Source organism: Streptomyces sp. NPDC004435, assembly GCF_042873895.1.
Lineage (GTDB): Bacteria > Actinomycetota > Actinomycetes > Streptomycetales > Streptomycetaceae > Streptomyces.
In genome coordinates this window covers 223,265-280,935 of sequence record NZ_JBIAMB010000009.1, presented here as the reverse complement: position 1 = coordinate 280,935, position 57,671 = coordinate 223,265, and the positions used below count along the sequence as shown (strand labels likewise).

General features: G+C 73.9%; 43 protein-coding genes and 5 riboswitches (1 of these 48 cut by a window edge). Of the genes, 29 read left to right on the top strand and 14 right to left on the bottom strand.

What is annotated here, in order from left to right; translation table 11 throughout:
• The 3 genes in view from ACFYT9_RS18945 to ACFYT9_RS18935 are tightly spaced (at most 19 nt apart) and all read right to left on the bottom strand, a layout consistent with a single transcriptional unit that may run on beyond the window.
• Window positions 1-1,110, bottom strand: the 5' portion of a protein-coding gene (locus ACFYT9_RS18945) for a bifunctional 2-methylcitrate synthase/citrate synthase (protein ID WP_389165186.1). Its footprint begins 60 nt before the window's first position; 1,110 of the gene's 1,170 nt are visible here — the first part of the coding sequence; its start codon is at window positions 1,108-1,110; its stop codon lies off the left edge, out of view.
• Between the two features lie 19 nt (window positions 1,111-1,129).
• A complete protein-coding gene (prpB, locus tag ACFYT9_RS18940) occupies window positions 1,130-2,035 on the bottom strand; it encodes a methylisocitrate lyase (protein WP_389165184.1) in 906 nt (301 codons plus the stop codon).
• The gene (locus tag ACFYT9_RS18935; RefSeq protein WP_389165181.1) at window positions 2,035-3,555 is read right to left on the bottom strand and encodes an MmgE/PrpD family protein; all 1,521 of its coding nucleotides are present in this window, start codon (window positions 3,553-3,555) and stop codon (window positions 2,035-2,037) included. Before ACFYT9_RS18935 ends, prpB begins: the two co-directional genes overlap by 1 nt.
• 182 nt (window positions 3,556-3,737) lie before the next feature.
• On the opposite strand from ACFYT9_RS18935, the gene ACFYT9_RS18930 reads away from it, so the two are divergent.
• From ACFYT9_RS18930 to ACFYT9_RS18905, 6 genes are all read left to right on the top strand, one after another.
• A complete protein-coding gene (locus ACFYT9_RS18930; protein ID WP_389165179.1) occupies window positions 3,738-5,171 on the top strand; it encodes a short-chain fatty acyl-CoA regulator family protein in 1,434 nt (477 codons plus the stop codon).
• Between the two features lie 82 nt (window positions 5,172-5,253).
• A riboswitch (cobalamin riboswitch) is annotated at window positions 5,254-5,477 on the top strand.
• 170 nt (window positions 5,478-5,647) lie between these two features.
• Window positions 5,648-7,972 (top strand): 5-methyltetrahydropteroyltriglutamate--homocysteine S-methyltransferase, encoded by a 2,325-nt coding sequence (gene metE, locus ACFYT9_RS18925; protein WP_389165177.1) that lies wholly within the window; start codon window positions 5,648-5,650, stop codon window positions 7,970-7,972.
• Window positions 7,973-8,071: 99 nt separating this feature from the next.
• A complete protein-coding gene (locus tag ACFYT9_RS18920; protein ID WP_389165175.1) occupies window positions 8,072-8,398 on the top strand; it encodes a hypothetical protein in 327 nt (108 codons plus the stop codon).
• A gap of 115 nt (window positions 8,399-8,513) precedes the next feature.
• On the top strand, window positions 8,514-10,091 hold the full coding sequence (locus ACFYT9_RS18915) for a malate synthase A (protein ID WP_389165172.1): 1,578 nt from the start codon (window positions 8,514-8,516) through the stop codon (window positions 10,089-10,091).
• A 65-nt stretch (window positions 10,092-10,156) separates the two neighbouring features.
• On the top strand, window positions 10,157-10,954 hold the full coding sequence (folP, locus tag ACFYT9_RS18910; protein ID WP_389165331.1) for a dihydropteroate synthase: 798 nt from the start codon (window positions 10,157-10,159) through the stop codon (window positions 10,952-10,954).
• 620 nt (window positions 10,955-11,574) lie between these two features.
• Entirely contained in the window at window positions 11,575-12,981 is a 1,407-nt protein-coding gene (locus ACFYT9_RS18905) for a short-chain fatty acyl-CoA regulator family protein (RefSeq protein ID WP_387270386.1), read from the top strand.
• Between the two features lie 3 nt (window positions 12,982-12,984).
• Here the strand turns inward: ACFYT9_RS18905 and ACFYT9_RS18900 are convergent, their stop codons facing one another.
• Window positions 12,985-13,905, bottom strand: coding sequence for a cobalamin-binding protein (locus tag ACFYT9_RS18900; RefSeq protein ID WP_389165169.1), 921 nt, complete (start codon window positions 13,903-13,905; stop codon window positions 12,985-12,987).
• 46 nt (window positions 13,906-13,951) lie between these two features.
• A riboswitch (cobalamin riboswitch) is annotated at window positions 13,952-14,136 on the top strand.
• Window positions 14,137-14,348: 212 nt separating this feature from the next.
• On the opposite strand from ACFYT9_RS18900, the gene ACFYT9_RS18895 reads away from it, so the two are divergent.
• From ACFYT9_RS18895 to cobF, 13 genes are all read left to right on the top strand, one after another.
• Window positions 14,349-15,848, top strand: a complete 1,500-nt coding sequence (locus ACFYT9_RS18895; RefSeq protein WP_387270384.1) for a CoA-acylating methylmalonate-semialdehyde dehydrogenase — start codon at window positions 14,349-14,351, stop codon at window positions 15,846-15,848.
• 5 nt (window positions 15,849-15,853) lie between these two features.
• Window positions 15,854-16,996 (top strand): acyl-CoA dehydrogenase family protein, encoded by a 1,143-nt coding sequence (locus ACFYT9_RS18890; protein ID WP_389165166.1) that lies wholly within the window; start codon window positions 15,854-15,856, stop codon window positions 16,994-16,996.
• Window positions 16,993-18,078, top strand: a complete 1,086-nt coding sequence (locus tag ACFYT9_RS18885; RefSeq protein ID WP_389165164.1) for an enoyl-CoA hydratase/isomerase family protein — start codon at window positions 16,993-16,995, stop codon at window positions 18,076-18,078. The genes ACFYT9_RS18890 and ACFYT9_RS18885 overlap by 4 nt, the downstream gene beginning before the upstream one ends.
• The gene (gene mmsB / locus ACFYT9_RS18880) at window positions 18,075-18,989 is read left to right on the top strand and encodes a 3-hydroxyisobutyrate dehydrogenase (RefSeq protein ID WP_389165161.1); all 915 of its coding nucleotides are present in this window, start codon (window positions 18,075-18,077) and stop codon (window positions 18,987-18,989) included. Before ACFYT9_RS18885 ends, mmsB begins: the two co-directional genes overlap by 4 nt.
• Entirely contained in the window at window positions 18,986-19,759 is a 774-nt protein-coding gene (locus tag ACFYT9_RS18875; protein ID WP_389165159.1) for an enoyl-CoA hydratase, read from the top strand. The genes mmsB and ACFYT9_RS18875 overlap by 4 nt, the downstream gene beginning before the upstream one ends.
• A 99-nt stretch (window positions 19,760-19,858) precedes the next feature.
• Window positions 19,859-20,008: riboswitch (cobalamin riboswitch) on the top strand.
• A 138-nt stretch (window positions 20,009-20,146) separates the two neighbouring features.
• Window positions 20,147-21,739 carry a hypothetical protein gene (locus ACFYT9_RS18870; RefSeq protein WP_389165157.1) on the top strand — a complete coding sequence of 531 codons (1,593 nt, stop codon included), beginning with the start codon at window positions 20,147-20,149 and terminating at the stop codon, window positions 21,737-21,739.
• Entirely contained in the window at window positions 21,736-23,043 is a 1,308-nt protein-coding gene (locus ACFYT9_RS18865) for a hypothetical protein (protein ID WP_389165155.1), read from the top strand. Before ACFYT9_RS18870 ends, ACFYT9_RS18865 begins: the two co-directional genes overlap by 4 nt.
• Window positions 23,040-24,218: a CbiQ family ECF transporter T component gene (locus tag ACFYT9_RS18860; RefSeq protein ID WP_389165153.1), complete on the top strand. Its 1,179-nt coding sequence runs from the start codon at window positions 23,040-23,042 to the stop codon at window positions 24,216-24,218. Before ACFYT9_RS18865 ends, ACFYT9_RS18860 begins: the two co-directional genes overlap by 4 nt.
• A complete protein-coding gene (locus tag ACFYT9_RS18855; protein WP_389165152.1) occupies window positions 24,215-25,834 on the top strand; it encodes an ABC transporter ATP-binding protein in 1,620 nt (539 codons plus the stop codon). Before ACFYT9_RS18860 ends, ACFYT9_RS18855 begins: the two co-directional genes overlap by 4 nt.
• The gene (locus tag ACFYT9_RS18850; protein ID WP_389165149.1) at window positions 25,831-26,712 is read left to right on the top strand and encodes an ECF transporter S component; all 882 of its coding nucleotides are present in this window, start codon (window positions 25,831-25,833) and stop codon (window positions 26,710-26,712) included. The genes ACFYT9_RS18855 and ACFYT9_RS18850 overlap by 4 nt, the downstream gene beginning before the upstream one ends.
• Window positions 26,713-26,776: 64 nt before the next feature.
• A complete protein-coding gene (locus ACFYT9_RS18845; RefSeq protein WP_389165147.1) occupies window positions 26,777-27,304 on the top strand; it encodes a flagellar hook-length control protein FliK in 528 nt (175 codons plus the stop codon).
• 143 nt (window positions 27,305-27,447) lie between these two features.
• Complete coding sequence (locus ACFYT9_RS18840) at window positions 27,448-27,723, top strand: hypothetical protein (RefSeq protein ID WP_389165145.1); 276 nt, start codon at window positions 27,448-27,450, stop codon at window positions 27,721-27,723.
• Between the two features lie 55 nt (window positions 27,724-27,778).
• Window positions 27,779-28,579 (top strand): precorrin-6A synthase (deacetylating), encoded by an 801-nt coding sequence (cobF, locus tag ACFYT9_RS18835; RefSeq protein WP_389165143.1) that lies wholly within the window; start codon window positions 27,779-27,781, stop codon window positions 28,577-28,579.
• Window positions 28,580-28,654: 75 nt separating this feature from the next.
• Here cobF and ACFYT9_RS18830 read toward each other — a convergent pair whose 3' ends face one another.
• From ACFYT9_RS18830 to ACFYT9_RS18810, 5 genes are all read right to left on the bottom strand, one after another.
• Window positions 28,655-29,890 carry a mannosyltransferase family protein gene (locus ACFYT9_RS18830; protein WP_389165142.1) on the bottom strand — a complete coding sequence of 412 codons (1,236 nt, stop codon included), beginning with the start codon at window positions 29,888-29,890 and terminating at the stop codon, window positions 28,655-28,657.
• Between the two features lie 243 nt (window positions 29,891-30,133).
• Complete coding sequence (locus ACFYT9_RS18825) at window positions 30,134-30,622, bottom strand: hypothetical protein (RefSeq protein WP_389165140.1); 489 nt, start codon at window positions 30,620-30,622, stop codon at window positions 30,134-30,136.
• On the bottom strand, window positions 30,615-31,139 hold the full coding sequence (locus ACFYT9_RS18820; RefSeq protein ID WP_389165139.1) for a SigE family RNA polymerase sigma factor: 525 nt from the start codon (window positions 31,137-31,139) through the stop codon (window positions 30,615-30,617). Before ACFYT9_RS18820 ends, ACFYT9_RS18825 begins: the two co-directional genes overlap by 8 nt.
• Window positions 31,140-31,291: 152 nt before the next feature.
• The gene (locus ACFYT9_RS18815) at window positions 31,292-32,395 is read right to left on the bottom strand and encodes a PP2C family protein-serine/threonine phosphatase (protein WP_387270368.1); all 1,104 of its coding nucleotides are present in this window, start codon (window positions 32,393-32,395) and stop codon (window positions 31,292-31,294) included.
• A 239-nt stretch (window positions 32,396-32,634) separates the two neighbouring features.
• The gene (locus tag ACFYT9_RS18810) at window positions 32,635-33,999 is read right to left on the bottom strand and encodes a hypothetical protein (protein WP_389165328.1); all 1,365 of its coding nucleotides are present in this window, start codon (window positions 33,997-33,999) and stop codon (window positions 32,635-32,637) included.
• A 183-nt stretch (window positions 34,000-34,182) separates the two neighbouring features.
• A riboswitch (cobalamin riboswitch) is annotated at window positions 34,183-34,259 on the bottom strand.
• A gap of 122 nt (window positions 34,260-34,381) precedes the next feature.
• Window positions 34,382-34,514, top strand: a riboswitch (cobalamin riboswitch).
• A 105-nt stretch (window positions 34,515-34,619) separates the two neighbouring features.
• Here ACFYT9_RS18810 and ACFYT9_RS18805 point away from each other — a divergent pair.
• The 9 genes from ACFYT9_RS18805 (at window position 34,620) to meaB (ending at window position 47,909) form a co-directional block, all read left to right on the top strand.
• The gene (locus ACFYT9_RS18805; protein WP_389165325.1) at window positions 34,620-37,475 is read left to right on the top strand and encodes a prenyltransferase/squalene oxidase repeat-containing protein; all 2,856 of its coding nucleotides are present in this window, start codon (window positions 34,620-34,622) and stop codon (window positions 37,473-37,475) included.
• Entirely contained in the window at window positions 37,472-38,458 is a 987-nt protein-coding gene (locus ACFYT9_RS18800; RefSeq protein ID WP_389165137.1) for a hypothetical protein, read from the top strand. Before ACFYT9_RS18805 ends, ACFYT9_RS18800 begins: the two co-directional genes overlap by 4 nt.
• A 4-nt stretch (window positions 38,459-38,462) precedes the next feature.
• Window positions 38,463-39,647 (top strand): energy-coupling factor transporter transmembrane component T, encoded by a 1,185-nt coding sequence (locus ACFYT9_RS18795; RefSeq protein WP_387270365.1) that lies wholly within the window; start codon window positions 38,463-38,465, stop codon window positions 39,645-39,647.
• Window positions 39,644-41,299 (top strand): ABC transporter ATP-binding protein, encoded by a 1,656-nt coding sequence (locus ACFYT9_RS18790; protein ID WP_389165136.1) that lies wholly within the window; start codon window positions 39,644-39,646, stop codon window positions 41,297-41,299. The genes ACFYT9_RS18795 and ACFYT9_RS18790 overlap by 4 nt, the downstream gene beginning before the upstream one ends.
• Window positions 41,296-42,120: an ECF transporter S component gene (locus ACFYT9_RS18785; RefSeq protein ID WP_389165134.1), complete on the top strand. Its 825-nt coding sequence runs from the start codon at window positions 41,296-41,298 to the stop codon at window positions 42,118-42,120. The genes ACFYT9_RS18790 and ACFYT9_RS18785 overlap by 4 nt, the downstream gene beginning before the upstream one ends.
• A 41-nt stretch (window positions 42,121-42,161) precedes the next feature.
• On the top strand, window positions 42,162-42,653 hold the full coding sequence (locus tag ACFYT9_RS18780; RefSeq protein ID WP_376599782.1) for a DUF4430 domain-containing protein: 492 nt from the start codon (window positions 42,162-42,164) through the stop codon (window positions 42,651-42,653).
• A 274-nt stretch (window positions 42,654-42,927) separates the two neighbouring features.
• Window positions 42,928-44,745: a methylmalonyl-CoA mutase family protein gene (locus ACFYT9_RS18775; RefSeq protein ID WP_389165132.1), complete on the top strand. Its 1,818-nt coding sequence runs from the start codon at window positions 42,928-42,930 to the stop codon at window positions 44,743-44,745.
• The gene (gene scpA / locus ACFYT9_RS18770) at window positions 44,745-46,919 is read left to right on the top strand and encodes a methylmalonyl-CoA mutase (protein ID WP_376599786.1); all 2,175 of its coding nucleotides are present in this window, start codon (window positions 44,745-44,747) and stop codon (window positions 46,917-46,919) included. Before ACFYT9_RS18775 ends, scpA begins: the two co-directional genes overlap by 1 nt.
• 3 nt (window positions 46,920-46,922) lie before the next feature.
• The gene (meaB, locus tag ACFYT9_RS18765) at window positions 46,923-47,909 is read left to right on the top strand and encodes a methylmalonyl Co-A mutase-associated GTPase MeaB (RefSeq protein ID WP_389165131.1); all 987 of its coding nucleotides are present in this window, start codon (window positions 46,923-46,925) and stop codon (window positions 47,907-47,909) included.
• Between the two features lie 63 nt (window positions 47,910-47,972).
• On the opposite strand, the gene ACFYT9_RS18760 is transcribed toward meaB, so the two are convergent.
• Window positions 47,973-48,644 carry a TetR/AcrR family transcriptional regulator gene (locus ACFYT9_RS18760; protein WP_389165129.1) on the bottom strand — a complete coding sequence of 224 codons (672 nt, stop codon included), beginning with the start codon at window positions 48,642-48,644 and terminating at the stop codon, window positions 47,973-47,975.
• A 175-nt stretch (window positions 48,645-48,819) separates the two neighbouring features.
• On the opposite strand from ACFYT9_RS18760, the gene ACFYT9_RS18755 reads away from it, so the two are divergent.
• Window positions 48,820-50,556 carry an amidase gene (locus ACFYT9_RS18755; RefSeq protein WP_389165128.1) on the top strand — a complete coding sequence of 579 codons (1,737 nt, stop codon included), beginning with the start codon at window positions 48,820-48,822 and terminating at the stop codon, window positions 50,554-50,556.
• 55 nt (window positions 50,557-50,611) lie between these two features.
• Here the strand turns inward: ACFYT9_RS18755 and alaS are convergent, their stop codons facing one another.
• From alaS to ACFYT9_RS18735, 4 genes are all read right to left on the bottom strand, one after another.
• Window positions 50,612-53,257: an alanine--tRNA ligase gene (alaS, locus tag ACFYT9_RS18750; protein ID WP_389165127.1), complete on the bottom strand. Its 2,646-nt coding sequence runs from the start codon at window positions 53,255-53,257 to the stop codon at window positions 50,612-50,614.
• A gap of 25 nt (window positions 53,258-53,282) precedes the next feature.
• Entirely contained in the window at window positions 53,283-53,852 is a 570-nt protein-coding gene (locus ACFYT9_RS18745) for a GNAT family N-acetyltransferase (RefSeq protein ID WP_389165125.1), read from the bottom strand.
• A complete protein-coding gene (tsaD, locus tag ACFYT9_RS18740) occupies window positions 53,852-54,940 on the bottom strand; it encodes a tRNA (adenosine(37)-N6)-threonylcarbamoyltransferase complex transferase subunit TsaD (protein ID WP_389165323.1) in 1,089 nt (362 codons plus the stop codon). The genes ACFYT9_RS18745 and tsaD overlap by 1 nt, the downstream gene beginning before the upstream one ends.
• A gap of 128 nt (window positions 54,941-55,068) precedes the next feature.
• The gene (locus tag ACFYT9_RS18735) at window positions 55,069-57,474 is read right to left on the bottom strand and encodes a SpoIIE family protein phosphatase (protein WP_389165124.1); all 2,406 of its coding nucleotides are present in this window, start codon (window positions 57,472-57,474) and stop codon (window positions 55,069-55,071) included.
• Window positions 57,475-57,671: the final 197 nt, after the last annotated feature.

Below are 57,671 nucleotides of genomic sequence, written 5' to 3'. Positions count from 1 at the left end.
GGCGGGGCCGTTGTAGGCGCCGAGCGGACGGATCAGGGCGTTGTGTTCGAGCTGTTCGGTGATGTGGGCCGTCCAGCCGGTGATGCGGCTCATCACGAAGATCGGCGTGAACGTCGGGATGTCGAAGCCCATGAGGTGGTAGGCGAGTCCGGCGGGGTAGTCCAGGTTCGGGTGGATGCCCTTGCGGCTGATCATGGCGTGGCGGAGGGCCGCGTGCAGGGTGGCCAGGCGGGTGACGTCCGGTCCCGCCGTGTGGGCGACGAGGCGGTCGGTGGCTTCCTGCATGATCGGGACGCGGGAGTCGCCGTGCTTGTAGACGCGGTGGCCGAAGCCCATGATCTTGCGCTTGGAGGCCAGGGCCTCGTCCAGCCACTCCGCTGCCCGGTCCGGGTCGCCGATCTCGTTCAGCATGTGCATCACGGCCTCGTTGGCGCCCCCGTGGAGGGGGCCCTTGAGGGCGCCGATGGCCGCGGTGACGGCGCTGTAGAGGTCGGAGAGCGTGGAGGTGACGACGCGGGCGGTGAAGGTGGAGGCGTTGAAGCTGTGCTCGGCGTAGAGGATCAGGGAGATCTCGAAGCAGCGAACCACCGCCGGTGCGGGGATCTCGCCGAAGCACATGTGGAAGAAGTTCTCGGCGTAGCCGAGGGACGGGTCGGGCCGGACGGGGGCGAGCCCGCGCCGGCGGCGGTGGTCGGCCGCCACGACGACGGGGAGCTTCGCGAGCAGGGAGAGGGACTTGGCGCGGTTGGCCGCGGTGCTGCCGTCGTCCTCGGTGGGGTCCTCGGAGCCGAAGAAACTGACGGCGGTGCGCAGCACGTCCATCGGGTGGCAGGTGTCCGGGAGGCGGGAGAGCACCTCGGAGGTGGTGCGGTCCAGGGGGCGCAGGGCGCGTTCCTTTGCCTGGAACTCGCGGAGCTGGTCGGCGTCGGGGAGTTCGCCGTTCCACAGGAGGTAGGCGACCTCCTCGAAGGAGCAGCGGGCGGCGAGGTCCTGGACGGGATAGCCGCGGTAGGTGAGGGAGTTGGTCGCCTCGATGACGGTGGAGATGGCGGTGGTGTCGACGACGACACCGGAGAGACCCCGGTGGATCTCGGGAGCGGTGGCGGTCATGGCGGGCCTCCGGTGAGGGTCAGTTGCCGGGGGGAAGGGTGAAGTCGAAGACGGCCGAGTCGAAGGTGCTGTACTCCTCGTAGCCGAGGACCTCGTAGAGCCGGGAGCGGGTCTGCATGCGGGGGAGCAGGGACTCCTGGGTGCCCTCGGCAGCCAGGGTGCGCAGGCCGTCCTCGATCGCGCCCATGGCGAGGCGGAAGAAGGTGACGGGGTAGAGCGCGATGTTGTAGCCGAGGTTCTCCAGGGTGGCCGTGTCCAGGAGGGGGGTCTTGCCGAACTCGGTGAGGTTCGCGAGCAGGGGTACGTCGACGGCCTTGCGGAACGCCTCGTACTCGGAGAGGTCGGCGAGGGCCTCGGGGAAGATCGCGTCCGCGCCGGCGTCGACATAGGCCTTGGCCCGGTCGATCGCCGCGTCGAGTCCTTCGACCGAGCGGGCGTCGGTGCGCGCCATGACGAGGAAGTCGGGGTCGCGGCGGGCGTCGACGACGGAGCGGAGGCGGCGGGTCATCTCGTCGCGCGGGACGACGGTCTTGCCGTCGAGGTGGCCGCAGCGCTTGGGGTTGACCTGGTCCTCCAGGTGGAGTCCGGCGAGTCCCGCGTCCTCCAGGAGCTGGAGGGTGCGGGCGGCGTTCATCGGCTCGCCGAATCCGGTGTCGGCGTCGATGAGGACCGGGAGGTCGGTGACGCGGGTGACCTGCTGGGCGCGGGCGGCGATCTCGGTGGAGGTGGTCAGGCCGATGTCGGGCAGGCCGAGGTCGGCGGCGAGGACGGCGCCGGAGAGGTAGGCGGCCTCGAATCCGTTCTCCTGGATGAGCCGGGCCGAGTACGGGTTGATCGCACCGGGGATCCTCAGCAGCCTTCCGGTGGCGAGCTGTTCGCGCAGACGGCGTCGCCGGGCCGCGGGGGTGGTGTGGGTGTGCAGCATCAGAACAGGCCCTTCGGGAGGGTGGCGTCGTGGGCGGCGACGGCCCCGGTGTCGACGGCCGGGAAGAGGTCCGCCAGTTCGTCCGCGCCGAGCTCCGCGAGGCGGTCGGCGGCCCGCAGGAAGGCGTCCTGGGCCTCGGGGGTCACGATGCCCTCGGTCAGGGTGCGGAACTTGCCCTCGTAGCCGGCCCGGGCGAAGGGGCGCGCTCCGGCGGGGTGGGCGTCGGCGACGGCGAGTTCGTCCTCGACGACGGTGCCGTCGTCGAGGGTGACGACGGCCCGGCCGCCGAAGGCCCGGCGCTGCGGGTCGGGGTCGTGGTAGCGGGCGGTCCACGCGGGGTCCTCGACGGTGCTGATCTTCTGCCACAGCTCGACGGTGGCGGGCCGCTGGGCGCGCTCGGGGGCGTAGGAGCGCTCGTGGTGCCAGCCGCCGTCCTCCAGGGCGACGGCGAGGATGTACGGGATGGAGTGGTCGAGGGTCTCGCGGCTGGCGGTCGGGTCGTACTTCTGCGGGTCGCCGGAGCCGGAGCCGATCACGTGGTGGGTGTGGTGGCTGGTGTGCAGGACGACGGAGCGGACCTTCTCCAGCGGGCCCGTCTTCTCGCGGAGTCCGCGGGCGAGGTCGATGATCGCCTGGGCCTGGTACTCGGCGGAGTGCTCCTTGGTGTACGTGTCCAGGATCGCGCGGCGGGCCTCGCCGGGCTCGGGCAGCGACACCGTGTAGGAGGCGCCGGGGCCGTCCAGCATCCAGGCGAGGAAGCCGTCCTCGCCCTCGTAGATCGGGGAAGGGGAGCCCTCTCCGCGCATCGCCCGGTCGACGGCCTCGATCGCGACCTTGCCCGCGAAGGCGGGTGCGAACGCCTTCCAGCTGGAGATCTCGCCCTTGCGGGACTGCCGGGTCGCGGTGGTGGTGTGCACGGCCTGCTGGATCGCCTGGTAGACCGTCTCGGTTTCGAGGCGGAGCATCGCGCCGAGGCCGCCCGCGGTCGCGGCGCTGAGGTGGGCGACGTGGTCGATGCGGTGGGCGTGCAGGCAGATGCCCTTGACGAGGGCGACGTGGATCTCGTAGGCGGCGGTGATGCCGCGCAGGAGGTCGGCGCCGGTGCGGCCGGTCCGCTGGGCCACGGCGAGCAGGGGCGGGATGTTGTCGCCCGGGTGGGAGTAGTCGGCGGCCAGGTACGTGTCGTGGAAGTCCAGCTCGCGCACCGCGGTGCCGTTCGCCCAGGCCGCCCACTCGGGCGACACCCGGGTGCCGGGCTCGGCCCCGAAGACGGACGCGCCGCCGGCGCTCGGGTGGCCCAGGGCCTGGGCGCGGGCGACGGCCACCGGACGGCGGCGCAGGGAGGCGACGGCGACCGAGGCGTTGTCGATGATCCGGTTGATCACCATCTCCGATGCCTCGGGGTCGAGGTCGGGTGCCTCCTGGGTGCCGGTGGCGACGACGGCCAGCTTCCAGGCGAGCTGCTCCTCTCGGGACAGTCGGTCGGCGCTGGGGTGGACGCGTACCTGGTGGTCGATCACGGGACTCCTCGCGGCGTGCGGCGGATGCGTCGTACGCCGCCGAGTCTTCCCCCGGGGCGGGCCGGAGGCGACGGTGCCACCTTGCGTAATCCGTCCCTGCGCGAGGTGCGAAACTGCGAATTTTGCGAAATCTGCGGATGGTAAATTCGCACCCAAGGGTGAGCAGAGGAGTCGTGATCGACATGGGACGGTCGCCCGGGCGGAAGATCTACGCCCACGCGAAACTGCGCAGGCTGCGCCGTGAGCGGGGGATGAACCAGGTCGAACTGGCCCGCGCCCTGGGCCTGTCCACCAGTTACCTCAACCAGATCGAGCACAACCAGCGCCCGCTCACCGCCCCGGTGCTCCTGCGCATCGCGGAGGTGTTTGGCGTCGATGCGGAATTCTTCTCCGAGGCGGGCGAGGAGCGGCTCGCGACCGACCTGCGGGCGGCCCTCGGGGACGAGGCATGCGGTCCCGTCCCCGTCCCGTCGGCGGAGATCGCGGACGTGGCCCGCGATCACCCGGAGGTCGCCAGGGCCCTCGTCGCGCTGCACCAGCGGTACCGGGGCGCCTCGGAGCGCGTCGCCGCCCTGGCCTCCCCCGGCGAGACCGCCGGCCTGCTGCCCGCCGAACCCCACGACGAGGTGCGCGACTTCTTCTACGCCCACCACAACCATGTCGCGGCCCTGGAGACGGAGGCCGAACGCACCGCGGAGGCGCTGGATCTGGGCCGGGTCGGGCGCGCCGCGGACACGCTCGCCGCCCACCTGACCGCACGGCACGGGGTCAAGGTGCTCCCGGCCGGGGCGGAACGCTCGGCCGACGTCCGCCGCTTCGACCCCGACAACGGGCTGCTCCTGCTGTCCCCGTGGCTCAGCGAGGGGCAACGGGCCTTCCAACTGGCCACGCAGCTGGCGTTCCTGGAGCACGGGCCGCTGCTCGACGCCCTGGTGGCGACGGCGGAGCCGGCCACCCCGCAGGCCGAGAGTCTGGCCCGGATCGGCCTCGCCAACTACTTCGCCGGCGCGGTCCTCATGCCCTACACCGCCTTCCACGCGGCGGCCGAGAAGGTCCGCTACGACATCGAACTCCTCCAGGCGCTCTTCGGCGTGAGCTTCGAGACCGTGTGCCACCGCCTGAGCACCCTGCAGCGCACCGGCCGCCGAGGCGTCCCGTTCTCCTTCCTCCGCGCCGACCGCGCGGGGAACATCTCGAAACGGCAGTCCGCCACCGACTTCCACTTCTCCCGCCTCGGCGGCACCTGCCCCCTGTGGACCGTCTACGAGGCCTTCTCCGCCCCCGGCCGGATCCTCACCCAGGTCGCCGAGATGCCGGACGGCAAGCGGTACTTCTGGATCGCCCGCACCGTGACCCGGGGCGGCTTCGGCCACCACGCGCCGCGTGCCGAGTTCGCCGTCGCCCTCGGCTGCGAACTCCGCCACGCGAGCCGTCTCGTGTACGCCGAGGGCATCGCCCTGGACGACCCCCGCGCGGCCACCCCGATCGGCCTCGGCTGCCGGATCTGCGAACGGCAGGACTGCGCCCAGCGGGCCAGACCCCCGGCCGGCGGCAGCCTCTCCGTCGACCCCGACCGGCGCACCCATGTGCCGTATCCGGTGGTCGTCGAGGAGTGAGACGGACCCTCCACGACAGAGGAATGTCTCATTCCACCGTCCAAATGGCGGATAACCCTCGCCGCTCGGCGATTGCGCCCTCTACTCTGGCCGAGCAGCTGGTTCGCCCCGTCCGCCAGACGGGATGCGTCGTAAGAGGGAACCCGGTGGAAATCCGGGACTGCCCCGCAGCGGTGAGCGGGAACGACCGCCGTCATACGCACTGGGATTGTGAGGTCCTGGGAAGCGACGGCCACTAGGTGCCTGCCTCGGAAGAGGCCGGCGTGCCCGCGAGTCCGAAGACCTGCCCGCTGTCCGTGCACGGACGTATTCCGCGCACGCATCCACCGGTGACCTCGTGGGCGGGTCGGCGTAGACAGCGAACGGCCGTCGTGATGTTTTTTCACGGCGAGGTCCGTGCGCTCCCTCGTCACCTTCGCGTCCGCGTCCCGTCACCGGGACGTCGATCTGGGCACAACTCGCGAAGGAGAGTCTCCGTGACCACGAAGTCCGCAGCCGCGGCAGCACAGGCCACCGTCTACGGCTACCCCCGCCAGGGTCAGAACCGTGAACTGAAGAAGGCGATCGAGGGCTACTGGAAGGGCCGCGTCTCCGCCGACGCCCTCCGCGCCACCGCCGCCGACCTGCGCCGTTCGAACCGGCAGCAGCTGGCCGACGCCGGCATCACCGAAGTGCCCACCGGCGACTTCTCCTACTACGACCACGTCCTCGACACCTCCGTGATGGTCGGCGCCATCCCCGAGCGCCACCGCGAGGCGGTCGCCGCCGACGCCCTGGACGGCTACTTCGCCATGGCGCGCGGCACCCAGGACGTGGCGCCGCTGGAGATGACCAAGTGGTTCGACACCAACTACCACTACCTCGTCCCCGAGCTGGGCCCTGACACGGTCTTCACCGCCGACTCCGCCAAGCAGGTCGCCGAGCTGAAGGAGGCCCTCGCCGAGGGCCGCACCGCCCGCCCGGTCCTCGTCGGCCCGGTCACCTACCTGCTGCTCGCCAAGCCCGCCCCCGGTGTCGACGCCGACTTCGAGCCGATCACCCTGCTCGACCGGCTGCTCCCCGTCTACGCCGAGGTCCTCGCCGACCTGCGCGCCGCCGGCGCCGAGTGGGTCCAGATCGACGAGCCCGCGCTCGTCCAGGACCGCACCCCGGCCGAGCTCGACGCCGCCGCCCGCGCCTACCGCGAGCTCGGCGGCGCCGCCGACCGGCCCAAGCTCCTGGTCGCCTCCTACTTCGACCGCCTCGGCGACGCCCTCCAGGTCCTCGCCGCCGCCCCGGTCGACGGCCTCGCGCTCGACTTCACCGACTCCGCCGCCGCCAACCTCGACGCCCTCGCCGCCGTCGGCGGCCTGCCCGGCAAGCGGCTCGTCGCCGGTGTCGTCAACGGCCGCAACATCTGGATCAACGACTACCAGAAGTCGCTGGCCACCCTCGGCACCCTGCTCGGCCTGGCCGACCGGGTCGACGTGGCGGCGTCCTCCTCGCTGCTCCACGTCCCCCTCGACGCCTCCGCCGAGACCGACATCGATCCCGAGGTCCGGCGCTGGCTCGCCTTCGCCCGCCAGAAGGCCGCCGAGATCGCCACCCTCGCCCGCGGCCTCTCCGAGGGCACCGAGGCCATCGCCGACGCACTGGCCGCCAACCGCGCCGACCTCGCCTCCCGCGCCGGCTCCGCCCTCACCCACGACCCGGCCGTCCGTGCCCGCACCGCGGCCATCACCGAGGCCGACGGCCGCCGCTCGCAGCCGTACGCCCGGCGCACGGTGGCCCAGCGCGCCCACCTGGGCCTGCCGGTGCTCCCGACCACCACGATCGGTTCCTTCCCGCAGACCGACGAGCTGCGCGTCGCCCGCGCCGACCTGCGCGCCGGCCGGATCGACACGGCCGGTTACGACGAGCGGATCGAGAACGAGATCCGCGAGGTCATCGCCTTCCAGGAGAAGACCGGCATCGACGTCCTCGTGCACGGCGAGCCCGAGCGCAACGACATGGTGCAGTACTTCGCCGAGCAGCTGGACGGCTACCTCGCCACCCAGCACGGCTGGGTCCAGTCGTACGGCACCCGCTACGTCCGCCCGCCGGTCCTCGCCGGCGACATCTCCCGCCCCACCCCGATGACCGTGCGCTGGACGACCTACGCCCAGGCGCAGACGGCCAAGCCGGTCAAGGGCATGCTGACCGGTCCGGTCACCATGCTCGCCTGGTCCTTCGTCCGTGACGACCAGCCGCTCGGCGAGACCGCCCGCCAGGTCGCCCTCGCCCTGCGCGACGAGGTGAACGACCTGGAGGCCGCGGGCACTTCGGTCATCCAGGTCGACGAGCCCGCGCTGCGCGAGACCCTGCCCCTGCGGGCCGAGGACCACGCCGCGTACCTCGACTGGGCCACCGAGTCGTTCCGCCTCTCCACCAGCGGGGTCCGGCCGGACACCCAGATCCACACCCACATGTGCTACGCCGAGTTCGGTGACATCGTCCAGGCCATCGACGACCTCGACGCCGACGTCATCAGCCTGGAGGCCACCCGCTCGCACATGCAGGTCGCCGGAGAGCTGGCGGAGCACGGCTACCCTCGCGAGGCCGGCCCGGGCGTCTGGGACATCCACTCCCCGCGCGTCCCCAGCGCGGAGGAGGCCGCCAAGCTGCTCCGTACCGGCCTGGAGGCCATCCCCGCCGAGCGGCTGTGGGTCAACCCCGACTGCGGTCTGAAGACCCGCGGCTGGACCGAGACCCGGGCCTCTCTGGAGAACCTGGTCGCCGCGGCCCGCACGGTCCGCTCGGAGCTGACGGCCGACAACGGCTGACGCCCCTGGCCCGGGCCGGACAGCACGCTGTCCGGCCCGGGCCGAGGAGACGACAGCCCCTGAGCGGCGTGCGGACGACCCGGTGACGGAAGGTCGCGGATGGCGAAGAGCAATCCCCGTCAGATCATGCTCGACGGGCGGCCCATGGTGGTTCTGACCACGAAGGAGTACGCCGCCCTCGTCGCCGCACGCCGCCAGGCGGGCGGCCTCGCCGCCCGGCTGCGCGTGGTCGGCGACACCCTCAGGGACACGATCGACTTCCTCTCCGCCCTGATCGCCGCGCTCGAGTCCGAGGCCGCCGGCGGATCCGGCGGCCGGTCCGGCGCCACCGGACAGCCCCTGCCCGCCCTCCTCGCCTCGGCGCCGGCCTTCCTCCGCCACGCCTCGGGGATCGTCGGCGGGCCCCGTACGCCCCCGTCCCGCTAGGGCCGGACCCGACGGGAATGGTCAGACAGGCCCTGGAGCGGCAAGCACCTCCGGTACGGCGACGGGGCCGACGGCCCGAGGTCCGTGCACGCAGCCCCCTTCGGAGACACACAGCATGCCCACCCACACACCGACGCCCCGCGTCACGGTCACCGGCCCTCCGGGCGACCGCCACGACGAGATCCTCACGCCCGAGGCTCTGGAGTTCCTCGCCCGGCTCGACCATGCGTTCGCCCGCCGCCGCCGGGAGCTGCTGACGGCGCGCCGCGATCGCGCGGACCGCCTGGCCTCGGGATCGCCGCTGGACTTCCCCCGCGCCACCTCCGCGGTCCGGGACGACCCCCACTGGCGCGTCACCCCGCCCGCGCCGGGGCTGGCCGACCGGCGCGTCGAGATCGTCTCGGCGCCGACGCCTCACGCGGCGGCCGAAGCCCTCGCGTCCGGCGCCCGGGTCTGGACGGCGGACTTCGAGGACACCGCCGGCGCTCCCTGGGCGAACGTCGTGGGCGGCCAGCTGGTCCTGCTCGACACCGGCGCCCGGCCGGGTGACGGGCACGGCGCCGGCGGCGGCCTCCCGTCCGTCGTGGTCCGTCCCCGCGGCTGGCACCTCGAAGAGGAACACCTCACGGTCGACGGCCGCCCCCTGTCGGCCTCCCTGGTCGACTTCGGCCTGTACTTCTTCCACCACTCCCGCCGGCGGACCCCCGCCGGAGCCGGGCACCACGTCCACCTCTCGCTGCCCAAGCTGGAGAACCGGTACGAGGCCCGGCTGTGGAACGACGTGTTCCTCCTCGCCCAGGACCTCCTGGGCGTCCCGCTCGGCACCGTGAGGGCCGCCGCCGTCATCGGGACGGTCACCGCCGCGTTCGAGATGGAGGAGATCCTCTACGAACTCCGCGAGCACAGCGCGGGGCTCGGCGCCGACCGCTCGGGCTATCTGTTCAGTCTGATCAGGACCTTCGGCCACCGGGCCAGGTTCCTGCTGCCCGATCGCGCGGACCTCGCCCTGACCGCGCCCTTCCTGCGGGCCTACGACGAGCTCCTCGTCCGTACCTGTCACCGCCGCGGGGCACACGCGATCGGCGGGCCCACCACGCGTCCCCCGGTCCCGGGGAGCTCCCCCGGCACCGCCGACCGGACCCGCGTGCGGGCCGAGAAGGAGCACGAGGCACGGATCGGCTTCGACGGGTCCTCGGTGGCGGATCCCGGCCTGGTGCCGCTCTGCGCGGAGGTGTTCGACCGCCACCTCACCGGCCGTCCCCACCAGATCCACCGCACCCTCGACTCCGTCCGGGTGCGCGCCGACGACCTGCTCACCCTGCACCGCACCGCGCCTGTGCCGGAGACCGCGCGGATGAGCGCGGACGTGGCCGTCGCGCTGAGGTACTTCGACGCCTGGCTGAGGGGGACCGGTACGGTCGCGCCCGACGCGGTCCTGGCCGACGCCGCCGGTGCGGAGCTCGCGCGTGCCCGGCTCTGGCAGTGGCTCCGGCAACGGCTCGTGCCCCAGGAGCGGTTGTTCGGCCTGATCGCCGCCGAGGCCGCCGCTCTCACCGCGGAGCGGCCGGACGCCCTCGCCGCGGAGGCCCGCGAACTCCTCGAACGGTCCCTGGTCTCCCGCGAGCTGCCGGCCTTCTTCGCGGGCGAGGCCCTCCGGCCCCGGGTCGCCCGGCGGACCGGGGTTCCGTCGTGACCGTCCAGGGCCGTCCCGGGCGCGGCTCGGTGGCCGGTCTGCCCGGATGGGACCGGTGCGCGGTCATGGGCGTGGTGAACGTGACGCCCGACTCCTTCTCCGACGGCGGCCGGTGGTTCGATCCGGCCACGGCGGTCAAGCACGGTCTGGATCTCGTGGCCGAGGGCGCCGACCTCGTCGACGTGGGCGGCGAGTCCACCCGTCCCGGCGCCACGCGCGTCGACGAGGAGGAGGAACTGCGCCGCGTCGTCCCCGTCGTACGGGAACTGGCCGCCGAGGGCGTCCTGGTCTCGGTCGACACGATGCGCGCCTCCGTCGCGGCGCGCGCGGTCGAGGCGGGTGCCGCCCTCGTCAACGACGTCAGCGGAGGTCTCGCCGATCCGGCCATGCTCCCCGCCGTGGCGGCCTGCGGTGTCCCGTTCGTCGTGATGCACTGGCGCGGCTTCAGCCACGACATGGCGAGCAGGGCCGTGTACGGGAACGTGGTGCGGGAGGTCGTCGACGAGCTCGCGGCGCGCGTCGAGGCGGTCGTCGCCGCGGGGATCGGTCCGGAGCGGCTCGTCCTCGATCCGGGGCTCGGCTTCGCGAAGCGGCCGGAGCACGATCTCGCTCTGCTCGGCGGCTTCGCCGAGCTGCGCGCGCTGGGCCTCCCCGTCCTGGTGGCCGGCTCACGGAAGAGGTTCCTGGGGCACGTCCTCGCGGACGCGGACGGCACACCGCCTCCCGCCCACGCGAGGGACGCCGCGACCGCCGCCGTGTCCGCGATCGCGGCCTACGAGGGGGCGTGGGCCGTGCGGGTCCACGACGTCGGCGCGACGGCGGACGCCGTCCGGGTCGCCGGGGCGGTCTCGTCGGCCGGCTGACGAGACACGGGGCCGGTTCCGCCCTCCCCGCGAGGGGCGTGGCGTCGCGACGGGAACGCGGAGAGGGGTGCGGTGGCACCACTCCACCGCACCCCTTCCTCCACATGCCGCCGGGCCCCTCAGCCCGACGGCGGAACCGGGCCCTCAGCCCCGGTCGTCGATGGGGAGCCGCTCTCCGCGCGCGTCCGTCGCCCGACGCCGCTCCGGCTCCCGCGCCGCCCGGCCGTTCTCTCCGCGGCCGTGGCGGTCCCGCCACCTGAATCGTGTGAGATGCCAACGCTCCCGCCGGACAACAGGAGCCGATGGCACCATGTGCCTCGACAGAGGGATCGCAGCCGCCGGACCCACGGAAGGGGATCGGAGCAATCGCGCGGTCGACCGACTGGAACTGCCGGGATCTCCGACGTCAGGGCACTCGTCGTGCCCTGATCGTTCTCCTCGGTCGCCGGGGTCCGGCGGCCACAGCTCCACTCTGGCACTGGCACCCAGTGCCAGCAAGGAGCGAGGACCGCCAAGTTCTGCGAATCTTCCGATCTCGATCTGCGAAGGTTGCGAAGCTTGGCAACGGCGGATTCGCGCGTACGCTGAGGGCCGGTCGAGCGAACGGCGGAGGAGTACGGGTGGCCAAGACGTACGCGGGGGCGCGCCTGCGCCGGCTGCGCGAGGAACGGCGGATGAGCCAGGCCGAGCTGGCCCGGGTCCTCGGGATCTCGCCGAGCTACCTGAACCAGATGGAACACGACTCACGCCCTCTGACCGTGCCGGTGCTGCTGCGCCTGACCGAGGCGTTCGGCGTCGATCCCGGGTTCTTCTCCGAGCGCGACACCAGCCGGCTCGTGGCCGACCTGCGCGAGGCCCTGGCCGGTGAGGTCGCCTCCGCCCGGGTCTCGGCCTCGGACCTGGCCGAGCTGGCGCAGCGGATGCCGGCCGTCGCCTCCGTCCTCGTCGACCTCGGCCGCCGGAGCCAGCAGCTCGCCGAGCGGCTCGCCGACGCGGCCGACGGCCGGGACGACTCGGGTGCCGCCGCGCCGCGCTCCCCGCACGAGGAGATCCGGGAGTTCTTCTACCGGCGGCAGAACTACCTCCACGACAGCGACCTCGCCGCCGAGAAGCTGGCCCGCGAGATCGGCATCCGCCCCGGGGACGTGCTCCAGAACCTCGCCCGGCGGCTCGACGAGCGGCACCGGATCCGGCTCGCCGCCGACTCCGACCGGCTGCATCACTACGACGCGGCGAGCCGGGTGCTGCACCTCTCCGGGCGGCTGCGGCCGGGCCAGCAGGCCTTCCGGATGGCCACCCAGCTCGCCCTGCTGGAGTACGACGACGAGCTGGACCGGCTCGCCACCGAGGACTTCGAGCCCGGCTCCCCCGCCCATCGCCTCGCCCGCATCGGCATCGCCAACTACTTCGCCGCCGCCCTGATCCTCCCCTACGGCGCCTTCCACACGGCCGCCGAGGAGGTCCGCTACGACATCGAGCGGCTCACCGACCGTTTCGGGCTCGGCTACGAGACGGTCTGCCACCGTCTGAGCACCCTGCAGCGCCCCCGGCTGCGCGGGGTGCCCTTCTCCTTCGTCCGCGTCGACCGGGCCGGCAACATGTCGAAGCGCCAGTCCGCCACCGGTTTCCACTTCTCCCGCGCCGGCGGCACCTGCCCCCTGTGGAACGTGTACGAGGCATTCGCCGCGCCCGGCCGCATCCACGTCCAGATCGCGGCGATGCCCGACGGGCAGCGGTACCTGTGGACCGCCCGGGCCGTCACCCGGCACCGCGGCGGCTGGGGCGAACCGGGCAAGACCTTCGCGATCGGCCTGGGCTGCGAACTCCGCCACGCCCACCGGCTCGTGTACTCCGACGGCCTCGACCTCGACAACACCTCGGCCGCCACCCCGATCGGCATGGGCTGCCGGCTCTGCGAACGCCTCGACTGTCCCCAGCGCGCCGTCCCGCCCCTCGGCCGGACGCTGGCCGTCGACGAGAGCAGCAGCACCTTCGTCCCGTACCCGGTGGCCCGCGACCAGAGGTAGGCGTCAGGTCCGGGGCAGCCGCCGCGCCTCCGCCTCGGTGACGGGCTCCCCCACCCGTACGCCGTGCAGCACGTGGGCGAGGACCTCCGCGCCCCGGACGACGCGAGGTCCCGGCCGGTTGAAGTAGGCGGGCCCGTCCAGGACCCACACCTCGCCCGAGCGGACGGCGGGAAGGTCCGCCCAGCCGGGCAGCGCCGTGAGCAGGTCGAGCTCGGTCAGGGTCCGTTCGGGAGGGAACCCGCACGGCAGCAGCAGAAGGACGTCCGGGCGGGCCGCCCGGACCGCTTCCCACGTCATCGGCGCGGTGTGCTCCCCGGGGGCGGCGAGCAGCGCCTCGCCGCCCGCGCGGGCGATCTGCTCCGGCACCCAGTGCCCGGCGGGCCAGAGCGGGTCGAGCCACTCGACGGCCACGACCCGCGGGCGCGGCCGGGCCGCCGTGGCCGACCGGACCTCGTCGAGCCGGCCGCGCCACTCCGCCCGCCGGCGCTCGGCCGCCTCGCGGACGCCCAGGAGCTCGCCCACCGTGACGAGACAGTCGAGGACGTCGTCCAGGGTGCGGGGCTCCAGGCTCAGGACGCGGGGGCCGGCGTCCAGGAGTCGCGCCGCGCGGGAGACCGGCTCGTAGGACACGGCGCAGACCCGGCAGAGGTCCTGGGTGAGCAGGACGTCCGGAGCGAGCGCGGCGAGGGCTTCCGTGTCCAGGGTGTAGAGCGAGGACCCGCGGTGCTCCGCGCCGCCCACCGCGGCCGAGATCTCCCGGCTGCTGAGCGAGTTCGCGTCGAATTCGGCCCGCGTGACGACGGGTACGGAGGCGACCTCGGCGGGCGGCCAGTCGCATTCGTGGGTGCGTCCGACCAGGTGGGAGGCGAGTCCGAGGTCGGCCACGATGTCCGTGGCCGCCGGCAGCAGGGAGACGATGCGCATGCGCCGACTGTAGGCGCGCGGGTGACGGCCCTGGACTTACTAGGACGTCCAACTATATCTTCGGGGCACAAGGTCCGCGGTGCAGGGAAGCCGGTGTGAGTCCGGCACGGTCCCGCCACTGTGACCGGGGAGTGTGCTGCCATCCACACGCCACTGACCGATCGGTCGGGAAGGCGGGCGGCACGCGGAGATCCGGGAGTCAGGATACCGGCCGCGGACGTTCCGTGTTGTCCACGAGGATGGAGCAGACACGCATGGCACCGGTTGGTACCCACGACCCTGGTGATCCGGCGGAGCGGACGGCGTCTCCCGCGTCCACCTAGCTCTGCGACGGTCCCGCGCCGTCGCTGTCCCGAGGCATGCCCTTCGCTCCGCGCCCCACCCGGCGCGTGCGGCGGTGTGCCGCGCCATCCCCGGATCCCACCTGACGAGAGCAGGCATCCATGGTCCGTGAACTCACCCATTTCATCGGCGGAAAGCACGTCACCGGCACGTCGGGCCTGTACGCCGACGTGTACGACCCGAACACCGGCGCCGTCCAGGCCCGCGTCCCGCTGGCCGGGCGCGCCGACACCGAGCACGCCCTCTCCGACGCCGTCGAGGCCCAGCGCGAGTGGGGCGAGTGGAACCCCCAGAAGCGCGCCCGGGTTCTCCTGCGCTTCCTCCAGCTCGTCGAGGGCGAGCGGGAGAACCTCGCCCGGCTGCTCTCCGCCGAGCACGGCAAGACCGTGGCGGACGCCCATGGCGACCTCCAACGCGGCCTGGAGGTGGTGGAGTTCGCGGCCGGCATCCCCCACCTGCTCAAGGGGGAGTTCACCGACAACGCGGGCACCGGGATCGACGTGCACTCGCTGCGCGTCCCGCTGGGCGTCGTCGCGGGCATCACGCCCTTCAACTTCCCGGCCATGATTCCGCTGTGGCAGGCGGCCCCCGCACTGGCCTGCGGGAACGCCTTCATCCTCAAGCCGTCCGAGCGCGACCCCTCCGTACCGCTCCGCCTCGCCGAACTCTTCCTGGAGGCAGGGCTTCCGGCGGGCGTGCTGAACGTGGTGAACGGCGGCAAGGAGGCCGTCGACACCCTCCTCGAGGACCCGCGCGTGCAGGCCCTCGGCTTCGTCGGCTCCACTCCCATCGCGGCGCACATCTACGCCACCGCGGCCGCCCACGGCAAGCGCGCCCAGTGCTTCGGCGGCGCCAAGAACCACATGATCGTCATGCCCGACGCCGACCTCGACCAGGCCGTCGACGCCCTCGTCGGGGCCGGCTACGGCTCGGCCGGCGAGCGCTGCATGGCCATCTCCGTGGCCGTGCCTGTCGGCGAGGAGACCGCGGACCGCCTCGTCGCCGCGCTGAAGGAGCGCATCGCCGGCCTCAGGATCGGCAGGTCGGACGACCCCGAGGCCGACTTCGGTCCCCTGGTCAGCCGGGACGCGCTCGACCGGGTGCGCCGGTACGTCGACATCGGCGTCGGCGAGGGAGCCGAACTGGTCGTCGACGGACGCGGGTTCGCCCTCGCCGGGCACGAGGACGGCTTCTTCGCCGGCGCCTCCCTCTTCGACCGCGTCACCCCGCGGATGCGGGTCTACCAGGAGGAGATCTTCGGCCCGGTCCTCTCCGTCGTCCGGGCCGCCGACTTCGACGAGGCGCTGCGGCTGCCCAGCGAGCACCCGTACGGCAACGGCGTGGCGATCTTCACCCGGGACGGGGACACCGCCCGCGAGTTCACCCGCCGGGTCAACACCGGCATGGTCGGCGTGAACGTGCCGATCCCCGTGCCGGTGGCCTACCACACGTTCGGTGGCTGGAAGCGTTCCGGCTTCGGCGACCTGAACCAGCACGGACCGGACTCGATCCGCTTCTACACCCGCACCAAGACCGTCACCTCGCGCTGGCCCTCGGGGGTCAAGGAGGGTGCGAGCTTCACGATCCCGACGATGGGGTGAGCGCGATGAGCACCATGACCGAGGACCAGCTGGCGCTGGCCGAGGTGACCCTCGACTTCGCGCAGGAGCAGCTGGCCCCCCACGCGGTCTCCTGGGACCAGGACAAGCACTTCCCCGTCGACGTGATCCGCCGGGCCGCGGAGCTCGGACTCGGCGGGGTGTACGTCGGTGAGGAGCACGGCGGTTCGGCCCTGAGCCGCAGTGACGGCGTCGTCGTCTTCGAGACGCTGGCCACCGGCTGCCCGTCCATCGCCGCGTACCTCTCCATCCACAACATGGTCGGCTGGATGATCGACCGGTACGGCGACGCCGCCCAGCGCGCGCGCTGGCTGCCGGACCTGTGTTCCGCGGCCGTCCTGGGCAGTTACTGCCTGACCGAGCCGGGCGCCGGCTCCGACGCCGCCGCCCTGAGCACCCGCGCCGAGCGGCAGGGCGACCACTACGTCCTGTCCGGGGTGAAGCAGTTCATCTCCGGGGCGGGCGCCGCCGGGGTGTACGTCGTGATGGCCAGGACGGGCGCACCCGGCCCGGGCGGGATCTCCGCCTTCGTCGTCGAGCGTGACGATCCCGGGGTGTCCTTCGGGCCCAACGAGCGGAAGATGGGCTGGAACGCCCAGCCCACCCGCCAGGTCGTCCTCGACGGCGTACGGATCCCCCGCGACCGGCGGCTCGGCGCGGAGGGCGACGGATTCCGCATCGCGATGAGCGGCCTGAACGGCGGCCGCCTGGGCATCGCCGCCTGCTCGCTGGGCGGTGCGCAGAGCGCGCTGGACCGGAGCCTGGTCCATCTCGCCGGCCGCGAGGCCTTCGGGGCGCGGCTCCTGGACGCCCAGGCGCTCCAGTTCCGGCTGGCCGACATGGCCACCGAACTCGCCGCGGCCCGCGCGCTGGTGCGGGAGGCCGCACGGGCGCTGGACGCCGGTGACCCGCCGGCCCCCCGCCTGTGCGCGATGGCCAAGCGTTTCGCGACCGACACCGGCTACACGGTGGCCGACGCGGCCCTCCAGCTCCACGGCGGCTACGGCTACCTGAGCGAGTACGGCATCGAGAAGATCGTCCGCGACCTGCGGGTCCATCAGATCCTGGAAGGCACCAACGAGGTCATGCGCGTGATCGTCGCGCGCGGACTCACGGAGAACCTGCGATGACCCACGAGACCCCGCCCGTACACGACCACGTCCTTCTCCGCACCGAGGGCCGTGCCGGGTACGTCACCCTCAACCGTCCCAAGGCGCTCAACGCCCTCACCCACCCCATGGTGCTCCGGATCGAGGAGGCCCTGACCGCGTGGGCCGACGACCCCCGCGTCGAGGTCGTCGTCATCGACGGCGCCGGCGACCGCGGCCTGTGCGCCGGGGGCGACATCCGCGCCATCCACGAGGACGCCAGGACCGGCGGCACCGCCTCGGCGGACTTCTGGCGCGACGAGTACCGGCTCAACGCGCTCATCGCCCGCTACCCCAAGCCCTACGTCGCCCTCATGGACGGCATCGTGATGGGCGGGGGCGTCGGAGTCTCCGCCCACGGCAGCGTACGGATCGTCACCGAGCGGTCCCGGGTCGCCATGCCCGAGACGGGCATCGGTTTCGTCCCCGATGTCGGCGGCACCTATCTGCTGGCCCTGGCCCCCGGCGAGCTGGGCACCCATCTCGCCCTCACCGGGGCGCCCGTCGGAGCCGCCGACGCGCTGCTGTGCGGCCTCGCCGACCACTTCGTCCCGGCCGCGGCCCTGCCGGACCTGGCCGGCGAACTGGCGACCGATCCGGTCCGCGCCGTACTGGAGCGCCATGTGACCCAGCCGCCGCCCGGCGAGCTGGACGCGGCGCGCGACTGGATCGACCGCTGCTACGCCGCCGGCACGGCCGAGGAGATCGTGTCGCGGCTCCGGAAGGCGGGCCGGCCGGAGGCGACGCGGGCGGCCGACACCCTCCTCACCAAGTCGCCCACGGCGGTGAAGGTCACGCTGTCCGCGCTGCGCCGGGCGCGGCGGCTCGGTCCGCTGGAGCGGGTGCTGGCGCAGGAGTACCGCGTCTCGTGCGCGGCCCTGTCCTCGGCCGATCTGGTGGAGGGCATCCGCGCCCAGGTCGTCGACAAGGACAGGAACCCGCGCTGGAGCCCCGCCACTCTGGAGGAGGTCGAACCAGCCGTGGTGGACGGTTACTTCGCGCCGCTCGACGCGGACGAGCCGATGCTCGCCGCGAACCCTTCGGACCAGGAGGTCGTCTGGTGAGCACCACCCTCGCGTTCATCGGTCTCGGACACATGGGCGGCCCGATGGCCGCCAACCTGGCCAAGGCGGGGCATCGTGTCCTCGGTTTCGACCTGGTGCCCGAGCTGGTCGCCGCCGCGGCCGCCGCCGGCGTCGAGCCCGCGGCATCGGCGGTCTCGGCCGCGGCGGAGGCCGACGTGGTCGTCACCATGCTGCCGGCGGGCCGTCACGTCCTGTCCCTCTACGGGGAGCAGGGGCTGCTGGCCGCGGCCCGCCCCGGGACGCTGTTCGTCGACTGCTCCACCATCGACGTGGCGGACGCCCGTGCCGCGCACGAGGCGGTGGTGGCGGCCGGTCACCGGGGGCTCGACGCCCCCGTGTCGGGCGGTGTCGTGGGGGCGGAGGCGGCGACGCTCACCTTCATGGCCGGCGGTGGCGCGGAGGAGTTCGCCGCCGCCGAGCCGCTGCTCGGCGCCATGGGCAGGAAGGTCGTGCACTGCGGCGGGCCGGGGGCCGGACAGGCAGCGAAGATCTGCAACAACCTCATCCTCGCGGTGTCGATGATCGGTGTCAGCGAGGCGTTCGTCCTCGCCGAGAGCCTCGGCCTCGACCACCAGGCCCTCTACGACGTCGCCTCCACGGCCTCGGGCCAGTGCTGGGCGCTGACCGTCAACTGCCCTGTCCCCGGGCCGGTCCCCACCAGCCCCGCCAACCGCGCGTACCGGCCCGGGTTCGCCGCCCCGCTGATGGCGAAGGACCTCGGCCTCGCCGCCAACGCCCTGCGCGCGGGAGGCGTGGACGCGCCGCTCGCGCTCAAGGCGGCGGCCATGTACACCGCGTTCGCCGAGGGCGCGGGCGCGGAACTGGACTTCTCGGCCATCGTCCGCACCCTGCGGCCGGTGGAAGCCGACCCGAACGGAGCCTCCGCGTGACCTACGAGACGATCCTGCTGGAACGGAAGGGCCGCGTCGCCCTCCTCACCCTCAACCGGCCCGAGGCCCTGAACGCGCTGAACCTCCGGCTCATGACCGAGGTCGTGGCCGCCACGGAGGAGCTGGACCGGGACCCCGAGGTCGGCTGCATCGTGATCACGGGCTCGGCCAGGGCCTTCGCCGCGGGCGCGGACATCAAGGAGATGCGGCCGCGGAGCTACATGGACATGTACCTCTCGGACTGGTTCACCGCGTGGGACCGCGTCGGGCAGCTCCGCACCCCCACCGTCGCGGCGGTGGCCGGCTACGCCCTGGGCGGAGGCTGCGAGCTGGCCATGCTGTGCGACGTCCTCCTCGCCGCCGACACGGCGAAGTTCGGCCAGCCCGAGATCAAGCTCGGCGTGATCCCCGGGATCGGCGGCTCCCAGCGCCTCACCCGGGCGGTCGGCAAGGCGAAGGCCATGGAGCTGTGTCTGACCGGCCGCACCATGGACGCGGAGGAGGCCGAGCGGGCCGGTCTCGTCTCCCGGATCGTCCCCGCCGCCGATCTGCTCGCCGAGGCCCTCACCGTGGCCACCGCCATCGCGGACATGTCCAAGCCCGTCGCCATGATGGCCAAGGAGGCCGTCAACCGCTCCTTCGAGACCACGCTCACCGAAGGCGTGCGGTTCGAACGGCGCCTCTTCCACGCCGTGTTCGCCACCGCCGACCAGAAGGAGGGCATGTCGGCCTTCGTGGACAAACGCGCACCCCGCTTCGACCACACCTGAGCACTCCCCTCGCCTCGGGTCGTGGTGGCAGGCGTCCCGAGGCGCCGGATGTGGCGTGCACCGCATCTGACCAGGCTGGAAACCCTCGTACGAAGATGCATAGGATGCGCCCGTTCCGCCTGTGGCGGAGGACAACTGAATGCCCGCCAATCAGGGGAAAGCCGGTGCAAATCCGGCACTGACCTGCAACCGTGAGCGTCGCGTCCCGCGCCGCGAGTCGGATCACCCGTTGGAGGGCCTCCTGCTTCTCACTGCCATGGTCTGCGGTGACGGAGCCCGGGCGACGACTGTCCGGAACCGGCCGCACGCGAGAGCGAGCGCGCGGGTTCCCGCCGTCGCGGCCTTCCGGGGCCCGTCACCGCGGGCCCCGTCGAAGGGATCTGTGCCATGCCCGGCGCCAGACCACCGGTCAAGCTCGCCGCCTCTCTCGGAGCCGGGGGCACGTTCCTCGCCGCCGTCCTGATCTCCTCCGGGGGCGGCGCGGTCGCCGCGCCTCAGCCCACGGCCGCCGCCGACGCCGCCCGCTGGCAGGCGGGCGAGCTCGTCGACGGCGGCATCCCGTTCTTCTCCGGGTCCGACTGGGGTCTGACCATCGACACCCTCGTCGCGCTCAAGGCGACGGGGGCGGACGACAAGGCGGCCGACGGGATCGTGGCGGCCCTCAAGGCGCACGTGCGCGACTACAACAGCAACGACGCCTGGGGAAAGCCCGGCCACCGCATATCGGGTGCCACGGCCAAGCTCCTCTACGCCGCCGTGGCCGCGGGGGAGGACCCCGCGAAGTTCGGGGCGTACGACCTCCGTCAGGAGACGGTCGACCTCATAGCCGGTCCTTCGGCCGGGCTGGAGAACGGCCGGCTGAAGGACAAGATCGTCGAGGGCAGCGAGACCGCGAACACCTTCGGCCAGTCCCTGGCCGTGCTGGGCCTGGCCCGCAGCGGCGACGTCCCGCAGAACGCCGTCGACTTCCTGATCGACCAGCAGTGCGCGGCCGGTGGCTTCCGGCTCTACCCGTACGCCTTCGGCGGCGACACCGTCACCGGGGACTGCGACGCCCAGGGGGCGGACGCGGTGCTCGACCCGGACTCCACGGCCATGGCGGTCCAGGCGCTGCTGGCCGCGGCCGAGGACGGCGCGGAGGGTGCCGCCGCGGCCGCGGCGAAGGGCGGTGACTGGCTGGCCGGGATCCAGAACGCCGACGGCTCGCTGAACGGCTCCGGCCCCACGGACTTCCCCAACGCGAACAGCACCGGTCTCGGCGGTCAGGCCCTCGCGGCCACGGGGCACCAGGCCGAGGCCGACGAGGCGGCCTCCTGGATCAAGGCGCACCAGCTCACGGCGTCGACCGCGGGCGCCGCGTCCGCAGAGGCCGGCGCCATCGCCTACAACGACGAGGCGCTCGCGGGCGCCAAGACGGACGGCATCCCGGAGTTCCAGCGCGACCAGTGGCGCCGCTCCACGCCGCAGGCCCTGCTCGCCCTCGCGCAGATCCCGCTGGGGAAGGTCGGCGTCACGACGCCCGACCCGGGTCCCGACCCGAGTGACACGCCGACGAAGGACCCCTCGAAGACCCCGAGCGGCACGCCCTCCCGGACCACCTCGGGCGAGCCGTCCCGCACGCCGAGCCACACCGCCGGCACCCCGAGCGGCACCGCCGGTACGCCCTCCGGCACGCCGACCGCTACGCCGTCGCGCACCGCGAGCGGTACCGCCGGCACGCCGACCGGCAGCCCGTCCCACTCCGCCGGCGGCACGCCGTCGCGCACCGCGTCCGGAGCGACCACGTCGCCGACGGACACCACCGCGCCCTACCAGGGCTCCGGTTCGGGTTCCGGTTCGGGATCCACCGGTGGCGGCGGCGCGCTGGCCAGCACGGGCAGCGGCGGCGTCCTGCTGCTCGGCGGCGGCGCCGCGGCGCTGACCGCGGCCGGCTACGCCGCGCTCCGCGCAGGCAGGCGCAGGCAGGGGTCCCACACGTGACGTCCACGACGCCACGGGGGCAGCGGCTCCGCTCGGGGCTGCTCGCCCTCGCCCTTCTCCTCGGCACGGCCGGGTTCGGCCTGGCCTCGGCGCCGGCCGCGTACTCCGTCGACCAGAGCCGCGGCACCCCGGGGTTCTGCCCGGACGACGACGGCGTCACCGTCGTCATCGACTTCCAGGAGCTCGGCGGACCGCTCATCATCCGCTGTGCCCGGGGCAGTCAGTCGACCGGGCATGCCGCGCTGAAGAACGCCGGCATCCAGATCGCCGGCACCAACCGCTGGGGCGAGGCGTTCATCTGCCGCATCGAGGGCAAGCCGGGACCGGGCAGCGAGCCGTGCATCGACACCCCGCCGGCGTCCGCCTACTGGTCCTACTGGCATGCCCCGAACGGCGGGAACTGGACGTACAGCCAGTGGGGCGTGACGAACCGCAAGCCGCCGACGGGCAGCTTCGAGGGCTGGTCGTTCTCGAAGAACAAGTCGTCCACCACCAATCCGCCGCCACGGATCGCACCGCAGCGCCCGGTCACGGCACCTCCCCCGCCCACCACGGAACCGGGCACCTCGGGCGGTTCCTCGTCCGGTGGGTCCTCGTCGGGAGGGTCCAGCTCCGGCGGATCGAACTCGGGCGGGTCGAACTCCGGTGGTTCCTCGTCCGGCGGGTCGTCCTCCGGCGGGGGCGGCACGTCGGGCGGCGGATCCTCCACCGGAGGCGGCTCCACCGGAGGCGGCTCCACCGGCGGTGGATCGTCCACGTCCGGAGGGTCGTCCTCCGGCGGAGGCGGCACGCCCGGCGGCGGATCCTCCGGCGGCGGAGCATCGTCCTCCGGCGGAGGCGGCACGCCGGGCGGCGGGTCCTCCGGCGGCGGTGCCTCCACCGGGGGCGGCGCACCGGCCGACGGTGGCGCGGGCCGGGGCGACTCGGTCGCGCCGGGCCAGGACCGGGAGCCCGGTACGTCGGCTCCCGGCCCGACGACCGGCGCCCCCGCGGCCGACCGGACCGCGGGGCCGAACAGCACCTCCCCCACCCCCTCCACGTCGCGCTCCGCCTCCGCGTCCCCCTCGACGTCCGCCCCGACGTCGGCCCAGCCGCTGCCCGGCACCCCGGGCCCGCCCAGCGAGGCGCCGGCGTGGACCGGGGTGGGGGCCGACGGCCTCCAGCAGGCGGACGCGACCGCCGAGCAGGGCATCCCGACCAGCACCCTGGTGGGGATCGCCGGAGCGACGGCCCTCGCGGCCGCGGCTTGCGTCACCGCCTGGCGACGCCGTCGCGCCGCCGGAGAGCCGGGCGAGACTCCGTGAGCCCTCGTCTCCTCCCGTTCCACCCGCCGCTGCCACGCGCCGTCCATCCCGGCGCGTGGTGGCTGTGGGCCCTGTGCATGGCCACCGCCGCCAGCCGTACGACCAACCCGCTGCTGCTCGTCCTGATCCTCTCCGTCTGCGGATACGTGGTGGTCAGGCGACGCGGCGACGCGCCCTGGGCGCTCGCCTTCCGGATGTACCTGATGCTCGGCGCCTTCATCGTGACGATGCGGGTGGTCTTCCGGATCGTCTTCGGCGGCGGGCAGGGCGACACCGTCCTGTTCGTCCTCCCCGAGATCCCCCTGCCCGCGTGGGCCGCGGGCATCAGGCTGTTCGGCGCGGTCGCCGCCGAACAGCTTCTGGGCGGGTTCTACGACGGGCTGCGGCTCGCCACCATGCTGGTGTGCGTGGGCGCGGCCAACGCCCTGGCCAACCCCAAGCGCATGCTCAAAGCCCTGCCCGGGGCGCTCTACGAGATCGGCACGTCGGTCGTCGTCGCCCTGACGTTCGCGCCGCAGCTGGTCGAGAGCGTCCAGCGGGTCCGCCGCGCCCGGCGTCTGCGGGCAGGCGGCCAGAAGGGTGCGCGTGCGCTGCGCGGCATCGTCATCCCGGTGCTGGAGGACGCGCTGACGCGTTCTCTGGCCCTGGCCGCCGCGATGGCCTCGCACGGCTACGGACGCACCGGGCGCATCTCACCCGGGGCCCGGTTCCTCACCGGCACTCTGGTGATCTCCGGTCTCCTCGGTGTCTGCGCCGGGCTGTACGGGGTGATGGACGCCTCGACGCCCCGCTATCTCGGCACCCCGATGCTGGCCGCCGGTCTGGCCGTCGCGACCACGGGGTTCCTGATCGGCGGCCGGAGGCTGCGGCGCACCCGCTACCGGCCCGACTCCTGGCGCGCGGGCGAGGTGGCCGTCGTCGTCTCGGGGCTGGCCGCGGCCGGCCTGATGTACGCCACCACCAAGGTCGATCCCGCGAACCTCTACCCCACCCTCAGCCCGCTCACCTGGCCCGAACTCTCCCTGCTGCCCGCGGCCGCGATCCTCACCGGCGTGCTGCCGGCCTGGCTCGCGCCGCCGCCCGAGCTCCTGTCGGACCCGCCGGAGGACGCCCCCTCCGAGCCGGTCCACAGCGAGACCGCACCGCCCGTACCGTCCAAGGAGCCCGTCGCATGATCGAGTTCAACGAGGTGACGTTCTCCTACGCGGGGGCCGACCGGCCTTCCCTGCTCGATGTCGACCTGTCCATCGGCGAGGGCGAGCTGTGCCTGGTGACCGGTCGCACCGGCGTCGGGAAGTCGACGCTGCTCGGCGCCGTCAACGGACTGGTGCCGCGCTTCACCGGCGGGCATCTCCGGGGCCGCGTCGCCGTCGACGGGCAGGACACGGCGCACCACCCGCCGCAGGAGTTCGCGCATCTCGTCGGCGTGGTCGGCCAGGATCCGCTCGCCGGGTTCGTGACCGACACCGTCGAGGAGGAACTGGCGTACGGGATGGAGCAGCTGCGGCTGCGGCCCGAGGTCATGCGCAAGCGCGTCGAGGAGACGCTCGACCTGCTCGGCATCGCCGACCTGCGCCGCCGCGCGCTGCGCACCCTGTCCGGCGGTCAGCAGCAGCGTGTGGCGATCGGTTCGGTGCTCACCACGCATCCGAGGGTGCTCGTGCTGGACGAGCCGACCTCAGCCCTGGACCCGACGGCGGCCGAGGAGGTGCTCGCGGCGATCATGCGCCTGGTGCACGACCTGGGCACCACGGTCCTGGTCGCCGAGCACCGCGTGGAACGGGTCCTCCAGTACGCCGACCGGCTGCTGCACCTGACGGGTGACGGGCGGGTCCGCGAGGGCGCGCCGGCCGAGCTGATGACGGGCAGCGACGTGGCCCCGCCCGTCGTCCGGCTCGGCCGTCTGGCGGGCTGGCGGCCGTTGCCGCTCTCGGTACGCGACGCGCGCCGTTCCTCGGCCGCGCTGCGGGACCGGCTGGCCGCTCTGGAACCCACTCCGGCGGCACGTCCGGAAGCCGGGGAGACGGCGCTGTCCGCCGACAAGGTGACGGTCGCCTACGGCCGGCACCTGGCCGTGAAGGCGGTCTCCGTCGAGCTCCGCGAGGGCGAGGTCACCGCGCTCATGGGCCGCAACGGCTCCGGCAAGTCCTCCCTGCTGTGGGCCCTGCAGGGCTCCGGCCCACGCCGCTCCGGCCGCGTGGACGTCTCCGGCACGGACCCCGGCAAGGCGTCCGCCCGCGAGGCGAGGGCGCTGGTGGGCCTGGTCCCGCAGACGGCCAGTGACCTGCTCTATCTGGAGACCGTCGAGGCGGAGTGTGCCCAGAGCGACACCGAGTCGGCGGTCGCGGCCGGCACCTGCCGGGCCCTCCTCGACTCGCTGGCCCCCGGCATCCCCGGCGGACGTCATCCCAGGGATCTGTCCGAGGGCCAGAAGCTGGCCCTGGTGCTGGCGGTTCAGCTGACGGCGGCCCCCGGTGTGGTGCTGCTCGACGAGCCGACCCGCGGCCTGGACTACCACGCGAAGGAACGATTCACCGAGGTCGTACGCGAACTCGCCGCGCACGGCCGGGCCGTGGTCGTCGCCACCCATGACGTGGAGTTCGTGGCGGGCGCCGCCGACCGGGTCGTGGTCATGGCGGAGGGCGAGATCGTCGCCGACGGGCCGACGGCGGACGTCGTCGTCTCCTCGCCCGCGTTCGCGCCTCAGGTGGCCAAGGTCCTGGCGCCGCAGCCCTGGCTGACCGTCGAACAGGTCGCCCGGGCGCTCGACGCGCGGGAGGTTCCCGCGTGACCACCACGACGACGAGTCCCCTCGGTACCGCTCCGCCCGCGCGGCCGGGCCACCGGGTGTCCGTCCTCCGTATCCGCCTGCGCACCTCGGTGGTGCTGACGCTGGCCAGCATCGCCGGTCTCGCGATGTTCTTCTGGCCGCTGTTCGCGCCGCCGCAGCCGGCGGCGATGGCCCACTCCGCCGACGCGCCGCTGCTGTTCATCATCGCGATGCCCGTGCTCCTGGCCGTGGTGCTCGCCGAGATGAGCTCGGGCGGCATCGACCCCAAGGTGCTGGCCCTGCTGGGCGTGCTGTCCGCCGTCAACGCCGGGCTGCGCCCGCTGGGCGCGGGCACGGCCGGCATCGAGACGGTGTTCTTCCTGCTCGTCCTCGCGGGCCGGGTCTTCGGCCCCGGCTTCGGCTTCGTGCTGGGTGCCGTCTCGCTGTTCGCCTCGGCGCTGCTGACGGCCGGGGTCGGTCCCTGGCTGCCCTTCCAGATGGTGTCCTCGGCCTGGATCGGGCTGGGCGCGGGACTGCTGCCGAAGCGGGTCACGGGTCGTGCGGAGATCGCGATGCTCGCCGGTTACGGGGTGTTCTCCGCCTATTTCTTCGGCTTCATCATGAACATGTGGTTCTGGCCGTTCACGGCGGGTATCGGCACCCAGCTCTCCTTCGATCCCGGCGCGTCCGTCGCGGAGAACCTGCACACCTTCGTGCTGTTCACCCTCACCACCTCCACCTTCGGCTGGGACACGGGCCGCGCGATCACCAACCTCGTCGCCATCCTCGTCACCGGCCCCGCCGTGCTGGCCGTCCTGCGACGCGCCTCCCGCCGGGCCGCCTTCGAGACGCCCGTCTCCTTCACCCCCCGACTGCCCGGCCCTCGCGCCGGAGCGTGAGCGTCCCCGGCCGCTCCACCCACGGGGCGGCCCCGAACGAGAAAGAAGCGAACCACCTATGAGAATGACGCACCGCCCTGTGCTGCGGGGCCTGCGCGCAGCCGTCCTCTCCGTCGCCCTGGTCCTGGGCCTGGGCGCGGTCGACTTCGCGACGGCTCCCGACGCCGTCGCCCTCAACGGCAAGGGCACCGCCGGCACCTGCCCCACCAGCACCGGCGTCACCGTCGTCGTCGACTTCCAGGAGCTCGGCGGCGGCACCGTCGTCCGCTGCGCGCCCGGCGACCAGGCCACCGGCCTCGCCGCGCTGGAGAACGCGGGCTTCGACGTCACCGGGACCCAGCGCTGGGGCAAGGCCTTCATCTGCCGTATCGAGGGCAAGCCCACCGCCGCCACCGAGTCCTGCGTGAACACGCCGCCCGCGTCCGCCTACTGGTCGTACTGGCACGCCCCGAACGGCGGCAGCTGGACCTACAGCCAGTCGGGCGCCTCGTCCCGCAAGCCGGCGCAGGGCAGCTTCGAGGGCTGGTCGTTCTCCCTGAACAAGACGGCGAGCACCAACCCGCCGCCGCGGGTCGCCCCGGTCCGCCCGTGACCGACGGGTGCGGCGGCTCTCCCCCGGGGCGAGCCGCCGCGCCCGCTCCCTCTCCCGCTCCCTCGCCCGGGAACTCTCGCCTTCACTCGTCCGTATCCTGATATGCCGCCGATCCGACCGACAGGCGGCCCCAGGGGGATGAGATGAAGCCGCACGCCCGACACATCGTCGTCGACGGGGAGGAGCTCGTCGTCCTGCCCGTACACGACTTCGACAACCTGCTGGCGAGCCGCCGGCAGCTGGGCGGCCAGGCGGCGCGGGTACGGTCTCTGCGCGAGGGACTGAACGAGCTCATCGAGTGCTTGCAGACCGTGGAGGAGCGGCTGGGATCGGCCGCCCCCGTCCCGGACCACGATGATCTGGCCGCCGAGCTCCGCCGGCGCCTTCACCGCGCACGGAAGCTCACGGGCATGAGCTGAGCAGGCTCCGCGGGGAATCTCCCCCGTGGACACACGATCAAGGAGCACCAGGGCGTTGGACGGCACGACCAGACACCTCGCGGTCATCGGCATCGGCTCGGGTGACCCCGACCAGCTGACCCTCGCGGCCGTGAAGGCCATGCGGACGACCGACGTGTTCTTCATCCTCGACAAGGGCCGGGAGAAGGCGTCCCTGGTCCGGCTCCGGCACGACATGCTGGACGAGCACGCCTCCGGGTCCCACCGGATCGTCGAGGCGGACGACCCGTGGCGCGACCGCGCCCAGGACGCGTCCTCCGGTTACCGGGAAGCCGTCCACGACTGGCGCCGCCGGCGCGCCGACCTCTGCGAGGGCCTGATCCGGGACGAGTTGGCGCCCGGGCAGCGCGGAGCGTTCCTGGTGTGGGGCGACCCCTCCTTGTACGACAGCACCCTGGCCGTCCTGGAGTCCATCGCGGCCCGGGGGAACGTGACGTTCACCTACGAGGTGATCCCGGGCGTCAGCAGCGTCTCCACGCTCGCGGCGCGCCACCGCATCGGTCTCAACCGGGTGGGCCGGCCGCTCCACATCACCCCCGGGCGACAGCTCTCCGAGACGCTCGGCGCGATCGGCAACGACGACGGCGACGTCGTCGTGATGCTCGACGCCCACGAGTCCTTCCGGCACCTCTCCGGCGAGGGCACGTGGATCTACTGGGGTGCCTACCTCGGCACCCCGGACGAGATCCTCGTCTCCGGGCCGCTCGGAGAGGTCGCCGACGAGATCCGGCGGGCCCGGGCCGAGGCACGGGCCACCCACGGCTGGATCATGGACACGTACCTGCTGAGGCCCCTCGCCGAGGTCGCGACGCCCTAGGGGTGTCCTCTCGCCACGAGCCCGGTCTGATCGGCGAGGCACCCCCTGGGCGTCGACGAAGCCGTTCCCGTACGTTCAGCCCGCCCAGCGTCCCGAGAAGTAGGTGACGGCGAGGACGACGGAGAGCGGGGCGGACAGGAACAGCCAGACGGCCGTCCTCCAGGGGGCGCGCAGAGTCCAGGCGGCGAGGCCGATCCAGAGGGGCCACCACAGCAGCGTCGCGCGGGGGACGGACATGTACCAGTACGAGGTGCCGAGCGCCCAGAGGCTGAGCGCGACGTAGACCGCCTCGGGCCAGCGGCGGGCGCGGGCGAGCAGGGCGACGGCCACGATCCCGACCACCATGGCGACGAGTTCGGCCTGCCACAGGAGCGCGTACGGGGTGGAGTAGCCGTGGCCGAAGGCGGCGTTCCAGGTGGTGCTCCAGGACTCCCACGGGGCGTGGAACTCCCGGTACCAGCCGCGCTCCTGGGCGTGCTTCCACGCCATCCAGTCCCCGGTGCGGCCGTGCAGGTACCAGACGTACAGCAGCGGCGGGAGCGCGGGAAGCGCGAGCCAGGGAAGCCGGCGTGCCAGGCCCCGGCGGCGGGCCGTGAGGGCGAAGTGGACGACGAGCGCGGCGAGCAGGAAGAGGCCGGTCACGCGCACGGTGGTGGCACCGGCGGTGAGCAGCGCCGCGAGCCGCCAGGCGTCGCGGCGGGCGGCGAGCCAGGCGGGAAGGGCGAAGGCGAGGAACAGCGACTCGGTGTAGCCGACGGCGAGGAACACGGCGCAGGGCGAGACGAGCAGCAGCAGGACGGCCCGGCGGGAGTCGGCCGTCTCCGGCAGGTGGTGCCGCGCGACGCGCCCGAGGGCGAGGACGGCGACGGCGCCGGCGAGCAGGGAGACGAGGAGTCCGGCCGCGGTCCAGTCGCCCACCAGGAGGTGCGCGGCCCGCAGCGCGAGCGGGAAGCCCGGGAAGAACGCCTCCCGGTTGTCCCACGGCTCGGGGCGGGCGGCCGGGTCGTCGGGGAAGTAGCCGTCGCGGGCGATGTGCAGGTAGTGGTCCCAGTCCCACCGCCCGACGACCTCGGCGAAGGAGTCCGGACGGTGGGCCTCGGGGTCGCTGGGGAAGAGCCAGGCGGTGCAGTAGGCGGTCAGGAGGAGGGTGACGCGGGTGAGCAGGTAGAGGGCGAGGACGTCGCGGTCGGCGGCGTCGAGCCGGAGTGCCCGGGGGAGGCGCGGCCGCGGCCGCCGGGGCGGGCGCGGGGGCGGCGTGTCGGGTATGACGTGGGCCCTCGGTGCTCGGAGGGCGTCTTCTGTCACGGTCATGGGGGGCTGCAATCGTTCGAGGGCATGGCGGGGCGGGGGACCCGGTCTCGATGAGGTGACCGGGTCCCCTGTGGGGTCTGCTCGGTGTGGGCCGGCGGAGGGCCGGGGGTGTCCGGCCTGCCGGTTCTGATGGGCGCCGGCGGAGGGCCGGGGGGCCCGCCCTGCCGGTTCTCTTGTGCGCCGGCGGAGGGCCGGGGCCACCCTCCCCCGCCCGGTGGGTGTCGGCGGAGGGCCGGCCGGGGGCTACCCGGCGCCCCCCGGCGGAGTGGTGGTCGTGGCGCTCCCGGGCGGAGTGGTGGTCGTGGTGGCGCCCGGCCGGGTGGTGGTCGTGGAGGTGGGGATGCCGGCGGGCGGGGTGGTGGTGGCGCCGACGGACGGGGGCTGGGTCGTGGGCGGGAGGGTCGGGGGCGGTGCGGTGGTCGTGCCGGCGGGGGCCGGTCCGCTCACGGACGGACTCGTCGCGGGGACGACCGGCTGGGGCGGCCCCGCGAGCAGGGTGCCCAGGGCGGCTCCTCCCCCGCCCACGACCAGGCAGGCTCCCGCGGCGAGCACAGCGAGCCGGCGCCGGTGGACGCGGCGGCCCCGGGCGCTGATCTCGCCGGCCGGCGCGTACGTGGCCCGTGCCCGGCCCGCCGCGGCCGCCTGCTCGAAGAGCGACTTCAGCGGGTCGCTGGAGGAGGCGCCGGACGGCTCGCGGGCGGGGTCCTGCGACGGACCGTGGGAGTCATGCATCGGGTGCCTCCTCGCTGGACGGGTGGGCGGTACGGGGGCTGCGCGGGTCCTCGATGCGGTGGGCGAGCGCGGCCCGTCCGCGGGAGAGGTGGGTCTTGACGGTGCCGGTCGAGAGGCCCGTCTCGGCGGCGACCTGGTCGACGCTCAGGTCGCACAGGTAGTGCAGGGCGAGGGTGCGGCGCTGCTGCTGCGGCAGTCCCCGCATGGCCTCGACGAGGACGAGGTGGTCGGGCTCGGGGCCGTCCACCACCACGGGTGCCACGGCGTCCCGCCGCCACGCCTCGGCCGTACGCCGGCGAAAGCGCCATCGGCTGACCGCGAGGCGCCAGGCGACCGTACGGATCCACGCCTCCGGCTGCCCGTCCCGGTCCAGCTGCCGCCGGCGGTTCCAGCCCTTGACGAAGGCCTCCTGCACGACGTCCTGCGCCTCGTGCAGATCGCCCAGCATCACGTACAACTGCCCCGTGAGCCGCGCCACCGCCTGGGCGTAGAACTCTTCGAACTCCTCGACCGTCAACGAACGACTCCCGCATCTCCGACTACACCCCGCATACGCCTGCCGCCGGGTCCCCGGTTGACACGGGGACCCCACGATCAGAGTGATCGTGATCACATGACCGGACCGGCAGGACACGCGTCGGGGCGGCCGTACGGGACGGCGCCGGGCCGTCAGTCGGGCCCGGAGGCGTCCAGGGTGAGGATCAGGAGGGTGACGTCGTCCTGGATCCCCGCTGCGAAGCGGCTCAGGTCCGACCAGATCGCGGCGGGCAACTCGTCCGGTCCGAGGCCGGTCATCCGGGCCAGGCGTGCGGCGAAGGGATAGAAGGCGCCGGAGGCGTCCCGCGCTTCCAGAACGCCGTCCGACGCGAGGAGGAGCCGGTCACCGGGCCGGAGCGACACGGTGGCGGCGGTTCCGGGCGCCACGTCGGCGAGGCCCAGGCCCAGGGGCGGCCCCGGGTCGAGGTCGAGGGTGCGCACGGCGCCGCCGCGCAGCAGGACCGGCGGCGGATGGCCGCAGGCCAGGACGCGGACCTCCCGCCCGTGCGGGGCGAAGTCCAGGAGGACGGCCGTGGCGAAGAGTTCGGCATGCTCCGTGCGCGCGGAGTCGACCACGAGCCTGCGGTCCAGCCGCGCCGCGACCGCCTCCGCGTCCGCGTCGTCCAGGACGGCCTCGCGGAACGCCCCCAGGACGGACGCGACCGTGGCGACGGCCGACAGGCCGTGGCCCTGTACGTCGCCGAGGACCGCCCGCACCCCGTAGGGGCCGGCCCTGACGTCGAAGAAGTCGCCTCCCACCAGCGTGCCCGCCTCGGCGGCCCGGTAGAGGCTCGCGCAGCGCACGGGACCGACGCGCCGCCGTACGTCGGGGACGATGGCCCGCTGGGCCGTCTCGGCGACGGCCCGTTCCAGGTCGAGCTGCTCGTCCCTGCGCCCCCGGACGAAGGACACGAAGACGCTCAGGGTGGCGACGAAGCCGAGGGTGACGAGGTCGGTGTTCCCCGGCCGGTCCAGATGGAAGGCGGGAACGGTCAGCAGCGCGATCGTCGCGGCGCCGAGGAGGGCCGTGGCCAGCGGTCCGTAGGCCAGGACGGCCAGTGGGGAGACCGCGCCCAGCAGGAAGCCGATGTCCACCGGGACGGAGTCGGTGAGGGAGGCCACCCCCACCCCGACGAGCAGCAGCACGGGCAGGACCCGGACCCAGCGGGGCGGCGGCGCCCCGCGCAGCCAGCTCCGCCGGTACGCGCCGTTCACCGCCTTCCCCGGCTTCACCACACCACCAGGCTCCTACGCCGGTGAGCACCACGCACTCCGCGTCGCGCGACGGGGCCGCGGGGACGCGCCCGCGGCCCCGGTGGCCCCGGGGCTGTTCCCCCGGACCCAGGGGCTTCCACCGTGAGTGACCGCCCTCCGGGCACCGAAGCCCGGAGGGCGGTCACTCACAAGTCCGACTGCATCACAGTTCGTGACGGAGGCGGGCGAACGGGCGCCCGCCTGTCGTGCCCGGGCCGGGGTCAGGCGCCCCAGCGCAGCGCGATGGTGTCGCCGACGTTGACGGTCGTCTCGCGCAGGGCTCCGGTGAAGGCGGAGCCGTCGGTGCTGACCTTCCAGGTGTTCGATCCGCTGTTCGCCTTGCCGTTGAGCGCGGTGATCGCGCCCGTACCCGACGCGGGGGTGACGCTCGTGACGCAGCCGGACGGGGTGGCGGCGCCCGTCGCGGCGGCGAGGACGTCCCCGAGGGTCGTGGTCGTCGCCGTGGGCGTGAAGGAGACCGCGCACACCTTGAGGTTGCCGGCGCCGTCGTCGACGGTGAGCGCGAGCTTGGTGGCGGTCCCCGGGGTGAATGTCGACTGGGCGACCCACTGGGGGGCGCCCGGGGTGACCGGGACCGGCGGGGCCGCGGTGAAGCCGCCTCCGGCGACCGCGCGCAGCGCGTCGATCGAGGAGTACGCGGAAGGAGTGGTGTCGGCGGGCTTGTACTTGAAGCCACCCGCCGGGTTGTACTGGTTGGCGAGGAGGAAGTCGATCGGGGTCTTGGTGGCGAGGGTGGTGAACTCCGCCGACTGCGGGTTGAATCCGCAGGCGTTGAGGCCCGAGACGCCCCAGCCGTTGGAGCTGGTGTTGACGCCGTAGAGGGAGTTGAACGCGCCCGAGGAGCTGACGAGCTTGCCCTTGAGGAAGTTCTTGCCCTGGACGACGTCCGCGTCCGTGTTCGGGACGCCGGAGACGCACAGCGCGGCCATGGCGGCGCCGGTCATGTCGATGTCGCTCGCGGTGTTGATGGCGGTGGGGTTGCCCTCCACCTTCTGGTAGGTCCAGCCGCCGTCGTTGTGCTGGTTGGCGCGGAGGCGGGCGACCATCGCGGCCGTCAGGGCCTGCGGGACGCGGGCGGAGCCGGCCTGGGTCTTGGCGCCGCCGAGGGCGAGGGCGGCGAAGACGGTGCCGTTGAAGTTGGCGGAGGGGCCGAAGTAGCCCGGTTCGGCGGTCTGCCAGTACCCGTAGATGTTCGCGATGAGGTTGCGCGAGGCCGAGACGCGCGCCGGGTCGATGCCGGCGGCGTAGGCGTTCAGCGTCCCCCGCTCGTAGTCGGTGACCACCGGGGTGGCGGACGGCCACGCGGCGGTCGACAGCAGGTTGCGGTAGACGGTTCTGGCGTTCTTGGTGGTGTCGCCGCCGGGTGCCACGTCGACGACGGCGGTGCCCGCGGCGGCGAAGGCGCTGAACGCCCACTCGTTGGAGAGACCCGAGCCGGCGTACGAACCGTCCGCCGCCTGGAGCGACTTGAGGTAGGCCACACCGTTGGTCTTGGAGGTGGCGATCTGCGCGGGGGTGGAGGTCGCGAAGGCGGGGAGCGTGCTGAGCGCGAAGGCGCCGAGCATCGCCGGCACCGCGAGCGCGAGACGGCGTGAGGTTCGGGGAAGGGACAAGGCGTCCTCCTGAAGTCGGCGGACGCCGGCCGCTCCGGTGCAGGCGCGCGTCACCGTGCCGGAGCACGGCCGGGGCATGGCCGGGGACCGCCGTCCGGAACGCGTGGTACGGCTTCGTGTCGTGCGTCGCCGTATGGGCATTCGGGCTCGGAAACGGCCCCCCGCCGTCCCACACCGCTGCGCGTCAGCTCCGGCTTCGCACCGGATTCCCCCATGTGGCAGCCCAGGACGCTACCCGAACGGCCGAGGTACCGCCAGCGTCACCGAGGGGGTGCCCGGTGGGCCGGCCGAGCGGGCGGCCGGTGAGACGCGGACCACCTTGACGATGCCAACTGATCCGTGTTGCACTCCGCCTGATAAGCAATCAGCACCAGGGGAAGCCGGTCGAATTCCGGCGCTGACCCGCAACCGTGGACCCGGCCAGGACCGGGTGAGCCGGAATGCCTGGGCTGGAAATGAGCACGAGGAACGCCGTCGCGGACTACGGCGTGGTCGTCACCGCCCCGCCACGGCGTCGCCGTCGCGAGGCCATCGCCACGTACGCAGCCGCCCGGCAGAGACGAGGGGCCGCGGTGGGGACCGAACAGCAGGCGAGACGGTGGCCGAGGGCGAGACGACGCCTGGTGTCCGTCCTGACCGTTTCCTTTCTGACGCTCGGTACGGGCCTGGCCCACTTCACGGCCGCCACGCCGGCGAGCGCCGACCCGATGAAGAAGTGCACCCGCACCACCGGCGCCATCGTCGCCGTCGACTTCGGTCACTGGGGCGGCCCCGTGGTGCGCGGCTGCGACGCCACCCCCACGACCGGCTACGAGCTGCTGCAGTCCGGCGGGTTCAGCACCGCGGGTACGGAGCACGACGGACCCGCGTTCATCTGCCGCATCGGCAACGGCTCGTTCAACCGGGGCAAGCAGTACCCCACTCCGGCCCAGGAGGACTGCGTCCTCACCCCGCAGGCCACCGCGTACTGGTCGTACTGGATCGCCTCGCCCGGGCAGCGGAAGTGGACGTACAGCCCGCTGGGGGCCATGTCCCGCACCCTCAAGCCGGGCGACGTGGACGCGTGGGTCTTCGGCGGCACCGACATCGGCGGCACCAAGGGCCGGCCCACCTTCACCCCTGACGACGTCCGCGCGGACGGAGGCGACCCGCCGGACCCGGGCGACCCGCCCGCCCCGAGCGTGCCACCGGGCTCGGTCGACCTGCCGGCGGCGGCCCGCTGGCTCACCGACCGGCTGACGAACGGCCAGCGGGTGGTCAACGAGGGCGACACGGTGCCGAACTACCTCGCCACCACCGAGGCCGCCTGGGCCCTGGCCGCCGCCGACGGCGAGAGCCCCGCGGCCCGGAGGATCGCCGCCTTCCTCGGCAGGCCCGAGCACACCGACGCCTACGCCTACCCCGCCGGGAAGGACGAGGCGCCCGACGCCACCGCCGCCGCCCGCCTCGCGCTCGTCGCCGAGGCCACCGGCAAGGACCCGCGTGACTTCGGCGGCCACGACCTCCTCGGCGACCTCCTGGCGAACGTCTGCCTCAGCGGCTCGGACGCTCCCCAGCCCGTCCCCGGCTGCACCACCAAGGGCGACTTCCGGACGACCGGACAGACCGAGGGCCAGGCCCTCGCCGTCATCGCCCTGCTGAACGGTGACGTGACCCCGCCGGCCGAGGCGGTGACGCGGCTGACTCAACTCCAGTGCGACGACGGCGGATTCCCGAGCTTCCTGATCCTGGACGGGCAGGTCTGCGAGAGCGAGGCCGGGAGCACCGCGCTGGTCGCGCTCGCCCTCCAGCGGGCCGGCGGCCACAAGGCGGTCGTCACCAAGGCCCGCTCCTCTCTGAAGAAGGCCCAGTTCAAGACCGGTGCCTGGCCCGCCGTCTCGTACAGCGTCCCGGGCAGCGCGTACGCCACGGGCTGGGCGGCCCAGGCGCTGCGGGCGCTGGGCGACCGGGCCCACGCGGACGCGGCCGTCTCCTGGCTCTCCCGACAGCAGCTCCCCGGCGGGGGCTTCGCCTTCGAGGAGGGCACCCCGGACCCGCTGCTCTACGCCACCACCGCGGCCCTCATCGCGGGCGCGAAGAGCGACCTGGTGACGCTGACCACGAAGGAGCCGGCGCCGCCGACCACCCCTCCGACCACTCCGCCCACGACACCCCCGACCACGGCCCCTCCCACGACCGGGCCCACCAGTCCCCCGGCCGGTGAGGGACCGGACCTCAAGAAGGGCTCGGCCTACCTCGCCGACCACCGGCGGCTGATCCAGGGCCGGTACTACGAGGGCAGCCCCCGCTTCGCCGACTACGGCCTGACCATCGACGGCGCGTACGCGCTCGCCGCCACCGGCCACGACAACGCCACCCTGCGCAACATCGTCGACTTCCTCGACAAGGGCGGCGAGGACGCCTCGGGCCGCGGCGTCCACGACTGGACCAAGGTCGGCACCAAGTACGCCGGCGGCGGGTTCATCGGCAAGGCGGCGGTCCTCGCCGAGTCCGTGGGCCGCGACCCCCGCGCCTTCGGCGGGAAGGACCTGATCGCCGCGCTCGCCCGGGGCGTCTGCCCGGCCGCGACCCCGGCCGAGCCCCGCAAGTGCGCCGGCCAGGGCAACTACACCTACGCCACCTCGGTCTTCTCCCAGTCCCTGGGCGTCATCGCCCAGGTCAGGGCGGGTGAGACGGCCGCCGCGGCCTCGCCGGTGGCGTACCTCAAGAGCCTCCGCGACCCGTCGACCGGCGCCTGGCCCAGTCTCATCGGCGAGCCGAGCGACATCGAGGTCGACTCGACGGCGATGGCCGCGATGGCCATGGACCTGCTGCCCGACGCCGAGGCGCAGGCGGCCGTGGACCGGGCCCTGGTGTGGCTGGCCGGGCAGCAGCTCCCCGACGGTGGCTTCCCCGGAGCCTCCGGGAACTCCGTCAACTCGGCGGCGCTCGCCGTCCAGGGGCTGTCGCTGGACACCGAGAAGTACGCGGCCGAGATCGCGAAGGCGCGGAAGTTCCTGGCCTCGCAGCAGAACAAGGACGGCGGCTTCAACGTCAGCAAGGGCGGTCAGGCAGGATCCGACGTCCGGGCCTCCGCCCAGGCGGTCGGCGGGGCCACCGGCATCTCCTTCGGCACGCTGACCCGTGACCTGAGCGGCACGACCGCCGAGCCGGTCCCGAGCCCGTCCGGGCCGCCCGCCTCCCCCTCGTCGACGCCCGTGATCATCACCCCGGGCGAGGACGGCGGCACGGAGAGCGGCGGATCCCAGACGTCCGGCACGGGCGGCGGCGAGGCCCAGGCGTCCGGCACCGGGAAGGGCGGAAGCCTCGCCGCCACCGGGTCGCAGGTCACCGCCCTCGCCGTCACGGCCGTGCTCCTGGTCGCCGCGGGCTGGGGCGCGACCCACCTCGCCCGCCGGCGGCGCGAGACCGACGGCGGCCCGGCATGACCACTCGCCGCGTCCCGCGTTCCCTCACGCGTGCGGGGACCGCGCTGGGGCTGTCGGTGGCGGCCGTCGCCGCCACCGCGGCCCCGGCCGGCGCCGCCCCCCAGCCGATGGGGCAGTGCACCACCTCCTCCGGCGCCGTCCTCGCCGTCGACTTCAGCCACTGGGGAGGGCCCATCTACCGCTCGTGCGGGACGACCCCCACGACCGGGTACGAGCTCCTGAACCAGGGCGGCTGGCGGACCACCGGCACGGGCCACGACGGCCCCGCCTTCATCTGCCGCATCGGCTACAGCGGTCACCAGGGAGGGAAGCAGTACCCGACGCCCCAGCAGGACGACTGCGTCCTCACCCCGCCCGCCTCCGCGTACTGGTCGTACTGGCACGCGGATCCGGGCGAGAACACCTGGGAGTACAGCCAGCTCGGCGCGATGCTCTACAAGCCCAAGCCCGGCAGCGTCGACCTGTGGATCTTCGGCGGCACCAACATCGAGGGGACCGAGGGGAGGCCCACCGTCACCCCCGACCAGCTGCGCGCGAAGAACACCCGGCCCACCGGGGGCGGTCAGCCGGTGCCCCGGGACACCCGGACCGCGGCGCCGCTGCCGCCGGACGTCGACACCGGCCCCGCTCCGGAGAACCCGCCCCCGACGGAACCGCCGGCTCCGCCGACGACCGCTCCCGTGACGCGACCGCCCGCGCCGACACGCACCCCGACCCCCTCGCGGAGCCCCTCGCCGACCCCGTCGAAGACCGCGTCCCCGACGCCCGCCACGACCCCTCCGACGACCCCTCCGAGCCCGACCGCGACGACCGGCTCGCCGGCCGTCGCCGCCCCGGGCCCCGCGGTCGTCGACGCGGCGCCCGCGGCGGACGCCCCCGTCGACACGGGGTCCTGGGTGCCCGCCGCCGTGACCGGTCTCCTGGGCCTGCTGATCGGCGCGGCCGCCGTCTTCGCCGCCAAGCGCCGCCGGCGTACGGAGTAGCCGCGTGCCCCGTGCCTCCACGGCAGCCGTCGCACCGTCCGTGTCCGGCCCCGCGCCGGACGCGGGCGGCCGCCGCCTGCCCCGCTCCCTGCACCCCGTCGCCTGGTGGATCTGGGCCCTGGCGCTCGCGACGGCGGTGAGCCGCACCAACAACCCGCTGCTGCTCTTCCTCGTCCTCGCCGTCCTCGGATACGTCATCACGATGCGCCGCACCGAGGCGCCCTGGGCGCGCGGCTTCAAGTACTACCTCTACCTCGCCCTCACCGTCGTCGCGATCCGGGTGGTGTTCCGCGCGGTCTTCGCCACCGGGATCACCCCGCACGACCACTTCCTCTTCTCGCTCCCGCACCTCCCCACCCCGGACTGGTACGCCGGGATCCAGATCGGCGGGCCCGTCTCCCTGGAGGCGCTGCTCTCCGCCGCCACCGACGGGCTGCGGCTGGCGTGCATGCTCTGCTGCATCGGCGCCGCCAACACCCTCGCCAACCCCAAGCGGGCCCTGCGCGTGCTGCCCGGCGCGCTGTACGAGCTCGGCGTCGCCGTCACCGTCTCCCTCAGCGTGGCGCCCCAACTGGTCCAGAGCGTGCAGCGCGTGCACCGGGCGCGGCGGCTCCGCGCCGGGCGCTCCAAGGGTCTGCGGGCCCTGCGCGGGATCATCGTCCCGGTGCTGGAGGACGCGCTGGAACGCTCCCTGCGGCTGGCGGCGGCGATGGACTCCCGGGGCTACGGGCGGGCGGGGACGGCCACCCGCCGGTCGCGCCGGGCCACCGGCGCGCTGATGCTGCTCGGCATGTGCGGGCTCTGCGCCGGCGCGTACGGGCTCCTCGACGCCACCGCCCCCGCCGTGCTCGGCTTCCCGGCGCTGGTGGCCGGCGGGCTGCTGTGCGTGGCGGGGCTCCGTCTCGGGGGGCGCAGGGTGACCCGTACGACCTACCGCCCGGATCCGTGGCGGGCCGCCGAGTGGGCCGTGGCCGGCTGCGGCGTGCTGTCCGCGGTGCTCCTCTTCAGCAACGCCGGCTTCGACGCGGCCGAACTCAATCCGTCGATCTACCCGCTCAGCTGGCCCACCCTCCCGCTGGTCCCGGCCGCGGCGATCCTCCTGGCCGGGACCGCCGGGTTCGTGGCCCCTCCCCCCAGTCCGCCGGTCCGGCCGGCCCTTCCCGCACAGCGCACCGAGGAACCCACGTGATCAGCTTCGACCAGGTCTCCGTCGTGTACGACGACACGGCCGAGCCCGTCCTGCGGGACGTGGACCTGACGGTGGAGGAGGGCGAGCTCTGCCTGGTCGTCGGCCACACCGGCACCGGCAAGTCGACCCTGCTCGGCACCGTCAACGGGCTCGTGCCGCACTTCACCGGAGGCACGCTCCACGGCCGGGTCACCGTCGACGGCCGGGACACCGCCGACCATCCTCCGCGCGAGCTCGCCGATGTCGTGGGGGTCGTCGGCCAGGACCCCCTGGACGGCTTCGTCACCGACACCGTCGAGGAGGAACTCGCCTACGCGATGGAGCAGTTGGCGGTGCCGCCGGCCACCATGCGCAAGCGGGTGGAGGAGACCCTGGATCTGCTGGGGCTCGCCGACCTGCGTCACCGGGCCCTCCACGAACTCTCCGGCGGACAGCAGCAGCGCGTCGCCATCGGCTCCGTCCTCACCGCGCACCCCCGGGTCCTCGTCCTGGACGAGCCGACCTCGGCGCTGGACCCGACGGCCGCCGAGGAGGTCCTGGCCGCCGTCACCCGGCTCGTCCACGACCTCGGCGTCACCGTCCTGCTCGCCGAGCACCGGCTGGAGCGCGTCGTCCAGTACGCGGACCGCGTCCTGCACCTCCCCGGGGACGGCCGGGTGGTCTCCGGGCCGCCGGCGCAGATCTTCCGTACGGCATCCATCGCCCCGCCCGTCGTGGAGCTGGGCCGGACCGCCGCCTGGTCCCCGCTGCCCCTCTCCATCCGCGACGCGCGGCGGGCGGCGGCGCCGCTGCGGACCCGGCTGGAGCGGGTAGTGCCGCCCCCGGTCCGGCCGGCGCCCGGCGCGGACCGGCCCGTCCTGCTGACCGCGCGCGGCATCACCGTGACGTACCAGGGCGTGCCCGCGGTCCGCGAGGTCGACCTCGACCTGCGGGGCGGGGAGGTCACCGCGCTGATGGGCCGCAACGGCTCCGGGAAGTCCTCCCTGCTGTGGGCGCTCCAGGGCTCCGGTCCCCGCAAGGCGGGTTCGGTCGCCGTCGGGGAGGCGGGCGAGCCTGGGTCGCGAGATCCCCGGAAGGTCTCGGCGGCGGAGGCCCGGCGGCTCGTCGGCCTGGTGCCGCAGACCCCCACCGACCTCCTGTACCTGGAGAGCGTCAAGCAGGAACTCGACCAGGCCGACGCCGAGTCCGGGGTCGGGGACGACGGGGTTCCGGCACGGTCCCTGCTGGACCGGCTCGCCCCCGGCATCCCCGACACCACGCACCCGCGCGATCTGTCCGAGGGCCAGAAGCTGGCCCTGGTGCTGGCGATCCAGCTGGCCGCCGCCCCCCGGGTGGTGCTCCTCGACGAGCCCACGCGCGGGCTCGACTACCGGGCCAAGGGCGCCCTGATCGGCATCGTGGACGGTCTCGCGGCCGAGGGGCGCACGGTCGTCATCTCCACCCACGACGTGGAGTTCGTCGCCCGCGCCGCCGACCGGGTGGTCGTCATGGCCGAGGGGGACGTCGTCGCGGACGGGCCGACCACCGAGGTCATCGTCGCCTCCCCGGTCTTCGCCCCGCAGACGGCGAAGGTCCTCGCCCCCCTGCCCTTCCTCACGGTGGACCAGGTGGCGGCGGTGCTCGACGCCGACGGAACGGACCCGGAGTCATGAGCGCCTCCCCCGCCGCCATCCGCATCCGGCCCCGGGCCGGGATCGTGATCGCCATGGCGGCCTTCCTCGGCGTCGTCGCGTTCTTCTGGCCGTTCCTGGTCGCGCCGGGGAAGTTCGGCTCGAACTACGCCCCGCCGCTGATCTTCGGCGTCCTGCTCGTCGTGGTGCTCTCCGTGGTGATCTCGGAGATCGCGGAGGGTGGGATCGACTCGAAGGCCCTGGCGATGCTGGGCGTGCTCTCCGCGGTGAACGCCGCGCTCCGCCCGCTCGGGGCGGGCACCGCCGGCATCGAGACCGTGTTCTTCATCCTCGTTCTCGCGGGGCGGGTGTACGGGCCGGGCTTCGGGTTCACGCTGGGCTGCACGTCGCTGTTCGCCTCCGCCCTCATCACCGGCGGCGTCGGCCCCTGGATGCCGTACCAGATGTTCGGCTGCGCCTTCGTCGGGATGCTCGCGGGCTTCCTCCCGAAGGCCACGGGCCGGCGGGAGGTCGCCATGCTCGCGGTGTACGGATCGCTCTCCGGCTATCTGTTCGGCTTTCTGCTCAACCTGTCGTTCTGGCCCTTCTCGCTCGACCCGAACAGCTCCATCGCGTACCTCCCGGGCCTGCCGTTCACCGAGCAGTTCCAGCGGTACATCGCCTTCGACCTGGCGACCTCGCTCGGCTGGGACACCGGCCGCGCCGTCACCAACCTCGTCGCCATCACCCTGGCCGGCCCCGCCGTCCTCACCGTCTTCCGCCGCGCCGCCCGCAAGGCCCGCTTCCAGGCCCCGGTCCGGTTCTCCGGCCGGGGCGCGGGCCCGGACGGCACGCCCGGTTGAACCACGCACCATCCACCGCACGCTCCGTCGAGAGGAACCCCATGCGCACCTCCCTGCTCCGCCGCACCGCCGTCACCACGGCGGCCCTCGGCCTCGCCCTGACCGCCTCTCCGGCGGTCGCGCAGCCGGAGACCGCGGCGGCGTTCACCAACGCCCCGGTGAGAGTCACGGTCAAGGTCCAGGGCCCCGACGGCCTGCTCTTCCAGAAGAAGATCTTCACCTGGGGCCACGACGTCACGACCGCCACCGGCGGCACCCACAAGTGCGACGGCACCAACGGCTCCGCGCACGCGACCAAGGTGCCGACCCCCACGGCCGCCCTGGACCACGCGGCCAAGCGCAACGGCTTCACCTGGGACGGCACCTGGTACGCCTCCTTCGACGACTACTCCGTCGACACGGTCAAGGGCGTCAGCGGCGGCGGCTCCGCCTACTGGAACATCGCGGTCAACGGCGTCTCCACCCCGGTCGGCGGCTGCCAGTTCGAGATAGAGAACGGCGACGAGGTGTCCTTCACCTGGACCTCCTTCTGATCTGAGGGACACGCGGGCCTCCTGCCGGCACCCGGGGTGGCGGCAGGCGGCCTTTCGGCGTGTCGGGGCGGGACCCGATCGTGTGGTGTTCCTGGGACTCCGACACCCGTCACCGGCGGGCAGGGCGGTGGTGGAGCGCCGAGGTGGGCCGTACCACCGCGGCGGTGTGGTCCGCATGCACGGTCGGTCGGCGCGATCAAGGGCGGTCCGGAGAGGTCAAGGTCACAGGTGATCACCCTGCTGCTCCTTTGTTCACCTGACCTAAGCTCCGCTCATGACTGTGCTGCCTGACGACGGCCTTTCCCTGGCCGCCGAGTTCCCCGCAGCGACCCGTGCGCAGTGGCAGCGTCTCGTGACCGGCGTGCTGAGCCGGTCGGGCAAGGACGTTCCCGCCACCGAGGCCGAGGACGCGCTGTCCGTCGCGCTCGAGGACGGCCTGCGGACCCGCCCGCTGTACACGGCCGCCGACGCCGCGCCCGACCCCGGCCTACCGGGCTTCCCTCCCTTCGTCCGGTCCGGGCGCGCCACGGGCAATGCCGTGGGCGGCTGGGACGTGCGCCAGCAGCACGCCGCCGCCGATCCCGAGGCCGTGCTGACCGACCTGGAGAACGGCGTCAGCTCGCTGTGGCTGACCGTGGGGCCGGGCGGGATCCCGGTCGACGATCTGGACCGGGTGCTGCGGGGCGTGTACCTCGACCTGGCTCCGGTCGTCCTGGACGCCGGGGCCGAGACGGCGGACGCCGCGCAGGAGCTGCTCGCCGTCTACGCCCGGCGCGGAGTGGCTCCCGAGGGGGCGCTGGGCAATCTCGGCGCCGACCCGCTCGGCACCGAGGCGCGCACCGGTTCCGCGTACGACGGTGACGGGTTCGCCGCCACCGTCGCCCTCGCGAGGCTGTGCGCCGAGTCGTACCCGGGGCTGCGGGCGCTGACCGTGGACGCCCTGCCGTACCACGATGCCGGCGGCTCGGCCACGCAGGAACTGGGCGCTTCCCTCGCCACCGGTGTCGCCTATCTGCGGGCGCTCACCGGCGGTGGCCTGAGCGTCGACCAGGCCCTGGGGCAGCTGGAGTTCCGGTACGCGGCGACGGCCGACCAGTTCCTCACCATCGCCAAGCTGCGCGCGGCGCGGCGCCTGTGGGCGCGGGTCGCGGAGGCGTGCGGCGCCCCTTCCGCCGGGGCGCAGGTCCAGCACGCGGTCACGTCCTCGGTGATGACGACGGCGCGGGATCCGTGGGTGAACATGCTTCGGGCGACGATCGCCACGCTCGCGGCGGGTGTCGGCGGCGCCGACGCGGTGACCGTCCACTCCTTCGACCACGCGCTCGGACTCCCGGACGCCTTCGCGCGCCGGATCGCCCGGAACACCTCCACCGTGCTCATCGAGGAGTCGCACCTGGCCCGGGTGATCGACCCGGCTGGCGGCTCCTGGTACGTGGAGTCGCTGACCGACGAACTCGCCGGTGCCGCCTGGGAGTTCTTCCAGGACATCGAGCGGTCCGGCGGACCGGCGGCCGGACTGCGCTCGGGCTGGATCGGGCAGCGGCTCGCCGCGACCTGGGCCGAGCGGTCCAAGGCGCTCGCCAAGCGCCGCGAACCGGTCACCGGTGTCAGCGAGTTCCCTCACCTCGCGGAGAAGCCGGTGGTGCGCGAGCCCGCGCCCGCCCGGCCCTCGGGCGGGCTGCCGCGGGTCCGCCGCGACGAGGCGTTCGAGGCGCTGCGCGCCCGGTCCGACGCCCATCTGGCCGCGACGGGTGCCCGGCCCCGGGTCTTCCTGGCCGCGCTCGGGCCGGCCGCGGCGCACACCGCCCGGCTGACCTTCGCCGCGAACCTCTTCCAGGCGGGCGGCATCGAGCCCGTCACCGACGGCTCCTTCGAGGACAGCGGGGCCGCCGAGGTCTGCCTGTGCTCCAGCGACGCCGTGTACGAGGAGCGCGCCGCCGAGGAGGCCGCCGCGTTCCGCGCCGCCGGGGCCGGGCACGTGGTGCTCGCCGGGCGCCCCGCCGCGTACCCGGGCGTCGACTCGTATGTCTTCGCCGGGTGCGACGCGGTCGCCGTCCTCTCCGCCACCCTCGACCGCATGGGAGTGTCCTGATGGGAATCCCCGACTTCACCGGGATCGACCTCGGATCCCCGTCCACGGCCGGCAGCCCCGAGGAGTGGCGCGCCGCGGTCAAGCGGGCCGCCGGCGGGGACGAACTGCTGTGGGAGACGCCCGAGGGCATCACGGTCAAGCCCCTGTACACCGGGAGCGACCTGGAGGACGTCGACTTCCTGGGGACGTACCCGGGCGTGGCGCCGTTCCTGCGCGGCCCCTATCCGACGATGTACGTCAACCAGCCCTGGACCATCCGCCAGTACGCGGGCTTCTCGACGGCCGAGGAGTCCAACGCCTTCTACCGGCGGAACCTCGCGGCCGGTCAGAAGGGCCTGTCGGTCGCCTTCGACCTGCCGACCCACCGCGGGTACGACAGCGACCACCCGCGGGTCACCGGTGACGTCGGCATGGCGGGCGTGGCGATCGACTCGATCTACGACATGCGGCAGCTGTTCGACGGGATCCCGCTGGACCGGATGTCGGTGTCGATGACGATGAACGGCGCGGTGCTGCCCGTCCTCGCCCTCTACATCGTGGCGGCGGAGGAGCAGGGCGTCTCCGCCGACAAGCTCGCCGGGACCATCCAGAACGACATCCTCAAGGAGTTCATGGTCCGCAACACCTACATCTACCCGCCGAAGCCGTCGATGCGGATCATCTCCGACATCTTCGCCTTCACCTCGCGGAACATGCCCCGCTACAACTCGATCTCCATCTCCGGCTACCACATCCAGGAGGCGGGGGCGACCGCCGACCTGGAGCTGGCCTACACCCTCGCGGACGGCGTCGAGTACATCCGCGCGGGCCGGGAGGCGGGCCTGGACGTGGACGCGTTCGCGCCGCGGCTCTCCTTCTTCTGGGCGATCGGCATGAACTTCTTCATGGAGATCGCCAAGCTGCGCGCGGCGCGTCTGCTGTGGGCGAAGCTGGTCAAGGAGTTCGACCCCCAGAACGCCAAGTCGCTGTCGCTGCGCACTCATTCGCAGACCTCCGGCTGGTCGCTGACCGCGCAGGACGTCTTCAACAACGTGACGCGCACGTGCGTGGAGGCGATGGCGGCGACGCAGGGCCACACCCAGTCGCTGCACACCAACGCGCTCGACGAGGCGCTCGCGCTGCCGACCGACTTCTCGGCCCGCATCGCGCGCAACACCCAGCTGCTCATCCAGCAGGAGTCGGGCACCACCCGGACCATCGACCCGTGGGGCGGCAGCGCCTACGTGGAGCGGCTGACGTACGACCTGGCGCGCCGGGCCTGGCAGCACATCCAGGAGGTCGAGGCGGCCGGCGGCATGGCGCAGGCGATCGACGCGGGCATCCCGAAGCTGCGCGTCGAGGAGGCCGCGGCCCGTACCCAGGCGCGGATCGACTCCGGCCGTCAGCCGGTCATCGGCGTGAACAAGTACCGCGTCGACGGCGACGAGCAGATCGAGGTCCTGAAGGTCGACAACTCGTCCGTGCGCGCCCAGCAGATCGAGAAGCTGCGGCGGCTGCGCGCGGAGCGCGACGAGCGGGTCTGCCAGGACGCGCTGGACGACCTCACCCGCGCGGCGGGCGGGGAGGGCAACCTCCTGGAGCTGGCCGTGCGCGCCGCTCGCGCGAAGGCCACCGTCGGCGAGATCTCGGACGCCCTGGAGAAGGTGTACGGCCGGCACTCCGGCCAGATCCGTACGATCTCCGGTGTGTACCGCAACGAAGCAGGTGAGTCCCCGAACGTGGAGTCCACCCGAGCCCTCGTCGGCTCCTTCGAGGAGGCCGAGGGCCGCCGTCCCCGCATCCTGGTCGCGAAGATGGGCCAGGACGGGCACGACCGCGGCCAGAAGGTGATCGCGACCGCCTTCGCCGACCTGGGCTTCGACGTCGACGTCGGCCCGCTGTTCCAGACCCCGGGCGAGGTGGCCCGGCAGGCCGTCGAGGCGGACGTCCACATCGTGGGTGTCTCGTCCCTGGCGGCCGGTCACCTCACGCTCGTCCCGGCGCTGCGGGACGAGCTGGCCGCCGAGGGCCGGGAGGACATCATGATCGTGGTCGGCGGGGTCATCCCGCCCCAGGACGTGCCGACGCTCCTGGAGATGGGCGCCGCCGCGGTCTTCCCGCCCGGCACGGTGATCCCGGACGCGGCCGCCGATCTGGTGCGGAGGCTCGCGGCCGACCTGGGACACGACCTGTAGCCCATGGCCATCGACCTCGACACGTACGAGAAGGGTGTACGGGAGGGGAAGCGCGCCCTCGTGGCGCGCGCCATCACCCTCGTGGAGTCCACCCGTCCCGATCACCGCGCGCTCGCCCAGGAGCTGCTGACCCGGCTGCTGCCGCACAGCGGCCGGGCGCGGCGGATCGGCATCAGCGGCGTGCCCGGCGTCGGCAAGTCGACCTTCATCGACGCCTTCGGCACGATGCTGACCGGCCTCGGGCACCGGGTGGCGGTCCTCGCCGTCGACCCCTCGTCCACCCGCACCGGGGGCTCGATCCTCGGCGACAAGACGCGGATGGAGCGGCTCGCCGTGGATCCGGCGGCGTTCGTGCGGCCGTCTCCCAGCGCGGGCACGCTCGGCGGGGTCGCCAAGGCGACCCGCGAGTCGATGGTGGTGATGGAGGCCGCCGGCTACGACGTCGTCCTGGTGGAGACGGTCGGCGTCGGGCAGTCCGAGACGGCCGTGGCGAACATGGTCGACACCTTCCTGCTGCTCACCCTGGCCCGCACGGGCGACCAGCTCCAGGGCATCAAGAAGGGCGTCCTGGAGCTGGCGGACGTGGTGGCGGTGAACAAGGCGGACGGTCCGCACGCGACCGACGCCCGGGCCGCCGCCCGCGAGCTCGCGGGCGCGCTGCGGCTGATGCACGGCCGCGAGGCGGTGTGGACGCCGCCGGTGCTGACGTGCAGCGCCCGGGAGTCCTCCGGTCTCGACGAGGTGTGGGAGCGCCTGGAGAACCACCGCTCGCTCCTCGACGCCGCCGGTCGCCTCGACGCCAGGCGCCGGGACCAGCAGGTCGACTGGGCCTGGTCGATGGTCCGCGACGAGCTGCTCGCCCGGCTCCACGCGGATCCGGCCGTCCGCGCCCTCACCCCGGACGTCGAGCGGCGGGTCCGCGACGGGGAGATCACCGCGACCCTGGCGGCGGAGCGCATCCTCGCCGCCTTCGGGGAACGCGCGGAGTGACGCTCCTCGCGACGGAGTGAAGGAAGGGCGCCGCCCGGTCGGACCGGGCGGCGCCCTTCGTCGTCAGTCCCGGCCTTCGAGGCGCAGTTCGCGGGCGAGGGCGGCCAGGGCGAACGCGTGGGGGGAGGTGTGCCGCCAGCGGGCGCGCCCGAACATGACGTCCTCGGAGAGTCCGCTCAGCATGGCCACGGCCCGGATGGTGAACTCGGGCAGGTCCACGTCGGCGAAGTGCCCGAGGTCCTGTCCCTCCCGGACGATGGCCTCCAGGCGTTCGTCCCAGCCGTCCAGCAGCTCGGTGAGGATCCGCCGGCCCGCTTCGTCGTGGCCCTGGGCGAGCACCTGCGTCCACAGCGCGTAGCGCTCGTCGCCCTGGTCGCGGGGCAGGTAGAAGCGGACGAAGAGGTCCAGCTTCTCGGCGGGGGACGCGGCCCGGTCGGCGGCCTGCCGGAAGCGGGCCCACAGGTCCGCCTGGCTCCAGGCCAGGACTTCGAGCAGGAGCCGGTCCTTCTTGCCGAAGTGGTAGAGGATGTGGCCGGTGCTCATGCCGGCCCGCTCGGCGATGTCCGACATCCTCAGGGCCGCCGTGCCCTTCTCGGCGATGACGCTGATGGCCGCCCGCATGGCCCGCGCCCGCGCCTCGTCCCCGCTGGGCTGACGTTTCCTGTCGGTCGGGACCCGCGCGGCGGGCCGTGAGGCGGTGCCCGGCTCGACGGGCCCGGTCTCTGACGTCGGCATGAGCGTTCACTTTCGGTGGCGGAGATCCGGGTCCCAAGTCTAGGTTCCGCATTTCTAGAGTCCTAGTCTAGACTGAAAATCAAGTCAGAGCGCTGGGGAGTGTGACGACCGCTGCCCGCGGTCGCCCCGACGGCCCCCGGCCCGCCTGCCCTACTCACCCCCAGGAGACCCCACCGTGACGCGCGGATTCGATGTCGTGGAGACCTGTATCGCCGACCTGCGCGCAGCGCTGGAGAAGGGCGAGACGACCGCCGTCGAGCTGCTCGACGCCTACCTCGCGCGGATCGACGCGTACGACCGGCCCGGTACGGCCACCGCCCTCAACGCGATGGTCGTGATGAACCCGCGCGCCCGCGCGGAGGCGGAGGCGTCGGACGCCCGGCGCGCCCGCGGCGAGACTCTGGGCCCGCTGGACGGCATCCCGTACACCGCCAAGGACAGCTACCTCGCCGAGGGGCTCACGGCCGCGTCCGGCTCCCCGGCCTTCGAGCACCTCGTCGCCCAGCGCGACGCCTTCGCCATCGAGCGGCTGCGCGCGGGCGGAGCGGTGCTCATCGGCCTCACCAACATGCCGCCGATGGCCAACGGCGGCATGCAGCGCGGCGTGTACGGCCGGGCGGAGAGCCCGTACAGCGCCGAGTGGCTCACCAGCGCCTACGGCTCCGGCTCCTCCAACGGCTCCGGTACGGCGACGGCCGCCTCCTTCGGCGCGTTCGGCCTCGGCGAGGAGACCTGGTCCTCGGGCCGCGCCCCCGCCTCGAACAACGCGCTGTGCGCCTACACCCCCAGCCGCGGCGTGATCTCGGTCCGCGGCAACTGGCCGCTCGTTCCCACCATGGACGTCGTGGTCCCGCACACCCGCACCATGGCCGACCTGCTCGAACTGCTCGACGTCATCGTCGCCGACGACCCGGACGCGCGCGGCGACCTGTGGCGCGCCCAGCCCTGGCTGACGCTGCCCCCGGCCTCGCAGGTGCGCCCCGCCTCCTACCCGGCCCTGGCCCCGGCCGGCGCCGAGAGCGCGGCCGCCGCGCTGGCCGGCAAGCGCGTCGGCGTGCCCCGCATGTACGTCAACGCCGACCCCGACGCCGGCACGAACCCCGACGGAGGCATCGGCGGCCAGACCGGGCAGCGCGTCGACACGCGCCCCTCGGTGATCGCCCTGTGGGAGGCGGCCCGCCGCGACCTGGAGACGGCCGGCGCCGAGGTCGTCGAGGTCGACTTCCCCGTGGTGTCGAACTACGAGTCCGACCGCCCCGGGGCGCCCTCGCTGCTCACCCGCGGACTGGTGAGCCGCGAGTACCTCGCCTTCGAGATCGAGGACCTGTCGGCCTGGGCCTGGGACGACTTCCTGCGCGCCAACGGCGACCCGGCGCTCTCCAGCCTGGCCGACGTCGACGGCGACCGGATCTGGCCCAAGCGGGAGGGCGAGCTGCCCGACCGGTACGAGGGCTTCGACGACACGATCGGCGCCTACCCCCGCTTCGTGCGCGAGCGCCCCTACGCGTCCCTCGCCGACATGCCGCTCCTGGAGGAGGGCCTGCGCGGCCTGGAGGAGACGCGCCGCGTCGACCTGGAGGCGTGGATGGACGGACTGGGTCTGGACGCGGTCGTCTTCCCCGCGGTGGCCGACGTGGGCCCCGCGGACATGGACGTGGACGTGGCCTCCGCGGACCTCGGGTGGCGCAACGGCGTCTGGGTCGCCAACGGCAATCTGGTCCCCCGCCACCTCGGCATCCCGACCGTGACGGTGCCCATGGGCACCATGGCGGACATCGGCATGCCCGTCGGGCTGACCTTCGCGGGCCGCGCCTACGACGACAACGCCCTGCTGACCCTCGCGGCGGCCTTCGAGCGGACCGGGAGCCGGCGCACGGTGCCGCCGCGCACGCCGCGCCTGTCGGCGCGGTGAGCTGACGGCACCGCGGGGAGGACGTGGACGGAGCCGCGCCCTCCCCGCGCCCGTCTCAGTTGCCGGCGATCACCCGGGGCAGTTCCGCCAGGGTGCCGGCGAGGCGCTCGGCGGAAAGTCCGCCGCCCTGCGCCAGCTCCGGGGAGCCGCCCCCGCGTCCGTCGAGGAGCCGCTTGACGAGGGCGGCCGCGTTCAGGCCCGTCCCGAGGGCGGCCTTGTTCAGCGCGACGACGACCACGCCCGCCGCGGTGCCGACGCCGACGGCGCCGGGGGCATCGGCGGGAAGGCGGTCGCGGACGGCGGTGGCCAGGGCCCGGGCCTCGTCGGCGCCGCCTTCGGCGGTGGCGGTGACGACCTGGACGCCGTTCACGTCGAGCGTGCTCGCGGCGAGTTCGGCGGCGCGGGCGGTGGTGGCCTGCTGCTTGAGGCGGGCGTTCTCCCGGTCGGCGGCCTTCAGGCGGTCAAGCAGGCCCGCGATCTTCTCGGGGAGCTCGGCGCGGGGCGCGCCCAGCTGCTCGGCGATGCGGGCCACGAGGTCGCGCTCGCGGGCCAGGTAGCCGAAGCCCTCGATGCCGACGGCGGCCTCCAGCCGGCGCATGCCCGCGCCGACCGAGGACTCCGAGGTCAGGGCGACGGTGCCGATCTGGGCGGCGTGCTCGACGTGGGTGCCGCCGCACAGCTCGCGCGACCAGGCCCCGCCGATCTCGACGACCCGGACCTTCTCCCCGTACGTCTCGTCGAAGAGGGCCAGCGCGCCCAGCTCCTTCGCCTCCGGCAGCGTCATCCAGTGGACGCCGACCGGCAGGTCGCGGCGCAGGGCCCGGTTGGCGGCCTCCTCCACCTCGGAGCGGACGGCCGGGGAGAGCGCGCCGCGCCAGGGGAAGTCGAGGCGGAGGTGGCCGGGCCGGTTGTAGGAGCCGGCCTGGAGGGCGGTGGGGCCGAGGACCTCCCGGAGCGCGGCGTGCAGGACGTGGGTGCCGGAGTGGGCCTGGCGGGCGCCGAGCCGCCACTCGGCGTCCACGGCCGCGTGGACCGTGTCGTCCACGGCCAGTTCGCCCGCCGTGATCCGCGCCTGGTGGACGACCAGGCCGGGCAGGGGCCGCTGGACGTCGACGACCTCGGCCTCCACGGAGGCGCCGGAGAGCAGGCCGGCGTCGCTGTCCTGGCCGCCGGACTCGGCGTAGAAGGGGGTGCGGTCCAGGACCACGGTGACGAGGTCACCGGTACGGGCGACCGGGACCGGTCCCTCGGCCCCGAGGAGCGCGAGGACCCGGGACTCGGTGGTGAGGGCGGACCACGCGCGCCAGTCCGTCGGCCCGTGCGCGTCGAGGACCGTGCGGAGGGCGGAGGTGTCGGCCGCGCCGCCGGACTTGCGGGCCCGGGCGTCGGCGCGGGCGCGCTCCCGCTGGGCGTTCATCAGAGCGGTGAAGCCGTCGCGGTCGACCTCCACGCCCTGTTCTGCGGCCATCTCCAGGGTGAGGTCGATGGGGAAGCCGTACGTGTCGTGGAGGAGGAACGCCTGGGCGCCGGGCAGCGAGCGCCCGCCCTCGTCCTTGACCTTGGCGACGGCGGTGTCCAGGACCGTGGTGCCCTGCCGGAGGGTGGCCCGGAAGGCGTCCTCCTCGCCGTACGCCTGGTCGGAGATCCGCGCGTACGCCTCCACGACCTCCGGATAGGAGGGGGCCATGCAGTCGCGGGCGACGGGCAGCAGCTCGGGGAGGGCCGGGTCGTGGAAGCCGAGCTGGCGCATGGAGCGGACGGAGCGGCGCAGGATGCGGCGCAGGACGTAGCCGCGGCCCTCGTTGCCGGGGGCGGTGCCGTCGGCGAGGAGCATGAGGGCGGTGCGGACGTGGTCGGCGACGACCCGGAGCCGTACGTCGGACTCCGCGTCGGCCCCGTACCGTACGCCGGCCAGGTCGGCGGCGCGGTCCAGGACGGGGCGGGTCTCGTCGATCTCGTACAGGTTGTCCTTGCCCTGGAGGAGGGTGGCCATCCGCTCCAGGCCCATGCCGGTGTCGATGTTGCGGCGGGGCAGTTCGCCGAGGATCGGGTAGCCGGACTTGCCGGGGCCCTCGCCGCGCTCGTACTGCATGAAGACGAGGTTCCAGAACTCCATGTACCGGTCCTCGTCGACGGCAGGCCCGCCCTCGCGCCCGAAGGCGGGGCCGCGGTCGTAGTACAGCTCGGAGCAGGGGCCGCAGGGGCCGGGGACGCCCATGGACCAGAAGTTGTCCTCGTCGCCGCGGGCCACGATCCGCTCGTCGGGCAGCCCGGCGACCGCGCGCCAGATGCCGCGGGACTCGGTGTCGGAGTGGTGGACGGTGACCCAGATCTTCTCCGGGTCGAGGCCGTAGCCGCCGTCCGCCTGCGGCTTCACGGACAGGTCCCAGGCGAAGGCGATGGCCTCCTCCTTGAAGTAGTCCCCGAAGGAGAAGTTGCCGTTCATCTGGAAGAAGGAGCCGTGCCGGGTGGTCTTGCCGACCTCCTCGATGTCGAGGGTCCGCACGCACTTCTGGACGCTTGTCGCCCGCTCCCACGGCGGGGCGGCCTCGCCGGTGAAGTAGGGCTTGAACGGCACCATGCCCGCGTTGACGAACAGCAGCGTCGGGTCGGGCGTGGGCAGGGGCGCGCTCGGGACGACGGTGTGGCCCCGGGCCGCGAAGTGGTCGAGGAAGCGCTGTCGGATGTCGGCGGTACGCAAGGGTCTCACTGCTCCGGTGAAGAGGTCATAGGGGGCGAGGGGCGGCTGTGCGGGCCGGGTGTCGGGGGCCGAGGAAGGCGGCGTGGCCGGCTCCCCCGGGTGCGGGGTGGGTGGCCTGGGTCCAGCCCTCCCGCTCGTAGAAGGCGACGGCGGTGCGGGCGGCGACGGAGGTCAGCAGCCAGCAGCGGCCGTCGGCGCGGTCGGCGGTGACCGCGTCCAGGAGCCGGGCGCCGAGCCCGGCGCCCCGGGCGCGGGTCGCGACGGCGAGTTCGTCGACCTCGCGGGCGCCGCTCAGCCACGCGGCCGTCCGGGCCTCGCCCAGGGCCACCGCTATGGACGGGTGGCAGCGGTCGGCGGGGAAGGGGTCCGGGGTGTTCCAGGCCGTGGCCCAGCCGAGGACCGTGTCCCCCTCGGCCGCGAGGGCGGCGGTGAAGCCGGGCCGTGCCACGTCCCGGGCGAGCCGCTCCAGGTAGCGCTCGGCGCGGTCGGGCCCCTCCCGCCAGGGCGGGCCGCCGAACGCGTCGGCGTACACCGCGCGCACCCCGTCGGTACGGGCGAGGAGGCGGCCGCCGGAGACCCGCTCGACGGTGGGCATCAGGCCGCTCTGGCCCGGGTCGGCGGCAACGGGGTGAGGGAGGCGTACTCCAGGGGCGCCGACGGGTCGATCGACACGTCCAGCGGGGCGGGTTCGGCACCGGCCCGTACGAGGAGGTCGCCGACGGCCGCGATCATGGCGCCGTTGTCGGTGCAGAGCGTCATCGGCGGGACGCGCAGCTCGACGCCGGCGGCGGCGCACCGCTGCTCGGCCAGCGCCCGGACGCGGGAGTTCGCGGCGACGCCGCCGACCACGATCAGCGTCCTCACGTCGTACGCCGCGCAGGCCGCGAGCGCCTTGCGGGTGAGCACGTCGGCGACGGCCTCCTGGAGGGCCGCGGCCCCGTCCGCGACGGGCAGGTCGACGCCCTGGGCCCGGTGCTTCTCGACCCAGCGGGCGGCGGCCGTCTTGAGCCCGGAGAAGGAGAAGGCGTACGGGTCGTCGCCGGGGCGCGTGAGGGGCCGGGGGAAGTCCACGGCGCGCGGGTCGCCGTCCCGGGCGGCCCGGTCGATGGCCGGCCCGCCGGGGTAGGACAGGCCCATGATGCGGGCGACCTTGTCGAAGCACTCCCCCGCCGCGTCGTCGAGGGTGTCGCCCAGGTGCAGGATCGGCTCGCGCGCCAGGTCCCTGACGAGCAGCAGGGAGGTGTGGCCGCCGGAGACGATCAGGACGACGCAGGGGCTGGGCAGCGGTCCGTGCTCCAGGGTGTCGGCGGCGACGTGCCCGGCGAGGTGGTGCACCCCGTAGAGCGGCACCCCGGCCGCGTAGGCGAGGGACTTCGCCCCGGCGAGGCCGACCTGGAGGGCTCCGGACAGGCCGGGTCCCGTGGTGACGGCGACGGCGTCGATCTGCCCCAGCCGCAGGCCCGCGCGGTCGAGCGCCTCGCGGACGACCGGGGTGAACGACTGGAGGTGGGCGCGGGCCGCGATCTCGGGCACCACCCCGCCGAAGAGCGCGTGCTCGTCCATGCTCGACGCCACGACGTGCGCGAGGAGTCTCCCGTCGCGCACGATCCCCGCGCCGGTCTCGTCGCACGACGACTCGATTCCCAGGACGATCGGTCCGGCCACAGCACTCCTCCTGCACATCATTGCTACTTGCAATATATGTGCAACAAGGTCCCGGCATCCCCGGGGCCGTCCCGTGACGGTCCCGTCCGGGCAGGCGGGCAGGACGTCCTCCCGGACACCCCCGCGGAGGCGGGGCCGGGACCCGGTCAGTGCGGGGGCACCGCCTGCTCGGCCCAGATCGTCTTGCCCCGCTCGCCGTACCGGCAGCCCCACCGGGACGCGGGCTGGGCGATCAGGAAGAGGCCCCGGCCGCCCTCGTCGGTGATCAGGGCGCGCCGCAGCCTCGGCTGCGTGTTGCTGGGGTCGGAGACCTCGCACACCAGGGACCGGCCCCGGATCAGCCGGAGGCCGACCGGGCCGCCCGCGTACCGGATGGCGTTGGTGACCAGCTCGCTCACGATGAGCTCGGTCGAGAACATCAGCTCGTCCAGTCCCCAGGCCGCCAGCCGGGCGTTGGCGTCGTGACGCGCGTCGTGCACGGCCGCCGGGTCGACCGGGTACTCCCAGTGGGCGGTGTCCGCGTCGGACACCGCCCGCGTGCGGGCGAGGAGCAGGGTGACGTCGTCGGCCGGGCGCTGCTGGTGCGGGTGGCAGGCCATCAGATCGGCGCCCATCGCCTCCAGGGACCGGTCGGCGCCGTGGAACCGCCGCAGGTTCCGCAGGAGTTCCTCGCTGCCCCGGGTGATGTCGTGGTCGTAGTCCACCAGGCCGTCGGTGTAGAGGGCGAGGACGCTGCCGGGCTCCAGCGTGACCTCGGAGATCTCGAAGGGGTTGTCGCCCACGCCGAGCGGGGGCCCTGGGACGACGGGGACGAAGTCCGCGCCGCCGTCGGGGCGGAGAACGGCGGGGGCGGGATGCCCGGCGGAGGCCATCCGGCAGACCCGGGTGACCGGATCGTAGACGGCGAAGAGGCAGGACGCGCCGACGGCGTCCGGCTGCTCCGACTCGGCCTGCATGCGCTGCACGAGGTCGTCGAGGTGGATGAGGAGCTCGTCCGGCGGCAGGTCGAGGTCCGCGAGGGTCTGGACCGCCGTACGGAGCCGGGCCATGGTCGCCGTGGCCTGGAGGCCGTGCCCGATGACGTCGCCGACGACGAGGCCGATGCGCATCGACGACAGGGGCAGGGCGTCGAACCAGTCGCCGCCGACGCTGAGGGTCCCGCTGGCCGGCAGGTAGATCCCGGACGTCTCGGCCGCCTGGCTCTCGGTCACGGCCGGCGGCAGCAGACTGCGCTGGAGGACGAGGGCGGTGCGGTGCTCGCGGGTGTAGCGGTGCGCGTTGTCCAGCGCCATGGCGGTCCGGTCGCACAGGTCCTGGAGGAGCCTGATCTCCGGCTCCCCGAACGGCTCGGGGGTCGTGGTGCGCCACACGAGCACGTACCCGAAGAGTCTCGACCGGTGGTACAGCGGGCAGCCGAGCGCGCTGTGCATGCCTTCGGGCATCATGCGGGCGGTGATCGCGGGATCGTCGCCCAGCATCACCCGGGCGGTCTTGGCGTCCGCCGCGATGACACCGGCGACGGCCGCGTCCGTGCTCTCCGGCGGCGCCTCGGGCACCGGCTCCCCCTGCTGCACCAGGGCCTCGGGCCACACGCCGTCGGCGGACTTGACCGCCACCCGGCGCGGGTTCGACGCTTCGTGGCCCGGGAATCCGGGGCCGGGATCGCGCCCCTGCAGCACGTCGTCGGGGAAGTCGACGCACGCCAGGTCGCCGAGGGCCGGGACCAGGAGGTCGACCAGGTCACGCGCCGCGCGCACGACGTCGAGCGACTCGCCGATCTCGAACGCCCTGCGGTACGCGTCGGTGAGACGGTGCTGGGCGCGCAGCCGCGCGGCGGGCTCGGTCGTCACGACGGCGACCCCGCGGCGGGTGCCGTCCTCGTCGTCCAGGGGGAAGCACGCCAGGCTCAGGACCGGCTCGGCGCCGGCCTTCCCGCTCCGGAAGTCGGCGCCGACGACGGGCGTCCCGGTGGTCGCGACCTGGTGCAGGATCTCCCGTACGGTCCGGTCGCCGTCCGCGTCGGTGAGGTCGTACAGCCAGTCCGCGCCCGCGCCCGCCGGGCGGTGCGCGTGCAGGGCCGCGTTGCTCCGCGTCATCCGGAGCTCGGGGTCGAACTCGGCGACGCCGAGCCGCCCCTGGCCGAGCAGCGAGCGCGCCAGGGCCCGGTCCGCGTCCGGGTTCGCATCCGGGACGGCGTCGGGGTCCCGGGCCGGGACACGGTCCCGGGTGGCCGCCGGTCCCCGGACCACGAGCAGGCTCGCGCCGTCCGCGGCTCCGGGGAGCAGGGCGATGTCGGCCACGGCTCCGGCTCCGACGCCGGCGGGGCCCAGGCGTACGCGGTGGACCGTGGCAGCGGGTCCGGGCTCGGTCGCGGGGAGCGACACGCCCAGGACCTCCTCGACGGGGCGTCCGTCGATCTCCCTCGCGGGCCGCCCCAGCAGCACCTCGGCCGCGAGCGAGCACCACGTGACCCGACCACGCGCGTCGAGGAGAAGGGCTGCCAGCCCTTCGAGTCCGCTGCTCGGGGCCCGGTCCCGCTCCGAGGGACTCACGTCGTACCTCCCTCACCGGGACAGGGGCGGCGCCCCCACGGGGACGGTCCTTCCTCCAGGATGCGCCTGTCCGGCGCCCCGGGCACGCACACCCCCGCCGAACGGGTGGCGGGCGCCGCGCACCGCCCGGAGCCGGCCCCGCGCCATCCGCGGCGGGGCCTCACGGCTCGCCCCTGGTGCGAACCACCGCGCCGCCG

Excerpts from the sequence above, each read along its gene's own strand:
- prpB (WP_389165184.1), bottom strand. The coding sequence starts at position 2,035 with ATGCTGCACACCCACACCACCCCCGCGGCCCGGCGACGCCGTCTGCGC.
- ACFYT9_RS18930 (WP_389165179.1), top strand. The coding sequence starts at position 3,738 with ATGGGACGGTCGCCCGGGCGGAAGATCTACGCCCACGCGAAACTGCGC.
- ACFYT9_RS18920 (WP_389165175.1), top strand. The coding sequence starts at position 8,072 with ATGGCGAAGAGCAATCCCCGTCAGATCATGCTCGACGGGCGGCCCATG.
- ACFYT9_RS18915 (WP_389165172.1), top strand. The coding sequence starts at position 8,514 with ATGCCCACCCACACACCGACGCCCCGCGTCACGGTCACCGGCCCTCCG.
- folP (WP_389165331.1), top strand. The coding sequence starts at position 10,157 with ATGGGCGTGGTGAACGTGACGCCCGACTCCTTCTCCGACGGCGGCCGG.
- ACFYT9_RS18900 (WP_389165169.1), bottom strand. The coding sequence starts at position 13,905 with ATGCGCATCGTCTCCCTGCTGCCGGCGGCCACGGACATCGTGGCCGAC.
- ACFYT9_RS18895 (WP_387270384.1), top strand. The coding sequence starts at position 14,349 with ATGGTCCGTGAACTCACCCATTTCATCGGCGGAAAGCACGTCACCGGC.
- ACFYT9_RS18890 (WP_389165166.1), top strand. The coding sequence starts at position 15,854 with ATGAGCACCATGACCGAGGACCAGCTGGCGCTGGCCGAGGTGACCCTC.
- ACFYT9_RS18885 (WP_389165164.1), top strand. The coding sequence starts at position 16,993 with ATGACCCACGAGACCCCGCCCGTACACGACCACGTCCTTCTCCGCACC.
- ACFYT9_RS18870 (WP_389165157.1), top strand. The coding sequence starts at position 20,147 with ATGCCCGGCGCCAGACCACCGGTCAAGCTCGCCGCCTCTCTCGGAGCC.
- ACFYT9_RS18855 (WP_389165152.1), top strand. The coding sequence starts at position 24,215 with ATGATCGAGTTCAACGAGGTGACGTTCTCCTACGCGGGGGCCGACCGG.
- ACFYT9_RS18845 (WP_389165147.1), top strand. The coding sequence starts at position 26,777 with ATGACGCACCGCCCTGTGCTGCGGGGCCTGCGCGCAGCCGTCCTCTCC.
- ACFYT9_RS18840 (WP_389165145.1), top strand. The coding sequence starts at position 27,448 with ATGAAGCCGCACGCCCGACACATCGTCGTCGACGGGGAGGAGCTCGTC.
- ACFYT9_RS18830 (WP_389165142.1), bottom strand. The coding sequence starts at position 29,890 with ATGACCGTGACAGAAGACGCCCTCCGAGCACCGAGGGCCCACGTCATA.
- ACFYT9_RS18825 (WP_389165140.1), bottom strand. The coding sequence starts at position 30,622 with ATGCATGACTCCCACGGTCCGTCGCAGGACCCCGCCCGCGAGCCGTCC.
- ACFYT9_RS18810 (WP_389165328.1), bottom strand. The coding sequence starts at position 33,999 with ATGCTCGGCGCCTTCGCGCTCAGCACGCTCCCCGCCTTCGCGACCTCC.
- ACFYT9_RS18800 (WP_389165137.1), top strand. The coding sequence starts at position 37,472 with ATGACCACTCGCCGCGTCCCGCGTTCCCTCACGCGTGCGGGGACCGCG.
- ACFYT9_RS18785 (WP_389165134.1), top strand. The coding sequence starts at position 41,296 with ATGAGCGCCTCCCCCGCCGCCATCCGCATCCGGCCCCGGGCCGGGATC.
- ACFYT9_RS18780 (WP_376599782.1), top strand. The coding sequence starts at position 42,162 with ATGCGCACCTCCCTGCTCCGCCGCACCGCCGTCACCACGGCGGCCCTC.
- ACFYT9_RS18775 (WP_389165132.1), top strand. The coding sequence starts at position 42,928 with ATGACTGTGCTGCCTGACGACGGCCTTTCCCTGGCCGCCGAGTTCCCC.
- scpA (WP_376599786.1), top strand. The coding sequence starts at position 44,745 with ATGGGAATCCCCGACTTCACCGGGATCGACCTCGGATCCCCGTCCACG.
- meaB (WP_389165131.1), top strand. The coding sequence starts at position 46,923 with ATGGCCATCGACCTCGACACGTACGAGAAGGGTGTACGGGAGGGGAAG.
- ACFYT9_RS18760 (WP_389165129.1), bottom strand. The coding sequence starts at position 48,644 with ATGCCGACGTCAGAGACCGGGCCCGTCGAGCCGGGCACCGCCTCACGG.
- ACFYT9_RS18745 (WP_389165125.1), bottom strand. The coding sequence starts at position 53,852 with ATGCCCACCGTCGAGCGGGTCTCCGGCGGCCGCCTCCTCGCCCGTACC.
- tsaD (WP_389165323.1), bottom strand. The coding sequence starts at position 54,940 with ATGTGCAGGAGGAGTGCTGTGGCCGGACCGATCGTCCTGGGAATCGAG.